Consider the following 57,671-nt stretch of genomic DNA (forward strand, 5'->3'; position numbering starts at 1 on the left):
TTATTGTTGATGACCAAGAAGAGATTCTTTTTTCGGCAAAAATGATCTTGAAGAAGCATTTTGAAGAAATTTTCACAACAAACGACCCAAAAAAACTACTTACTATCCTTGGCGAAAACCAAATTGATGTTGTTTTACTAGACATGAACTACCGCATTGGATTTGAAGATGGACGAGAAGGCATTCACTGGCTAAAAGAAATAAAAACACTGTCGCCAAAAACAGTCGTGCTTTTAATGACCGCTTTTGGCAAGATAGAAACCGCTGTAGAAGGCATGAAAATAGGTGCTTTTGATTATATTTTAAAACCTTGGGACAATGACCATTTGCTTTCCACAATTGATAAAGCCGTTGCAGAAAGTCGGAAACGCAATCGAACATCAAACTCAGAACCCGCTCCTAAAAAGCACTTCATTGGTAGTTCCCAAAAAATAAAACAGGCGTACTCCATTGCTGAAAAAGTAGCAAAAACAGATGCGAACGTCCTTATTTTAGGCGAAAACGGAACCGGTAAATTTGTCTTTGCTGAACATATACACCTACATTCGACTCGAAAAGACAAACCATTCATTCATATTGATTTGGGTTCGTTAAGCGAAAATTTATTTGAAAGCGAACTATTTGGTTATGCCAAAGGTGCATTTACCGATGCCAAAACTGATACACCAGGGCGATTTGAAATTGCCGATAATGGCACGATTTTTCTTGACGAAATAGGCAATATTCCTTTGCATTTACAATCAAAACTTTTGCATGTTTTGCAAACAAAAAAAGTCACACGCTTGGGCGAAAGTAAACCTCGACCATTAAATGTGCGAATCATAGCAGCTACCAACAGCGATATCAAGACCGAAGTTGAAAACAAAACTTTTCGAGAAGACTTGTTGTATCGTATTAATACCATGGAAATTAACTTGCCGCCTTTGCGAGAGCGAAAAGAGGACATTGTACCCATGGCGCAATTTATTCTAAAACAATTAGGCGAAAAATACAATCAACATGATGTGGTTTTTGACACCAACGTGGCCGAATATATGGCACGTTATCCTTGGAAAGGAAACATTAGAGAATTAGAAAATAAGATAGAAAGAGCCTTAATCATGTCCGATGACAATACCATTTCGGTCACTGATTTAGACTTACTCCACTTTGAATACACCCCAAACAATGAGGAAAATCCCCTATCCGAAATAGAGAAAAATGCAATAGAAAAATCTCTTTTTAAAAACAGCGGCAACATTAGTAAAACCGCCGAAGAATTGGGTTTATCCAGAGCAGCATTGTACCGCAGGCTTGAAAAATACGACCTTAAAAATAACGACTAATGAACAGCTGGAAATTTTACAATGCCCTTTTCGCTAGAGTTTTTATGGTCATTATCACACTCGCTTTCTCACTTTATCTATTTGGGAATGGCTATTTGTATAGTGGTATTTTAATTTTAGTTTTTGCCGTTTTACTCTGTGCCGAAATGTATTCCTACATCAAAAACAAATTGATTTTTTACGATAAAACAATACTTTCTATACTCAACAATGACTTTTCGGCTAATTTCCCTGCTGCAGTCAAAGAAGGAGATTATAAAAATTTATGTCTGCTTTATGACACTTTAAAACAGAAACAACACGACGGCAGCTCAAAAGAATTAATTTATCGTTCGATAATAAACAATATAGATACCGCCGTTTTAATATTAGAAAAAGAAAATAACGATTGGAATATTTTTTTGATGAACGATTGTTTTTCATCACTTTTCAGCGTACCAAAAGTAACTAGTTGGGACTATCTCAAAAATTACCTGCCCTCGCTTTGTAACGAAATTGAAAAAAATGGTTTTAACGAATTAAAGACATCTATTAATATAAAAATTGAGCAACAAGAGGCACAGACGTTTATGCTGCAAACTTCGCTGACAAAATCGTTCAATAAAGACTATTGTATCATTTTGCTAGACAGCATCCAGCGTGTTATTGAGAAAAAAGAAAAAGAAGCTTGGATTAACTTGATGAAAATCATCTCTCACGAATTAATGAATTCCTTGACACCTATTCGATCGCTTTCGCAAAATTTACTGCAAATAGTAGATCAAGACCATTTAGAGCCTGAAGATTTTGAAGATATAAAAAGCAGTATTTCTACGATTATAAATCGCAGTGACCATTTGCAGTTTTTTGTAGAAAATTATAGAAAGCTCGCTGCATTACCAACACCCAATAAAAAACCAACAGCTGTTCATTTGCTGTTTGAAGATTGCCTGAAAATCATGTCGCCTATTTTCGAGTCTGAAAACATCGAAATTACCAACGAAATCGACAAAAACCAAATAATATCTATTGACCAAAACCAAATCGAACAAGTCATTATCAACTTACTAACCAATAGTGTTTTTGCTTTAAAAGAGAAAAAGCATAAAAGCATAAAACTAACAACGACTGCACAAAACAATCGTTTTTACATCACGATATCCGACAATGGAAGAGGAATAGAAAATGAAATTAAAGATAAAATATTCCTGCCCTTTTTCACTACTCGAAAAGATGGCGCCGGTATTGGACTGACACTTTCGAAAAATAGTATTGAAGCCCACGGCGGATATTTGAGTCATCAAACTGACAATGAGCAATCAGGCGGAAGAACTCATTTTACCATCTGTTTTATTCAAGAAGGTAATTAAAGGTGACTTTTACATTGAAAATTAGTAAAAAATAGTCCTATAAAATTTTTCTTATATCGAACACAGTCGAGTTAGCTACAATATTATGACCCCACAACTAAAAACAACATTTTCAATAATAATTTTACTTCTGACAATTTTAAGTTGTAACAATAGTAAACAAAAAACAGAAATAAAAACGCAAAGTATAATTAAGGATACATTAATAATTAAGCCTAAAAACTCTGTAAATAATACAGAAAATGATTTATTAGTTTCTACTGACCTAAATATAATTTCTTCTTTGAACAAAAATCAAAAAACAGATTTTTATGAAAACGGAGAACAACTAACAAAGTTTCTTTCTTTAGAATTAATTGACAAAACTTTATTTGACAGCAAAAAAAACACAGCTGTAAATTTTCTTTTAACTGACACAACTGAAGTCAAAAAAGTAAATGGTGTAATAGAGTTAAATTGTAAAAATAAAGTTGTAAAATTTATTGATAAGCCAGAAGATAATGATGGAATGCAATTATTTAACTATGAAGGACAAATTGAATTTTTAAATAAATATTTAATTATTGGTTCATATTATGAAGGTGGTGATTATATTTTTGTAGACAAAACAAGCGGAGAAACGACAACGACTTTTGGAGATTATCCAAATATTTCGCCTGATAAAAAAAACATTATTTGTATAAATTCAAACGGATATGAAACTACAGCAGATTTAGAACTTTACAAAATTTCTAACAATAAAGTAAACAACGTAATGAATGTAAGTTTTAAAAAATGGATGCCTTTAATGGAAAATAATGAAGTATTTTGGAGTAAGGATGGATATTTGTATTTATCAGTTCATAATGTAAAAACATTTTGGAATGAAAAAGGTTTTTATAATAATAAATACCAATACATAAGAATAAAAATACTGTAGCTAACAGCGGTTTGCAAAAATGGCGAGATATGTGGTAAATTCACGTTTATCTTTCGTAAGAAATTTTATCTTAGCCGAAAATAATCGGTTACGAAGTTCGCCACTTCTGCAAGCCGCGACACGATGGAGTCGAGATTTCCGACTCCACTCAATGTGACAATTTGAATATTATATTAATAGTATTACTAAGAAAAACAATGTGTCAAATTCGCTAGTACTAAGACCGCTTTTTATATTTTCACTTGACTCCAGTTCTCACCTGATTTAATTCGTCTAATTTGCATTTCGCTAACGCCAAATTGTTTAGCAATCATTTTAAGTCTTGTAGTTTGTCCTGGTCTAGCTAGTATTTTTTTTATAAGCATCACTTTAGTAATCGTAAGTTTACTACCGTTAGATTCTAAATTGTGTTTCACTAAGTTTAATCTAGCTTGCTTTACATAGGGACTTTCTCTTGTATGCTGTGCCATTTCTTCTGCAGTGGCCCATTTTAGATTTCGATAATCATCATTATCACGTTTACGATCTAGATGCAAAATATGAACCTGATCCTCAGAGGTTTTAGGAATAAAATACTCCGCTACCAGCTTGTAAATAAAGAGGTGTTTGTTTTTGACCACACCTTCATTATATTGTTTGTATTTAAACAATCTATATCCATCAGTCATGCCGCCTCTTAATTCTCGCGCAAACCGCATATCATCTACAAAGCTAATTAACCTTCCTTTGTTAGACACTGCATAACGTAATCTTAGTTTGTCTTCTATAGTTATCTCTTTAAACTCCTCATTTGGATAGAGTCTAATCATTTTCATTTTTTCAAGTTTCATAAGATAAAATATTTTAAAGTTTGTACTTTTAGAAGTTTTTCATCCGCAAAATTGAATATCATTCATTCATTATTGGCGGTTCCCAAAAATACTTCTCAAAGTCTATTATTTGATTGTCTATTACCACAATCTCTTCGTTTTCTAATAATTGCTGCATAAGATTAGTTCCATCAAAATGGAATTTACCTGTAAGCAATCCTTTTCTATTCACTACACGATGCGCAGGAACATCTCCCATATTGTGCGAGGCATTCATCGCATAGCCTACCATACGAGCTGATCGTGCTGCCCCTATAGCTTTTGCTATAGCTCCATAGGATGTCACTCTTCCAAACGGAATTTGTCTTGCGATGACATATACTTTTTCAAAAAAATTATTGTCAGCCATAAGAATTGGTTTACTGCAAGTAATAGCGAATAATGTTAAACAAAGTCACTAAGGCAATGACTCCAGTAATGCTTCCAATGATCGTATTCATATTTCTTAAAAGGTAATCTGCTTTTGACTCTATTCTTTCAAAAAAACGAATATAGAAATAGAAAACAAGTGTAGACCCTAGCACTACTCCGCTTACAAAAGTAAAAACTGAAAAGGCCGCAAATGAAAATAATTCATAAGACGACAAAGTAATTGTAATAAAAACGTAATACGGAATAGGGAAAAAGTTCAATGCTGATAATAACATCCCTAAAAAGAAGCGTTTCTTTTGACTTTTCTTAGCAATTTTACTCTTTTTAACCTTTGGCTTTTTAGCTATAAAAAGGAAATAAATTGCTAATGAACCAAAAACACCAAAACCTAATTCTCGCAAAAGAATGACAATATCTGGTCGTACATCTATTATTCTGGCAAAAATAATCGCTAGATAAGCCTGAAAAAAGATAACAATTATCGCGCCAAATATGAACCAAAAAGCATTTCTAGTTCCTTCTTTCAAATTCACTTTTGCCGCTGTCATATTGATTAATCCTGGTGGAATAATGCCTATTACTGCCGTAACAAAACCAAAAAACAGTGGTAAAATTAAATTCATTTAATATAAATCAAACAGTGAAAATGGGTGCATTATGCGTTTAAAAAACAATATTAGTCTTTAATTTTGAATCTAATATACGTAATTGCTTTGTTAATTTCCAAATATTGTTTTTCGTAAAATGTCTGAAAAGCAGTTACTTCCTCAGGACTTCCTTCATTTACATACACATTATGATTGGCATACAACACTTCATGTCCTTCACCATGAAGCAACCCTAATGTATAACCGTGCATGAATTCGCTATCGGTTTTAAGGTTGACCACTCCATCTTTTTTAAGGATTTTTTTATACAATTGTAAAAACTCCGAGTTGGTCATGCGGTGCTTTGTTCTCTTGTATTTGATTTGAGGATCTGGAAAAGTAATCCAAATTTCGTCCACTTCGTTTTCAGCAAAAATATGGTTGATCAATTCGATTTGTGTTCTAATGAAAGCCACATTATCCAAACCAGTTTCCACAGCAGTCTTGGCACCACGCCAGAAACGAGCTCCTTTTATATCAATTCCTACAAAGTTTTTATTCGGATATCTTTCTGCAAGACCAACTGAATATTCCCCTTTTCCACAGCCTAATTCAAGAACTAATGGATTGTCATTTTTAAAAAACTCTGCATTCCACTTCCCTTTTAAAGGAAATAAATCACCTACTACTTCTTCTCTTGTTGGTTGAAAAACATTAGTAAATGTTTCGTTTTCCCTGAATCTCTTTAATTTATTTTTGCTTCCCACTTTATTTCTAATATTTTACTTCGTATGGTTCGACCTAAAAGTCTTGGGGCGCAAAATTAAGGAAATATATAAGACCGAATGGTTTGGGAATGAAAAAAAACCTTTTTAATCGAATTTTACAAAAAAATGTAGGAATTATTCAAATTAGTACTAAAAAAGAAAACTCAAATTACTGCTCTTTATTACTTAACTTATCAATTATAATAGTTTCAATAGGAGTTTTTATTTTTATAACCTCAGCAGCATTATCATTAGGAACAGTCATTGAAAGCACATAATGTTTAATTTTCCAATCCTTCCCTATTTTTACTAATACGCCTGAACCACGACAAATTTTCATTTGTGTATCTAGTAATTCATCAAACCAAGCCATATTTCCTGATTTATCAAAATAAATGTGACGTTCAATTGCTTTAAAACTCCATGCTTTTCCATTATCAAAAGAAGGCTTTGCGTACGCTTGAAATTGAGTTTTATTCCAATTTTCTTCAGCATCAGTTCCTATAAAAATAGCATCATCAGTCATTAGATCAAAATAAGTACCAAATTGTGATTCTGCGGCGGCCTTGTGCCAATTATCTAGCATTAAATTGATCTTTATTTTTTCTTTATCGTTGTCTTCAGACCAACTACTAAAAGAAGAAAATAATAGTAATGCAAAAATAATTAAGAAATAATTTTTCATAAAAAAAGTTATTAAACACATTAAATAAAGAATATTCACCTTCAATAAGGCATTTAGTAAAGATAGTTTTTTAACGCAAATAACTATTAAATAACACTAAATAGCCATAAATTAACTCTTTTAATGTATTTTTACGCTCTTAAATTATTAAGATCAAAGCATGAAAAAAACTACTTTAATTACTTTATTATTAGCTACTCTATTTATAATAAGTTTTGCTTCATGCAAAAAAAGCAAAGATAAAGACCTAGCTGATTTAGAGCTACTAGAAAACGAAGACCTAAGTAAAACGCCCTTTGACAGTACCTTAGTCGCTTCTTTTTTTAGCAAACACCCTATATTAAAGAAATACCAAGACGATGTAAAGAGTTTGTATCTAAAACACGAATTTCATTATTTATGGTATGATAAAACGGGTATAAATGAATTTGCAAATGTGCTATACAACAAAGTAAATAACTTAGCAGAAGAAGGAATTGAAACTGTGATTCCGTATAAATCAGAATTTGATTTGATTTACGAACCTCAAAATGATTCTAAAACACCTAATATTGATTCTGAATTGCTAACTACTTCTTTATATTATTTTTATATCGATAAAGTTTATCACGGTTTAGCACCTTCAAAATCAGATGAAATGCAATGGTTTCTACCTCGTGATAAACAGTCGTATGCTGCTTATACAGATTCTTTGATAATTGATCCTTCTTTGATTAAAAAAGACAAAAAAACGTTGTTCAGTCAATATTATTTACTGAAAGACCAACTAAAAAAATACCGCCAAATTGAAAAAAAAGGAGGCTGGGATAGCATCACAATTCCTGCAGGATTTAAAACCTTAAAAATTGGTGACAGTGTACAAGCCATTGCTCAGGTACGCAAAAGATTGTTCCTTGATGGATTTTTAAAAACCGATTCAAAAAGCGGCATTTATGATTTAGATCTGGCTGATGCAGTAGTAAAATTTAAGAAAACACGCGGTATTAATGGCGACAAGCTTCTTTATGGCTCTACACTTAATTATATGAGTACGCCTGTTACTTCACTTATAAAAACAATTGTAGTAAATATGGAACGCTGTAGATGGGTTTCTAAAGATATAGCAAAGTCTAAAGAATTAATTGCAGTAAACATTCCTGCTTATGAATTGACCTATTTTAAAAATGGCAAAGTCTTAATGAAATCTAATGTGGTAGTAGGTAAGACCCTTAATAAAACTGTTATTTTTAGCGCTCCAATGAAATACATTGTTTTTAGCCCTTATTGGAACCTACCAAGTAGTATCATCAATAAAGAAATAAAACCTGCCATTGAAAGAAATAGCAATTATCTTGCACAACATAACATGGAGTGGAACAACGGTAGAGTACGTCAAAAGCCAGGTCCTAAAAACTCATTAGGGTTAGTTAAATTTTTATTTCCAAATTCGAATGCTATTTACTTACATGATACGCCTTCTAAATATCTTTTTAGTAGAGAAAAGAGAGCTTTTAGCCATGGTTGCATAAGAGTAGAAAATCCTGCGGAACTTGCTGAAAAAATAATGGAAGAAGACAAAAGCTGGGATGCCGAAAAAATTTACGAAGCAATGCATGCTGGAAAAGAAAAATGGTACACGTTAAAAAATAAAATCCCGGTTTACATAGGTTATTTTACGGCTTGGGTAGATACTGATGGTAATGTAGCTTTTTATGATGATGTTTATAAAAGAGACGAACCTCTAGCTGCTTTATTATTTGAAAAATAATCTTGTGCTTCCAAAACACAATACAACACAGTCCATCTAATTTTTATAAGATCGAGCGCAGTAAAACATAATCGCGGTTCTCAACTCCACTCCAACTGACAATAGACTGTTTTTATGAAAAAAAAACAGTATAATTTCACTTGATTGACATTATACTTTATTTCAATAAAAAAGGGCAATTACTATTAATAGTAATTGCCCTTTTTTTTATGCTGTTTCCTTAGTTCGGAATATATTTAGTGTGCTTTTTGTTTTTCAAAAGTGGTACTTAGTGTTTTCTTCATTTTATCTAGTGCTCCTCTAAAAGCTTTCTCGACTGTATCAGCATGCTCAGTAACTACAATAGGTTGTAATTTTGCTGGACGAACTTCAATTAAACAACGTTTGTCATTGATTCCAGGTTTAGCACTATTCTCATCTCCTACATGAACTTCTATACGTGTAATTTTATCTTCAAAACGCGCTAAGGCAGTTTCTAATTCCGCAGAAAAGTAAGCTTCTGCTCTTTCGTGTCCTTCTACATTTTTGTCTGTGTTAAATTGTATTTTCATATTATAATGTATTTATGATTGTCTCTCAAAGTTAACGAACAACAATCCAAAAAACGAATGAATTAGTAAAAAATTATGAAATAAAAGAAGCTTACCAACAGTATTTGTGCTGTTTTACACCACTAAGTTATTCAGCACCTCTTTATTAGAAACAAAAAACGCTACTCTTTCGAATAGCGTTTTCGGATTATTTATTTTAATTTGGAATACAACTGTCCTAGCCCTGATGGAAGCGGCATCCTCTAGTGGCGAGGTTCGCCACTAGAGATATAGCGTACAGCAGGAAATAGCTCCTACTCCCAATGATTGTACTTTTATTTTAGTTTTGGTAAGGCTTTGAATCCCATGTTGTATAAGGTAAAAGCCTGAATGTCGACGTTTTCTTGAATACTTGCCGCCACCGATTTTCCTGCGCCGTGACCGGCTTTTACATCGATACGAATCAACGTTGGGTTTGTTCCGGTTTGTTTTTCTTGCAATTCGGCTGCAAACTTGAAACTGTGTGCCGGCACTACTCGATCATCATGATCGCCCGTGGTGACCATTGTCGCGGGATAATGCGTGCCTGCTTTTACGTTTTGAACTGGCGAATAGCCTTTGATGTATTCAAACATTTCTTTGCTGTCTTGCGCTGTTCCGTAATCGTACGCCCAACCTGCTCCTGCGGTGAAGGTGTGGTAACGCAACATGTCCATCACGCCCACGGCTGGCAAGGCGACTTTCATCAAATCGGGACGCTGTGTCATGGTGGCGCCTACTAGCAAACCTCCGTTGGACCCACCACGAATAGCTAGAAAATTGGTCGATGTGTATTTTTGAGCAATTAGATATTCGGCTGCAGCGATGAAGTCATCAAATACGTTTTGTTTTTGCATTTTGGTTCCGGCATCGTGCCATTTTTTACCGTATTCTCCTCCGCCACGTAAGTTAGGAACGGCATAAACACCTCCGTTTTCCATCCAAACGGCATTGGCAATACTGAAACTTGGCGTCAAACTTACATTAAAACCACCGTAACCGTAAAGCATAGTTGGGTTTTTTCCGTTTAGTTTTAATCCTTTTTTATAGGTGATGATCATTGGGATTTTGGTTCCATCCTTTGAGGTATAAAACACTTGTTTGGACTCGTACTCCTCGCTTTTGAAATCGACATTTGGTTTTGAGTATACCGCTGACTTCCCTGCTTTTGGGTCAAAACTATAAATTGTTCCCGGTGTGGTGTAATTGGTAAACGAATAATACAGGGTTTTGTCATTTAGCTTTCCGCCAAAACCACCAGCACTTCCTACCGCTGGCAACTGAATCTCACGAATCATTTTACCAGAGTAATCGTATTGCTGCACGACCGAAACGGCGTCTTTCATATAATTTGCAAAGAAATAACCGCCTCCCGTGGAAGGTGTCAACACATTTTGAGTCTCTGGAATAAAATCGACCCAATTGGCTGGCGAAGGAGTACTAAAATCAACAGTTACGATGCGTTTGTTGGGCGCATTTAAATCGGTATTTATGAATAATGTACTGCCTTGCGTTTCCATGACGCTGTTGTCGCTATTGAAATTATCTACAATGGTTACAATTGGGCTGTCTGGCGTTTTTAGGCTTTTGATGTACAATTCGTTTCCGTAGGTAGAATTGGCTGCCGAGATCACTAAATAAGCATCGTCTTCGGTTACGTAGCCGCCTACATAACGGCGTTTTTGGTCTGCACCAAAGATAACTTGGTCTTCTTTTTGGGCTGTTCCCAATTTGTGAAAATACAGTTTATGTTGATCTGTTTTGGCAGAAAGTTCGCTTCCTTTTGGTTTTTCGTAACTAGAATAGTAAAATCCTTCGTTTCCTCTCCAAGACAGTCCACTGAATTTTACATCAACAATCGTGTCTTCGATAATCTTTTTGGAAACTGCGTCCATGATGATTACTTTTCGCCAGTCGCTTCCTCCTTCAGAAATGGCATAGGCCACTTTGGAACCGTCTTTGGAGAAATCCAAACCTCCTAGTGATGTGGTTCCATCTTTAGAAAAAGTATTAGGATCTAAGAAAACCTCTTCTTTGCCTGAAGCGTCTTTTCTATAAACTACGGATTGATTTTGTAGTCCGTTGTTTTTTGTGAAATAGGTAAAATTTCCTTCTTTGGATGGTGAACCTATTTTTTCGTAATTCCACAGTTTTTCCATGCGGGTTTTTAGTGCATCGCGAAAAGGAATTTTATCTAGGTAACCGTAAGTTACTTCGTTTTCGGCTTTTACCCAAGCGGCGGTTTCATCAGATCGGTCGTCCTCTAGCCAGCGATACGGATCAGGGACCGCGGTATCAAAATAGGTGTCAACTACTGTTCCTTTGTGGGTTACGGGATATTTTATGGGTTCTTGGTTTTGTGCGGTTGCAACTATTGTTGGGAGTATTGCCATTATCAGAATTAATTTTTTCATTAGTCTCTTTTTATTGGTTAGTACAAAAATAAGGAAAAGCATTGGCTTCCTTGATACAAGAAAAGCGTTAGTAGGATTGGACGCTAAAAGTTGTGTTTTGTTACTTGGTGATGGTAAAAAATGTTACACGGAGAGTCGCAAAAATCTATTTTACCATTAAGAAATTAAGGGAAATTAAGAAAAAAACTTAGAGAATCTCTGGGGCAACTTTGTGAATCTTTGCGGAACAAAAGATTACGCAGAGACACGCGGAGGTTGCACAGAGAATCGCAAAAACATTTTCACCATTAAGGAATTAAGGGAAATTAAGAAAAAAAAACTTAGAGAATCTCTGCTTTTATTTTGTGAATCTTTGCGGAACAAAAGATTACGCAGAGACGCGCAAAGTCTGTCTTTATCATTAAAAAGTAATCATATAAAAAGCAACCCTTAATGGATCTAAATTCCTTAATGGTTAAAAAAATAAGCTAAAACTGCACTTAAACTTATATGTTTCAAAAAGCTAAGTACCCAAATCACTTATCACTACAACCACAATTTCCTAAAGCTACTGTCCTTATCATAATCCTTGGCTTGTTTCTCGATGTTAAAATAACGGTGTTTTCTGGGGTCATTGCCTACTCCGGCCAGATAGGCCCAGTTACCCCAATTGCTACACACATCATAATCGATTAATTGCGACTCAAAATAAGCAGCTCCAATGCGCCAATCCATATGGAGTTCATTGCAGAAATAGCTGGCGACATTTTGGCGTCCGCGGTTGCTCATGAAACCCGTTTGTTGTAGTTCGAGCATATTGGCATTAATAAAATCGGACTCGGTTGTGCCATTGATCCATTGCTTAAGTGCTTTTTCGTTGGCTGCTTCGGTATTCGGCTTGTCTGGTTTGATTCCTGAATATAAGAAAAACTTGGTCTGGTATTTCTTGAACATGAATCGGAAGAAATCACGCCACAGCAATTCAAAAACCAACCAATAGGTCGATTCATTAGCGCCATTAATGGTTGAAAATTTTTTTATTTGATCATAAATCGTTCTTGGCGAAATACAACCATTTGCCAGCCAAGCAGAAAATTTGGACGAATAATCGGCGCCTACCATTCCGTTTCTAGTTTCTTTGTAAACCGATAACTGTTTGCTTTCAAAAAAATAATAATTCAATCGGTTTAAGGCTTCGGTTTCTCCGCCTTTAAATTGGATCGCTGCACGCTTGTCTATTTTGGTCAATTTGAGACCTAACTCTTTTAAAGTTGGTAATTCTAATGGCGGTATTTCAGGAGATGTGATCGCAAGTGGCGCTTCAAAAACAGGTCTGATAGCCGCATCCTGCTCGGTTTTTTTTCTAAAAACAGTAAATACATCCGGAATATCTTTGATCGAAAATGGCAAATCTTCGGCATGATACAACGTACTCGTACTGAAAGTTTCGAGCTCACAAAGCAATTTGAACAATGCCTCTTGTACTTTTTTTTCGGTTTGCTTTTCTTCATAGGCTACTTCGCGTTTGGCAAATACTTTTTGAGCTTTGTATTGCGCGACTAGTTTAGGAATTTCCTCTTCGGGCTTTCCTCGCAAAATCAATAGACCAGAACCTATCTTCCTCAAGTTGGCATCTAAATCCTGCAATGATTCCAATAAAAATTGTGCCCTGTAACTCCCTGTTTTTTCAAAGCCAAAACTAGTTGTCTCAAAATGAGCCTCATCAAAACAATAGACCGGCAGCAGTTGTTCGCTTTGCGCCACTGCTTTGATCAATGTTTCGTTGTCAAATACCCGTAAATCCGTTTTAAACCAAACTATTGCCGTTTTCATTATAAATTATTTATGTTTTTTAAATAGTAATCTGCTTGTTCTAATAGCGCTACTTTTGCCTCCGGTTGCATTTTCTTCCACAGATTGTACATCATCCCAATGCGCGGATTTTTACCTAATTTATCTTCGTGTTTGTCATAGAAATTCCAATACAAACTATTAAAAGGACACGCTTTGTCGCCTGTTTTTACTGCTTTTTTGTAATAACAAGAACCACAATAATGGCTCATTTTATCAATATAACTGGCCGAACTTACATAGGGTTTTGTGCCTACGATCCCGCCGTCGGCAAACTGGCTCATGCCTAAGGTATTGGTGATTTCGACCCATTCAATAGCATCCATATACACACCCAAGTACCAGGCTCCCACTTCGTCTGGATGCACGCCCGCCAAAAGCGCAAAATTACCCGTAATCATCAATCGCTGAATGTGGTGTTCGTAACCGTAATTTAAAGTTTGTTGAATGGCGTCTTTCAGGCAGTTCATTTTGGTGTTTCCTGTCCAGTACCAATCGGGTAATTTTCCTTGATGGTCTAGAAAATTTAAGTTGGCATATTCAGGCATTTTTAACCAATAAATCCCACGCATGTACTCGCGCCAACCAATAATCTGACGCACAAAACCTTCCAATTGATTGTACTGAATTTCATCTGGTCGTCGCTGCCACTCGGCGATAGCTTTGTCAATTACTTCTTGTGGCGAAATCATTTTAATATTCATCGAAAAAGAAATCCTTGAGTGATACAACGACCATTCATTGGGCATCATCGCATCTTGGTAACTCCCAAATAAAGGCAAGCAATGACTCATAAAATAATCTACTAACTCCAACGACTGCGTTCTATTGATGGGCCAAACAAAATGCGCCGCATCTACATTTCCAATTGTTTTGACATTGGCTTTCTCGATTTCGCTAGCAATTAGAGTCAGATCATTATCAAAAACCAAAGGCGCTGTAGGTTTGTGATTTTTCGGCAACTTTTTACGGTTTTCTGCATCGTAATTCCACTGTCCGTTAATAGGGTTCGCTCCTTCCATCAAAACGTTGTGTTTTTTACGCATGGAACGGTAAAAATTTTCCATGATAAAGGTTTTTTTACCTTCAAAAAAATCAGCTAATTCGGTTCTTGTGGTAAAAAAATGTTCAGAATCAACCACATCGCTCGTAATTGAAACCGACTGACACAAACTCTTTACCATCTGATCTACTCGAAATTCATCTGGCAATTGGTATTCAAAATGAGTGAACTGCTGTTCGTCAATCAAACTAGTTATGTTTTTATCGAATGCTTGCTTGTTAGCTGGATCGTTCAGTTTAAAATAAATAACGTTGTGATTTTTGGCTTGTAATTCTTTGGCGAAAGCCTGCATTGCTGCAAAAAAACCAATAACCTTCTGGATGTGATGTGTAGCATAATCGGTTTCGGTGCGGATTTCCATCAACACATAGGTCACCGAACTATCGCTGGTTTGAAACCAAGAATGGTTGCTATTGAGCTGATCTCCTAAAATTAATCGTACTATTTTTTTCATTTTATTTATTCATTCGGCATTTATCACTGCAATATTTTACCTCATCCCAGACTTTCTCCCATTTTTTACGCCAACTAAATGGCCGCTGGCAAACAACACAAACTTTGGAGGGCAAATTTTGTTTTTTAACCTTTTTCATTTTCAAAATTAAGTCGGTTTCTTTTCCATTCTATTCCTACCGAAGATCCTTCGGCTATAAAAACAGCTTCGGGTTTTGTTGTATTTAAAACCGAAAAAGCATCGCCATACATTGCTGTAAAATCGCAATCCATTTTATAATCCAACACTTGATTGACCAACCAGGAAGGATGTTGCAATTTATATTCTTCGGTATTATTTTGATCCACTTGGGTATAGCCGTAATAATGTTCGAAAATGAATTTTTCCAAACTATCCTTTTTCATCGGCTTGGATGCGGTGGATGCTTCTACATAAATACTATTCCACTTATTGTTTAAAAGCCATCCGAAATGTACTTTTTTACTATTGCCGTCACTCGTAATTTCATGTTTGGTAGGCACCACGGTATAATGTTCCTTATATAATTTATTCGCCATCCAAGCCACAATAGGATACGGAATTGTTTCATTGATAAAAACAACTCCTCGCTTTAAGGTGTTTACCTCTTTTCGAATCACATAAAAACGCAGGTTAATTTCTTCAAAAGTCCCAAAATACGGAATCGAAATATTGAAAAGCTTGGTATCCTTGAACATAAAACCCACCAAACTCACATAGGCTTTGCCTTCATACAAATCCAGTTCCACTCCTTTGGGCAAAAACGGAAGTAGTATGGCAGGATCAATTTCATAATTGGCCATGATGATGTTTTCCCAGTTTGCTTTTAAAAAAAGTGTCATTATGATTTCGTTTTTTTAGTTCTTCTATTGGGATTGGAAACGTGTTTGTTTAAGATGCGTTTTCCTTCCTCTTTTACTTCGTCTTTTTTGCGAAAGCTCCAAACAATGTCACTGGCATACTTTCTAGTTTCTTCAATATTGACAATAGGCTCCGGATAATCTTTCCCTATTTCGCAATTGTAAAATTGTTGTTCAATGGGATTTAGTTTCCAAGGCTCATGTATTAAATTCACTGGAATTTCGGCCAATTCAGGAACCCATTGTTTGATAAAAATGGCTTCAGGATCGTGATCTTCGGAGTTTTTTATGGGACTATAAATCCGGATGGTGTTAATGCCTGTAGTTCCTGATTGCATTTGGATTTGCGGATAATGAATTCCGGGTTCATAATCTAAAAATTGTCTGGCTAGAAAATGCAATTCCCGCCAATCTTGCCATAAATTAAAGGTGAAAAAAGACACAACCATTGCACGCATCCTGAAATTGATATAACCTGTTGCTACCAGACAGCGCATGCAAGCATCAACTATAGGCACACCCGTTTGTCCTTGTTGCCATGCTTTGATGTAGGTTTCATTTTTTGGTTTAACCAAAGTGTCATAGGCTCGATTTACATTTTCGAACTCCATGCGGCACTCGTCTTCAAATTTTTGCATAAAATGACAATGCCAATGCAGCCTTGAAACAAAATTGAGAATGGCGCGCTTGTTTTTGGATCCTTCGTAATGCTGATTGGTGTACTGATAAATCATTCGCATACTGATGTTTCCATACGCCAGATAAGGTGACAACCTACTGCATCCTTTTCTGCTCAAAGCTGGCTTAGAAATGTGCTTGCTGTAATTGACATAACGCTCTTTTACAAAACTATCCAAGTAGCGCCAAGCGAGATTTTCGCCTCCTTTTTGGAAATTTTTATTTGGGTTTGTAATGTCCTCTGATAATGGTTGTCCTTTTATAGCATTATAAAATACCTCCTCTAATTGTACTAAATTAAAATCTTTTACGGCACTCATTTTAGGTTCGGCACGCATGACCTCTTCCCAGCGTTTGTCCCAATGTTGTCTTGATTTTAATTTCCGAATGACACCGTGCATTTGCGATTCTTTCCAGTCGATTTTATTTTTTATAAAAAAATCTTGCATGGCTATATCTCGGTCAAAAGTGATCTTATTCCCAATTTCTTGGTGCGAGAATACCGTTTTTATATCGTACTTTTTTAGTAGTCCCTCAAAAACAGTTTGTACTTCATTATGAAAATAATAGAAGGTTCCGTTGATCTCAGTTAATTTGGTTTGTAGATCCTGAATCGACTCATAAATAAACCGCCAATGACGCACATCTGCATCATCATAATCCATAACTATTGGTTCAAAACAATAAACAAATAGCAAAGGTAAACCCGAATTTTGCGCAGCAAACAAGGCTTCGTTATCTACAAATCGTAAATCACGTTTGAACCACACAATATTTACAGCTGGTTTACTCACCGTTTTGTTTTTTTGTTTAGCCTTTATTAATTAAAGTTAAACAAATATACAAAACTTAATTTAAATAGAGAATGTTATTGTAAACAGATACAGCTTAAGTAAAGTTATTTTACAGAGATGTGCGGAGTTTATGCAGAGATTTTTTAAACCATTAAGAAATTAAGGGAAATTAAGAAAAAAAATTAGTGAGTCTCTGCGTTTACTTTGTGATTCTTTGCGGAACAAAAGATTACGCAGAGACACGCGGAGGTTGCACATAGAATCGCAAAAATATTTTTACCATTAAGGAATTAAGGGAAATTAAGAAAAAAACTTAGAGAATCTCTGGGGCAACTTTGTGAATCTTTGCGGAACAAAAGATTTCGCAGAGACATGCGGAGGTTGCACAGAGAATCGCAAAAATATTTTTACCATTAAGAAATTTAGGGAAATTAAGAAAAAAAACTTAGCGAACCTCTGCTTTTACTTTGTGAATCTTTGCGGAACAAAAAATTACGAGGACACGCGGAGGTTGCACAGAGAATCGCAAAAATATTTTTACCATTAAGAAATTAAGGGAAATTAAGAAAAAAAATAGTGAGTCTCTGTGCCACCTTTGTGAATCTTTGCGGAACAAACATTTAGAAAAAAATTAGTGAAACTCTGTGTAAGCTATAACCACAAAAAAACCATTAAGTCATTCAGAATAGTAAGCGCAACACTTAATGAATCTAAATTTCTTAATGGTTTGTAAAAATTAAACAGCTTGTTTGTTATAACCCTATAAGTTAAAGTTCACCCCTAGCACTATATTTCGTCCTATATTTGGGATTCCATCTGATTTTAGTCTTGATAAATGGGCGATGTATTTTTTATCAAAAAGGTTATTTCCGTTAAGGTTGACGTCAAAAGCTGTTTTACCCAATTTTACGGTTCCTCCAAGACCTAAATTCACCAAAGTATATCCGTTTGATTTGGTTTCAAAACCGCTCACATTAGCTTGATTGAATGTAGAGCTTACATTAAAAGTAGCAAAACCAGATTCCAACCAATCTTTAATTTTAAATTCACCTCGTAATGTATTATTCCAATTGTTTGCTGGGATTAAAGGCAAATAATCGCCGTTGTCTTTTTTACCAGTAACCGTTTCGAAAGCTGTTTCGTAATGCAACCAATCCAATGGATGTGGGTGAAAATGCAGTCCTATTTCTCCTCCATACAATTTGGCATTGCTTTGAATGTAATTGAACACATCGTTATTGTCTAAAACTGTTCCCGTAGGCGATGTGTAAATATAATTGTTGATGTGATTGTAAAAACCATTAACAAAAAACTCAATATGATCTGCTTTGTATTCTAAGTTTAGATCGGTTTGTAGGTTTTGTTCTGTTTTTAAATCCGAATTTCCTATTTCATAACGATTGGTTCCTTCATGAACCCCGTTTGAGGTCAGCTCAGCCAAGTTTGGCGCTCTAAAACCAGACGCAAGATTCAATCGCATCGTAAAATTATCAGCCAAATTAGTTTTGTATCCTAACGACGCATTAAAACTATCGCATGATTTATCAATAGCTTTAAAGTAGCCTTCATCGCCTAAGGTTCCGTGCTCAATACTCGATACTTGACGATTATCAAAACGCAAACCCGCTTGCAATGCACTGTTGTTTCCCCATTCATAATTGGCCGTTCCAAAAACGCCAAAGTCATTGGTAGTGGCATCTGGAATTAAATATTCTTCTCCAGAGTTGGCATTTGTTTGGTGCATTCCTTGTATTCCAATAATCGATTCTAGTCTCCCCATTTTAGGCAAATGGTATTTGGCATCGTAATTAAAGGTTTTTAATTTCATTTGTAAACCTGCTACATTGCTATCTTCAAACTCAGATCGATCGTTAGTCACATACCCTAAATCAACATCTAGTTTGGAATTTTTTAAATATATGATTGAATTCAAACTCAATAAATGACTAAAAACACCTTGTCTAGGAAAACCAGTATTTTTGCTAGTCGATTGCTCCGCTATTCCATCTTCAGGAAGCCCCAAGTCTAATTTGTTAAAATTATATCGAAGTACCGAAGAAAACTTGGCATTACTGTAGCCAATTCCTGTTTTAAAATCGGTTTCATTGTAGCGAGTATTCGTTACGCGATCCCCACCAGAAATACGATAATCAGAATGGGTATTGTAACTCCCGCGCGCTAGGAATTTCCAGTTTTCAGTTGATGTTTTTAACCCAAGTGAGGAATTGCTCCCCAAGGTATTCGAGAATAATTTTTGACTAAAATTAGCTTTAAAAGTATTGGCATCAGCAAATTTCTCTGGGTTGAAATACAAAACTCCACCCAAAGCATCAGAACCGTATAGCAACGAAGCTGGGCCTTTTATAACCTCAACGCTTTCTACACCCGCATCATTTAAGCCTAAACCATGTTCGTCACCAAATTGTTGGTTTTCCATACGCACCCCTTGAGAATACACCAAAACACGATTCCCGCTTAAACCACGAATTACAGGCTTACCAATAGATGTTCCCGTTGAAACTTGCGAAACTCCTGGAATTGTAGCCAACCCTTCGATTAAAGTAGAAGTCCCTTTTTGCTGCAATTCTTTGATGGTTTCGTGCTCCACCTTCATCACGTTTTGTGACTGTATTTTATTGAAAGCAGTAGAAACGATTACCTCATCCATTTGAAAAGCAGACTCTTCTAATGTTATATTGAGCGTATTCTCTTTATTTACTTTCTGAATGGTTTTATTTTGAGTTGCAAAACCTACAAATGTGAAGCTTATTTTGACATCACCGTTAGGCAAATTCGAAAGAGTGTATTTTCCGTTTTCATCTGTAGTAGTTCCTTTGTGCAATTCAGAGGCATAGACGGACACTCCTTTAATAGGTTGGTTTGCTAAATTTAAAACGGTACCTGTAACTGTATTTTGTGCCTGGAGCACAGCCGAAAATCCTAAAATCAGGATTAGTATGTATTTTTTCATCAGGAATGATTCTGTTACTTAGCTAAACGATTTACTAAGCGAGATTGTTTAATTTTTTAAAAAAATAAAAGTGAAACAAAAACAAACAGGAATAAACTTCCAAACAATGCAATAACAAAGAATTACAACCCTTTTCACGGATGTAATTACTCAATTAATGCTGTGCTTGATTTATAAAGTGTTTTATTTATATTCCAAAGGCTAATTAAGCAATAGAGTTGGGAGGTCCGCGATGAGAATATAAGCTTCCAGAAAATAAAACATCTTTTTTAGAAGCGGAAAAAAAATAAGGAATTAGTTTGTAATTCGTATAGACTTTATACGTAAAAACTTCAGGAGAAACATAACTTCCAAAGGAGAAATGACACACCGTACATTGCTCAAAGGCATGATGCTGATGGGTAATTTCAGTATGGGTAACATTGTATTTATGATGGCATTCTGTTTGTGCAAATTGCTCCACAAAATGGACATAGGTATGAAGCGATTGAAAAAATATTGAGAACAATACGGTCATCGCTAAAGAGAAACTTATTAAGAGCTGTTTCTTTTTCATACGGGACAAAGGTAACAAAACGACAAAAGAAAACCACCTAAAATAACAAAACCTAGATTTTATTATTTTAGATGGTTCTTATATTTAGTATAAAATACTATTATACTAACTCGGCTGCAACTAAGTATTCAGCAATTTGAATGGTATTAGTAGCCGCTCCTTTACGCAAGTTATCCGCAACAATCCACATGTTTAATGTATTGGGTTGACTCTCGTCACGACGAATTCTACCCACAAATACATCGTCTTTACCTTGTGCATATATTGGCATAGGATACGTATAAGTATCATTATTATCTTGAACTACTACACCATCAGTATGGTGTAAAATATTTCTAATATCAGAAACTACAAAGTCATTTTTAAATTCGACATTTACAGCTTCACTATGACCTCCTACAATAGGCACACGCACGGCAGTAGCAGTAACAGCTATTGTTTTGTCATCAAGAATTTTTTGAGTTTCGCGAACTAATTTCATTTCTTCCTTAGTGTATCCGTTTTCTTCAAATGAATCACATTGAGGAATCGCATTTCTATGAATTGGGTATTTATACGCCATTTCGCCTTGCTTTCCAGCATATTCATTTTCTAATTGCTCGACTGCTTTTACTCCTGTTCCAGTAATTGATTGGTAAGTAGAAACAATGACACGCTTAATATTGTATTTTTTATGCAAAGGTGCTAATACCAATACCATCTGGATAGTAGAACAGTTGGGATTAGCAATAATTTTATCTTCTTTAGTTAATGAAGAGGCATTAATTTCAGGTACGATTAGTTTTTTTGTAGGGTCCATTCTCCAAGCAGAAGAGTTGTCTATCACTGTTGTACCAGCCGCAGCAAACTTTGGAGCCCACTCTAATGAAGTATCACCACCTGCCGAAAACAAAGCAATATCTGGTTGCATTGCAACAGCTGTAGCTAAACCTACCACACTATAGTTTTTACCATTAAAGGCAATTTCCTTACCTACGGATCTTTCTGAAGCAACAAGAATCAATTCATCAGCAGCCGACACAAAATTCCTTTCTGCTAATACTTGTAACATAACCTCTCCAACCATACCGGTTGCACCTACAACTGCTATTTTCATTTCTATATTTTTATAATTGAATATTAAATTTGAATTACAAAAGTAAGTAATAAAGAAATCAAAACAAGACGCTTCACAAAAAATAACAAAATGTTACAAATAAAACATAGACAAAAAAAGCCCCGTCAATGACGAGGCTTTTTAAAGTTATATACAAATTTATTTTTTCAATAAATCTCTAATTTGTATCAATAGCTCTTCTTGCGTAGGGCCAGCTGGTGCTGCAGGAGCTGCTGCTTCTTTCTTTTTACTTTTCTCAGCTGCTCTTAAAATTACGAATACAAAAAATGCAATAATTACAAAATTAATAATCGCTTGCACTAGGTTACCGTATGTCATCACAGCTGCTCCAGCTTCTTTTGCTGCATCAAGGTTAGCATAGCTCTCACCGTTTAAAGCGATAAACTTAGTTGTAAAGTCTACTCCTCCTGTTAATAAACCAATAACTGGCATAATAATATCATCAACGGCTGAACCGATCACTTTACTAAAGGCACCACCAATTACTACAGCAGTTGCTAAACTTAACACATCACCTTTCATTAAAGATGCTTTAAAATCACTGAAAAATCCCATACTTTTTATTTTTTAGGTTTAATTATTATTTTCTTATTAAACGAAATTAAGATTTTTTTAACATAATACCCAATTTTGCCGTTGTTAATCACTAATTAACGATAAAAAACACGTTTTACCCGTTGTGATATGCTCGTTAAAATTTCATACGGTATAGTATTAAGCTTTTTTGCAATGTAAGATACTGTGGGCTTTTCGCCAAAAATAATCACTGAATCACCCTCTGTGCAGTCAATTTCGGTTACATCAACCATTAACATATCCATGCAAATGCTCCCTAAAATTTTAGCCTTTTTGTCTTTAATATTTACAAAACCTACTCCATTACCCCAGCCTCTCGATATTCCGTCAGCGTATCCTATAGGAATAGTTGCTACGCGGATTAGTTTATCAGCCATGAATCTTCGACCATAACCTACGCTTTCTCCGGCTCCTATGGTTCTTATTTGAGAAATAACCGACTTCAGTGTTCCTACATTTTCCAGAAACTTTTGCTCTGACGGATCATTTGACACTCCATACAACCCAATTCCTAATCGTACCATATTGTATTGCGCATCTGGATAATTGCTTATTCCAGAGGTGTTCAAAATGTGTCTAATAGGGTTGATATTTAAAGCGGTGACAATCTTTGTAGATAGCTTTTCGAAAATACTTATTTGAGAAATCGTGAATTCACGGTGAACTAAATCATCACTAGTTGCTAAATGGGAAAGAATACTTTGCACTTTTACAGTCTCATTACCTTTTAAAGTAGCAATAAGTTCATCCAAAGCCTCTTCCTCAAAACCCAAACGGTGCATTCCTGTATCTAACTTTATATGTATAGGAAAAGATTTTAAGTTCTTCTGTTTTGCAATTTTCAAAAAGGCGTGTAATCCTTTTAAGCAATATATTTCTGGCTCTAACTGGTGCTGAATAATCGCTGCAAAACTAGTATTCTCTGGATTCAATACCATAATAGGTAAATGTATACCGCCATTTTTTAACGAAATACCTTCATCGGCGAAAGCCACACCTAAATAATCTACTTTATGATGCTCAAGCAAATTTGCAATTTCGAGTCCGCCATTCCCATAACCAAAAGCTTTGACCATAACCATAATTTTCACGTCAGGTTTCAGTTTAGATTTAAAGAAATTCAAGTTGTAACTTATGGCATTCAAATTTATTTCTAATACCGTTTCATGGGTTTTCTCTTCTAGCAAGTAAACAATTTCTTCAAATTGAAAAGAACGGGCTCCTTTAACCAAAATAGTCTCGTTAGCAAAATCTAAACTTTCGAAATTAACAATAAAATCAGCCGTATCCTTGAAAGTAATGCAATTTTCGAACTTATCTTTAAACTCCGAAATTGTTTCTCCAATACCAATTACTCTGTTGATATTGTTCGAAATAATCAATCGTGCCACTCTAGAGTACAACTCCTCATTAGACAAACCACTTTGAAAAATATCCGATAGAATAACCGTTTTCTGCTGGAATTGCTTTTGACTTTCTAAAAAATCCAAAGCAATTTTTAAAGATTGAAAGTCCGAACTATAACTATCATCAATGATCGTACAATTATTAATACCATCTTTAACTTTCAATCGCATTTCTACAGGAAAAAGCAGTAACATTCTAGACTGAATAACAGCATTATCATATTTCAAATACAATAAAACCATCAAGCAGGAAATAGCATTTTCTATTGAAGCTTTGTCTTGAAACGGAATCTTAAATTGATATTCTTTGCCATTATAACGGTAATGAAGTAGCGTATTTTGGTGTTCGGTTTCTTTTTTAAATACAAAAACAGCTGCAGTTTCTTCTTTAAAACTCCATGAAAATACTTTTATATTGGGATTGATAAAAGGATCTACTACTTTATTTTTTTGATAAATTAATACCTCAGCATTTTTAAAAAAAAGTAATTTTTCTTGAATTTTTTGTTCCAAATTTTCAAAGCCTTCATCGTGAGAAGAACCAATGTTTGTCAAAAGACCAATTGTGGGCTGGATCACTTGCTCCAAGCGAGTCATTTCACTAACGGTCGAAATTCCAGCTTCAAAGATCCCTAAGTTGTGCTTTTCATTAATAGCCACCACCGATAGCGGCACACCTACTTGTGAATTGTAACTTTTAGGACTGCGAATAACATTAAAATCAGGGCTTAATAAAAAATTTAACCATTCTTTTACAATTGTTTTTCCGTTGCTACCTGTTAATCCTATTACAGGAAAGTGAAACTGACTGCGGTAATAACCAGCAAATTCTTGAAGTGCGGTAAGCGTATTTTTTACTACTAAAAAATTAGCTTTATCCTCATAACCTTCCGGAATATAAGTCACCACAAAGTTTTGAACACCAGTACTAATTAAGTCACTTATATAACTGTGCGCATCATTATTGGGGCCTACCAAGGCAAAAAACAAGGTGTGTGAACTATTTTGTAAGGAGCGACTATCAATCGATATGGTTTCAATTTCTAAATTTAACTGGGTTCCTAACCATTTTGCTTGAACCACAGGAACAATACTTTTTAAGGCTATACTCATTGTATGAAGACGTAATTACTTTACTATTAAGAATTTTAAATTTAATAAGGAACAAGCAAAGTGCATTACCCCCAATCATTTTCAAAAATACTACTTCTTTTTTAAAACCTAACATTATACCATTTCTATTATGATACTGCTCAATTGTAAAGTTGGATTCGCTTACTTGTTAGCAGGTTTTAGTATTGCAAAGAGTATTTTAGTATATTTGTTTGTGTAACCAATGTATGAAATCTTGAAAAAAATTCTTCCGCTAATCTCTTATATTTTCCATCCGATATTTATTGCTTTGTATGCGACGCTATTTTACCTTTTTTCGAATAATTCGTATTTTATAAATCAAGAAAAGATATTTATTTTATTACAAATTGCTATTATCACGGTCTTAGTACCCATACTGTTTTCGTTTGTATTGCGCTCTACCGGCAAAATAAGCTCGTACATGATTCCGTCAATATCAGAGCGAAAAATACCCTTGGTAATTCATGTTTTTTTAATCATTTTATTAGTTCGTAGAACAATCACCCTAGAACATTATCCTGAATTACACTTTTTCTTTTTAGGGGCATTAATGAGTACTTTGATTGCACTTTTATTACTTTTTGTAAAAACAAAAGCCAGTTTACACATGATGGGTATAAGCGGACTTACCATTTTTGTAATAGGGCTAAGTCTACACGACCAACACCCATATACCTATTTGATAGCAGCGCTTATTTTAATGAATGGTGTTGTAGCCTCATCACGATTAGTAATGAAGGCACATAACCTAAAAGAGCTAATTTTGGGTACCTTAATAGGTGCGATACCTCAAATGCTTTTATTGTATTTGTGGTTATAAAATATAGAAAACTAGTCCAATATTTAAGGCTTTCATATCAATGTTTTTATCTGCTATACTAGCCGATTTAAACATCGAATTCAAACCATAATACGCATAAACATTTACCGTATTGTACCCAACCGAAGCATAAACACCGTATAGAAATTTATTAAAATCCTTATTTCCTTTAATTATGTTTTTTCCAGAACTATCATTGAGTAACGATCTATCATTGAGCAAATAACTAAATTTCACACCACCATATATACGCCAGAACTTGTGACTCTCATACGTTGATGTCCTCCATCTAAACTCAATAGGAACATCTACTAAAAATTGTGAGAATTTGTTTTTGTTATAGTCCGAATCAATAATAGCGTAAACAGCATCTTGATTTGTCCCTGTTATAGCTAAATTTTGAATATAATTATTATAGGTAAATCCAAGTCCCGTAGCAATGGCAATTGTTCTGTCTTTTTTAATAGGCATGTCTCTCAAAAAACCCATCGAAAACCCTGTAGAAAATTTATCCTGAGAAAACCCTGAAGGTTTTGATTGCAAAGTATTATAGGTAAAACTAAAAAAGAATTGATCCTCTCTATATAAAGAGTCAATTTTAATCAATGTCGCTTCATTAATAGTTTCTTGCTCTTGTGAATACATCTTGATACCCGAAAGCAGCAAAAAGCTTAGTACTATTAATTTAGTAAAACAGTAAGTAGTAATGGATTTTTTCATCGAATAGAATAAATTGAATGCTATGGCATTACAAAGATAGGACAATTACTAAGTTTCAAAGTTACATTAAATAGTAAAACAAAAAAATGCTCCCTTTGCAGGAAGCATTCGTTTATTTTGCAGAGAGGATGGGATTCGAACCCACGATGCAGTTACCCACATACTAGCTTTCCAGGCTAGCTCTTTCAACCACTCAGACACCTCTCTAGTTGGGATTGCAAATAACACTAAAAAAATGAGTTATAGCAACAAAATTTAAGTATATTTTTTATCACTTCCCATTTTATTTTTCAGACCAATAACTTAAAGTATTTTTCTAAAAGCGGCAATAAATAAATTTATCGCTTTTTTTTGGTATTCATTATTCAGTGTTAGAATATAAGAAATTCGCTCTGTAGCAACTCCCTCCAGTTTAACTGCTTTAATATTATGCCATCCGCTTAATGCCATTTCAGTAACTACAGTAGCCCATTCGCTGTTTTCTATAATTTGTAACAAAGGATGAATAGCATTTAATTCAATCGGAATTTTAGGTTTCATATTATTTTTCTCGAATAAATTGTCAAGAAACTCCCTAGAATTAAATCCTTGCGAAGGAAGAATCAGCGGAATATCTTCTAACTTTTTGAACGGAATTTGCGTTAACGCGGCTAACGGATTTGTTTTGGCTACAGCCATAACCAACTCAGAGGTAAACAACGGAATTTTTCTAATCCTCGAATCAATTTCATTGGCTGAAATTACCAATACTAAATCCAACTCATTGCTGATTAATTTTTGCTCCAACGGTTCAGTAGCGCCATATTCTACTATTATTTTTAATTTAGGATAGCTTTTAGCAAAAGTTTGCACTACTGGCAACACTAATAGACCAAAAATATAGGTTACTCCTATTCGCAGTTCTCCGCCTATTAATGCGTTTAAATCTTCTATAGCTTGTTTTCCTGATTGTACATCTCCTACGATCTGTTGCGCGTGTTTTAGGAAAAGAGTTCCTGCCTCGGTAAGTTGTATTTTTTTTCCAGTCCTAAGAAACAAAGGCATTCCTAGCTCTTCCTCTAGTTTTTTTATTTGTTGCGAAAGCGCTGATTGCGTCACAAAACATAGTTCGGCTGCTTTAGTAAAATGCAAAACTTCTGCAGTTTTTATAAAATAATTGAGTTGCTGGATTTCCATTATAATAAGTTTAACTACTTGTTATCAGTAAAATTATTAATTTTTCTAATGAATTCAAAATGCCGAAATTTGTAGTAAATAAAATCAGTTATGTTTAAAGCACTCAAATCACGAAATTTCAAACTGTTCTTTTACGGACAATCCGTTTCGGTTATTGGAACTTGGTTGCAAAAAACAGCCGTAAGTTGGATGGTATATAGCATTACAGGATCAGTATTTTTATTAGGGTTAGCAACATTTTTAAGCATGATTCCTTCTTTATTCTTGGCTCCAATAGCCGGAAGTATAATTGGTCGCTATAATAGACATCGCAGTATGATGATCTTGCAATCATTAGCTATGTTACAAGCGGGAGCACTCGCTTTATTGATCTATTTTAAAGTCTACAACATTACTTTTATTCTAGGATTAAGTTTTATTCAGGGAGTTATCAATGCTTTTGACATGACGTGCCGCCAGACAATGATGGTCGATATCGTAGATAATAAAGATGACTTACCAAATGCTGTAGCCTTAAACTCTACCTTGACAAATTTTGCCAGAATTTCTGGACCTGCATTAGCCGGTATCATTCTACATAATTACGGCGAAGACATTTGCTTTATAGGTAATTTTTTAAGCTACATTCCTGTTTTAATATCTTTATCTTTAATGAAAATTAAAAAGGAAGCAAAAGCAACTAATAAACTCCAACTGCTGGATGATTTCATAGAAGGACTGGACTACGTTAAAAAAGAAGGAGAAATGGCAAAGATGTTATTGATGCTCACCTGCAGTAGTTTGTTTGTAATTTCTTTCAACACATTGATACCTGTTTTTGCAAAAGACATTTTTAATGGAAATGCACAAACATTTAGTTGGTTTGAAAGTGCGGCAGGAATTGGAGCCATAATCTCAGCTATTTATCTTGCTAATATAAAATCAGTAGAGAACATCAATAAAGTAATGATTGGTGCTAGTGTAATATTAGGTTTTAGTATTTTAGTAATTGCCATATCGAGCAATATCATAATTACTCTGCTGTGCATGATTTTAAGTGGCATTGGAATGATGGGGCAAACGTCCTCAATAAACATTTACATACAGACTAAAAGCAGCTCAAAAATGCGTTCCCGTAGCATTAGTTACTACATGATGGCTTTTCAGGGAATGATTCCAGTGGGAAGCTTAATAATAGGGTATTTATCACATCGTATAGGAACAAGAAATACAGTGGCTATTCAAGGAATAATTTGTTTGATATCAGTTGTAGTTTATCTTTATTATGAAAACCAAAAAAAAACCAGCAAGCAAAATACTTGTCCGGTTCATTATAAAGTTAATCCCTAAAAAACATTTTAGATTATTAAAGAGAAATTTCGCCGCGTAGTGACGTTTCAAAAACAGCTTTAAAATTCGTTGGTGCAATATCATGACCCAAGAGATACATTAATTTAGTAATTGCAGCTTCGGTAGTAATGTCTTTACCTGAAATCACCCCTATTTCTTTCAATACCGTACTGGTTTCATATTGTCCCATGTTCACACTTCCTCCAGAGCATTGCGTTACATTAATGATATGTAAACCGTCTAAAATTGCTTTTCGCATCAGCGTTAAAAACCAATCCTCAGTAGGCGCGTTTCCTGAACCATAAGTTTCAAGAACAATTCCTTTTAGGTTTTTTATCGAAAGTATCGCTGACAACACCGCTTCACTCATTCCTGGAAACATCTTGATAATAGCTACATTAGTATCCATTTTTTTATGAACCTTGAAAACGGCATTACCTACAAGCGGCAAGAACAATACAGGATTCAGTTTTAAATGCACACCTGACTCTACTAATTCAGGATAGTTGGGAGAAGTAAATGCTCTAAAATGTTCCGCATTTATTTTAGTTGTGCGGTTTCCTCGGTATAATTTATATTCAAAATACAAACAAACTTCAGATATCACGGGACGACCGTCTTCTAACAAAGAAGCAATTTGAATGGCAGTTATTAAATTTTCTTTAGCATCAGTACGCAAATCACCTATTGGCAACTGTGAACCTGTAAAAACAACTGGTTTTGCTAAATTCTCTAACATAAAACTCAATGCTGATGCCGAGTACGACATAGTATCTGACCCATGTAAAACCACAAACCCATCAAAGGAAGTGTAATTATCCTCAATAACAGCAGCAATATTGTACCATTGCTCAGGATTCATGTTAGACGAATCAATAGGATCCTCAAAAGAATAGGTTTCAATTGCGCAATCTAGTTGCTTCAATTCAGGTATTTTTTGCAAAAGCTTATTAAAATTAAACGCTTTTAAAGCGCCTGTTTCAAAATCCTTACTCATCCCGATGGTTCCACCAGTATATATTAAAAGGATTTTAGCTTTTTGACTCATCTTTATATTTCAATTTATTAAAAACGGGATTAGCGTACATATCCAATATTCCTTGTAAGGCAACTGGATTCTCAGCATCTATTCGCATTTCAAGTCGGCGCTCAAAAAGTGATTTTTCGTTTTCAGTATACAAATGAGCAAATTCATTTGTTTTATTTACAATATCGTATGCGATATAATTTGTAGGCCACAGCTTGTAATTTTTCAAAATAGAATGATCAATTACTTGTGCCAAAGCTTGTATTTGCTTGTTAGCATTATCAAACTCCCCTTTAATTTCGTCTAATTCTTTATCTAAAACATCACCTACGTGAATATGAATTTTTTTCTTTTGACCTAAAATCCCACTCAACAGCGTCATGAAGTCTTCATTTTTCTCTTTAACGTACACTTCATTTTTAGACTCAGCCATTAATTGCGGAATCTTCAAAACATCTGTTGGATCATATTCGTAAGAAATCGAAACAGGAACAACTTTGATTTTTTTAAAATAATCCATCAAATTAGCTTCGTCAGAACCCATAGCAAGCATTTTTAAAACACCTGGATTAGTTGCATCATCACCATCTTTAGTTCTTCCTTCACGCTGCGCAATCCATACAGAACGCGTTTCATGCTGGATTAGATGTCCAATATATTCTGACAATAATTTTGAACTCCCTAGCATTTCTCTTGGTGATAAGCCTCTTTGAACTAAGAAATTTCGGTTCATTTTAGCTAATGTATTCAAGAAATCCTTTTTCACTAGGTTATCTCCAATTGCGGAAGCCGTCATTATCAATCCTTTTTCGAAAAGACAAACATTTAATAATGTAGTATCGAGTACAATATCTCTATGGTTAGAGACAAATAGGTAGGCTTCGTTTTTCTCTAGTTTTTCAAAACCAGAAGTCGTTAACCCTTCAGAACTTTTTTCTAGAACTCTCTGAATTGTATAATAGATAAAATTACATTGAAAATCACGAATAGAATGCGTTTTTCTAAGCTGCTCTTTCCAAACCTCATCAGCAGTATCAGGAAATGTAAAGTTCATCATCGCCTTCATCATGGGATGATTGATCACATTTAAAATGGCCTGATTAATCTCAGAATCATAAAATGGCCTAATAGCGTCAAATTTTTGCATTTTGGTTATTTTAGGTGGCAAATGAACAAAAAAAATATCAATTTATAATGAAATGCATATTTAAATACCAAAAATTACTTTGGAATTTTCCGTAGTAACATTCGCAATTTCTTCTTCTGAAACTTCATATACCGCGGCTAGTTTTGCAACAATATTTTTCAAGTAACTACTTTCGTTTCTTTTTCCTCTAAAAGGAATTGGTGCTAAGTAAGGAGAATCAGTTTCTAAAACAATATGCTTCAACGCTATCGTACTGAGGAACTGATCTATTTTTCCATTTTTAAAAGTAACTACGCCTCCTATTCCTAATTTCATATTATACGAAATGGCCTGAAGCGCTTGCTCATAAGTTCCGGTGAAGCAATGAAAAATACCAAATAAATCAGGTCCTTTTTCTTCTTCTAAAATTTCAAAAACTTCATCAAAAGCATCCCGACAATGAATAACAATTGGCAATTTATACTGTTTTGCTAACTTAATTTGTTCTCTAAAAACAATTTGTTGCTCTTTTAAATGCGTTTTATCCCAGTACAAATCAATCCCAATTTCTCCTATTGCATAGAATTTACGATTAGACAATGCCTCTTTTACATGATTTAACTCCTCAATATAATTCTCTTTTACATACGTAGGATGTAAACCCATCATTAAAAATACGTGCTCAGGATTATTGGCTTCTAAATCATACATTGCCTTAGTGTAGGAAGAGTCAATCGCTGGAATAAAAAAGCGGCTCACACCTGCATCAAGTGCTCTTTGAATCATTTCGGTACGATCTTGATCAAATTCTTCTGAGTATAAATGGGTATGCGTATCGGTAATTATCATTGTATTTATTTAAAAAAGCAAAGTTAGCATTTTGAATCTTGTTTTTTCGATTCTTAGTAATTTAGATTACATTTGAAAATCACAATTAAATTATGAAAAATCTCCACGAAATACTAAAAAAAGAGCATTATAAAAAAGTTAAATTTAAAATCACCAAAACGCAACATCTCTTAGTCACGGCAAAGATCAATGGTGTCAAAGGGAATTTTATTCTGGACACAGGCGCCTCAAATAGCTGTATAGGGTTTGAAAGTATTGAGTTTTTTAAGCTTACCGCCAAAGAATCAAAAACAAAAGCTTCGGGCGCTGGAGCAACCGGGATGAGAACTCAATCAGCAGCGAACTTGCAACTCCAGTTAGGTTTTTGGAAAAACAATGCAATTGAACTTGTGATTTTTGATTTATCCCATGTAAACGAAGCCTTAATCGAACACAAATCTAAAGCTGTCCACGGAATCATAGGTGCTGATGTTTTATTAAAAGGAAAAGCAATTATTGATTACTGCAACAACTATTTGTATTTGCAGTAAGCAACAATTGCCCTTTTTATATTGTAAATTAGGAAAGATTAGATTTTGACCGATTTAGTATTATCGTTTAAATTTAGCTTGTAAATTGCGGTACCTATAGTACCGTAGTTTCCAGTTTTATCAATTATTATTTGATCATAAATGCAAGCTGTCGTTTCTTTTTGTGTCAGTAGATTATAGATTCCAACTTTATTTTTACTTTTTACAATAATCATGTTATTAAATTCTCCCGTGATATCGTCGTACTTAGTTTCTAAAACTTCTTTCCCTAACATATCTAGCAATCCCAGTTTTGACTTACTTTTAAACAGTAAGAAATTACATTTTCTAACCGTATTGTAGTACGAATTTCTAACATCTAACGATACGATAGGCGTAATGAAATCATAGTCCTTTGCCGTTATTTTGCGCGAACTTTTATCAAGCATTGTATATTTCTTATCCTCTTTAGCGATGTATATGTAATTGCTTGAATAGTTCTTGAACACTATTTTCTCTATCGACTCATATACGCACGGAGCAATTAATTTTCCGTATGAATCTAATATACCAAATTTATCGTTTTTCTTTACAAGCAACGATTCTTTATCAGCAATGATAGCATCGTATTCACAGGTTACGATTTCGTGTGGACTCCCGTTATTTACCTGAATCATTCCGCATTTATCGCCTTGCTTAGAAGTTAGACTATTAGAATACGAAGTATTTATAAAATCATATTCAAATGGTAAAGAAACCTCTCCATTAGCCTTAATGCAACCGTACTTTCCCTCTTTATTAATCGCTAGGTAAGAACCATCATTATATCTAGAAGACCTAATATTTTGATATTCAATAGGAACAATCACTTTTTCATTCTCATCAATAATTCCCATTTTATCATTTAACTTGACGATAAAATTTTTACTATCCCTAATGGTATGCAATTCCTGATACCAATTTTTAAGAACTGTTTTATTGTCAATTGTAATTAAGTTATACCCCTTATCATTGTTTACTTTGTACAGGTTATTGTTTCTAAGCTTACTAAAACTTTTATATTCACAAGGAACCACAAATTGATTGCGTAATAAGCTATAGACTCCTCTAAGCGAGTTTTTTTTATCACGTATAAGATAGTAATTATCAATACCTTCAAAACGAGAGATTTCACCCCACTCAAACGGAATCAAAACCTGATTGGCTCTATTTATAAGTCCGTAATAACCTGATTTGGCTCTTGCCAAAAAAATATCGTTTCCAAGATGTTTTAAAGAAGCATACATCATTGGAATCTCCCAATTCTCCTTATCAATATTGAAGAGTCCATAATTAGCTCCAATACCCATACAAAAAGCATTATCTCCACTCACATTATTATAGATTTGTCTATGAAAAAGCATGGGTAAAATCATCTTACCGCGTTTTGAAATTCCGTATTTTCTATCACTAGAACTGTACTTATTATACACCCAATTTGAATCGTCATTTATTTTATCAGTTGAAAGCCTGTTGTATGAATCTGAAACATTAACAACCTCCTCAACCTCATAAACTTCGTCATCATCTACAAGTACTACTTCTCTTATGGTATCATCTTTTTTATCGTTTTTTTTCTTTTGAGCGAATGCAAAATTTGCGTTAATTAATAAAATAGCGAGGGTTAAAACTTTTGTACATTTTCTTAAATCTAGCATCTTTAAAGGTTTTAGTGAATAATAAAACTAAAAAAACCTTAAACAATCGAATGTTTAAGGTTTTTTATATTTTACAATACTAAGGCTAATCAATTACAATTCAAAAGCTTTCTTAGGATTATTGTCTAATAATAGCTCCATAGGGTTTTCTAAAGCTTCTTTAATCGCCACTAAGAAACCAACAGATTCTTTACCATCAATAATTCTGTGATCATAAGATAAAGCTACATACATCATTGGGTGAATTTCCACTTTACCGTTTACGGCAATTGGACGCTCAATAATATTGTGCATACCTAAGATTCCTGATTGTGGAGGATTGATAATAGGAGTTGATAACATAGAACCAAACACACCACCATTAGTGATTGTAAAGGTACCACCAGTCATATCATCAACTGTAATTTGACCATCACGTGCTCTAATCGCTAATCTTTTGATATCTGCTTCTACACCACGGAAAGTTAAATTTTCTGCGTTACGAACAACAGGAACCATTAATCCTTTTGGTCCAGACACTGCGATTGAAATATCACAAAAATCGTAAGCGATTTTATAATCACCATCCATCATAGAGTTTACGTCTGGATATAATTTTAATGCTCTTGTAACCGCTTTAGTAAAGAAAGACATGTATCCAAGACCTACACCACCGTGTTTTGCTTTGAATTCATCTTTGTACTGGTTACGGATTGTGTTGATAGGCGTCATGTTTACTTCGTTAAAAGTAGTCAACATAGCCGTTTCGTTTTTCGCAGCAACTAATCGCTCAGCTACCTTACGACGCAACATTGATAATTTTGTACGCTCTGATCCTCGGCTTCCACCTGTAGGAGTTCCCATTGATGGTACTGCATTTACAGCATCATCTTTAGTAATTCTACCGTCTTTACCAGTTCCTGTTACAGCTGCTGGTGTAATATTTTTTTCATCTAATATTTTTCTTGCTGCTGGTGACGGAGTTCCTGAAGCATAAGTTGCTGTTGGAGCTGCTGCTACTGGAGCCGGAGCTGCTTTTGGCGCTTCAGCTACTAGAGTTGCTGCCGCTGCAGGAGCCGCACCTTCTGGCTTAGCTGCTGCTGTATCAATAAGACAAACAACTGCACCTACCGCTACTGCATCACCTTCTTCGGCTTTTAATGTAATAATTCCGCTTGCTTCAGCTGGTAATTCAAGGGTTGCTTTATCAGAATCAACCTCAGCAATAGCTTGGTCTTTTTCTACATAATCTCCATCTTGCACTAACCAAGTTGCTATTTCAACTTCTTTTATAGATTCCCCTGGTGATGGGACTTTCATTTCTAAAATCATCTTTATAATTTTTTAAATTATGAATTTTATTTGTAGAGTTGTTTTTTAAACAACTACTGTTTATTGTGTGTTTTATTATTTTGCCCTGATGAAACAGGAAATAGTTTCTAAGAATTAAATAAATCTTTATCAAAAACCATTCTGATTGCGTCAGCATGACGGCGTTTTGCTCTTGTTGAACTTCCTGATGCTGATGCAGAATACGCTTTTAACGACGCTAATCTCCATTTTACCAAGTTGAAATTCATTAACATAAAACTATAAGCCCCCATGTTTTTAGGCTCTTCTTGTGCCCAAACATAGTCATCAGCATTAGGATATTGTGCAATAATCGCTTTTAATTGCTCCACTGGTAATGGAAATAATTGTTCGATTCTTACTACAGCCACATCGTTGCGACCGTTTTTTTCTCTCTCTGCAGTGATGTCGTAATAGAATTTTCCTGTACAGAAAACCAATGATTTCACATCAGCTTTATTTACTGTTGAGTCATCAATTGTTTCTTGAAAACTTCCGTTTTCTAATTCTTCAATTGTAGAAACACATCTTGGATCACGCAACAAACTCTTTGGTGTAAACACAATTAACGGTTTACGGAATTTTGTTTTCATTTGTCTTCTCAACAAGTGAAAGAAATTGGCTGGTGTTGTACAATCTGCCACAAACATATTTTGTCTCGCACACAATTGTAAGTAACGCTCCATTCTAGCCGAAGAGTGCTCAGCACCTTGACCTTCGTATCCATGAGGCAATAACAATACAATACCGTTTTGATTGTTCCATTTGTCTTCTCCACAAGAGATGTACTGGTCAATCATAATTTGAGCACCATTAGAGAAATCTCCAAATTGTGCTTCCCAAATTGTCAATGTGTTTGGGTTTGCCAAAGCATAACCATAATCAAATCCTAGAACACCATATTCAGACAAGAAGGAATTAAAGATATTAAAGTTCCCTTTTTTACCTTCAAGGTTGTTGATTAAAACAACTTCTTCTTCTGAATCTTCTACTTTAATTACTGCGTGACGGTGAGAGAAAGTTCCACGCTCTACGTCTTGTCCAGAAATACGAACATCGTATCCTTCTTGCAACAATGAACCATAAGCTAAGTGTTCAGCCATTCCCCAATCTAACTTGTTAGTCTCAAAAAACATTGTTTTTCGGTCGTTAACTAGTTTTTGGATTTTGTTCATGAACTTCTTATCTGATGGCAAGTTACTCACTGCATTAGCTACTTGAGTTAATCCCTCTCTTGAGAAAGAAGTATCTACTTTTAGTAACATTTGTTTATCAGTAACTTGTTCAAATCCCAACCATTCATTTTTCATAAATGGGGTAATAATGGTCAAATCTTTTTTACGTGAAGCTTCTAAATTAGCTTCCATGTTAGATTTGTATTCTATCTCAAGTGCATTTACATAAGTTGCATCGATTACTCCATCTGAAAGTAATTTTTCAGCATAAAGGTCTCTTGGATTCTTATGTTTTGCAATGATTTTATACAATACCGGCTGTGTAAAACGAGGTTCATCACCTTCATTATGACCGTATTTTCTATATCCTAATAAGTCAATGAATACGTCGCGACCAAACTGCATTCTGAAATCCAATGCAAAATTCATTGCGTGAACTACTGCCTCAGCATCATCAGCATTTACATGTAATACTGGAGACAAAGTTACTTTAGCCACATCAGTACAATATGTAGAAGAACGAGCATCTAAATAATTTGTAGTAAAACCAACTTGATTGTTAATTACAATATGGATTGTTCCACCCGTTTTGTATCCATCAAGTTGAGCCATTTGGATAATTTCATAAAGAATTCCTTGTCCTGCAATTGCGGCATCACCGTGAACGGCAATAGGCAACACTTTAGAAAAATCATTAGGGAAATATTTATCTTGTTTAGCTCTAGTGATTCCTTCAATTACCGCACCTACTGTTTCAAGGTGAGAAGGATTAGGAGCAAGATTGATATTGATTTTTTTACCTGTACTTGTAATTTTATCAGCCGTAAGACCCAAGTGGTACTTTACATCTCCGTCAAAATATTCTTTATCGTAATCTTTACCATCAAACTCGCCAAAAATATCTTGAGTCGATTTACCAAAGATGTTAGCAAGAATGTTCAAACGACCACGGTGTGCCATTCCCATTACAAATTGCTCAACTCCTTTTTCTGCAGCTCTTTCAATTAAAGTATCAAGTGCAGGAATAATTGATTCTCCTCCTTCTAATGAAAAACGTTTTTGACCTACATATTTAGTATGCAAGAAATTTTCAAATGAAACTGCTTGATTCAGTTTATTCAAGATTCCTTTCTTTTCATCTGCCGAAAAGTTAGGTTGGTTGTCGTTAACCCCTATTTTATCTTGAATCCATTTAACAATTTCTGGCTTTCTAATATACATATACTCCACCCCTATGTGCTGGCAGTAAATTGTATCTAGGTGTTTGATAATATCTGTTAGCGTACATGGTGCAATCCCAATAATTTTAGCAGCATCAAAAACAGTGTTTAAATCTGCTGATGTAAGTCCAAAATTTGTAATGTCAAGATTGGGCTCAAAAGTCCTTCTGTCTCTTACTGGGTTTGTTTTAGTAAATAAATGCCCGCGAGAACGGTATCCTTCTACTAGTTTTAAAACATTGAACTCCTTTTGAAGTTTTTCTGAAATTTGAGAGTAGTCAATAGAACCTGAAGTCTCATTGACTATATGCTGTACAGGATTTTCACCATTATAAGTCTCCATTCCAAAGTCGAAACCTTGAAAAAAACTTCTCCAGCTTGGCTCAACGCTATCTGGGTTCTCTAAGTACTGGTCGTATAATTGTGCGAAAAATTCTGTATGTGCTGCGTTTAAAAATGAAAACCTATCCATAATATTTAGTGAATATACTTTTTGTTAAAATAGTTTGACAAAAGTACAATAATCCACTAAATTTACATTTATATTAAGTTACATTTATATGTTAAAATGTTAAAAAATTAAGTACTTATGAGAAAAAAGCCCATTAACAGCCTTTTAAAACACGTTTTACTTGTTCTAATTCTAGTCATTTCTAACAATTCAATAGCTCAACAACAGCCTAATAGCTCAAAATACGGAAGTGATTTTTGGGATAAAGTCCAAATTGGAGGTGGTTTAGGTCTAGGATTTGGATCTGGATACACTGATATTTCCATTTCCCCTAGCGCAATCTATAATTTCAATGATTATGTTGCTCTTGGAGCCGGTGTACAATATAGTTATGTGAGTCTAAAAAATAATTACAGCTCTAATTTATACGGCGGTAGCATCATTGCGCTATTTAACCCAATCAGAGAAATCCAACTTTCAGCAGAATTAGAGGAACTTAGAGTAAACACAACATACGACGGAATTGATGGTCGAACAGATGATTTCTGGAATACTGGTTTATTTCTAGGAGCAGGATACCGCACTAACAATGTAACTATTGGCGCACGTTATAATGTATTACATGACGACAATAATCGTGTTTACAATGATGCGTTCATGCCTTTTGTACGTGTATACTTTTAATTATTAAGAGCTTTATGTACCAATGATAAAATGCTATACTTATTTAAATAAATCACATTAGACAATAGAATCTTTTTTAGCGGTATTTATTTTTAAACCACACTTTTTGCCACTCTCTTTTTAGAATTAGGAAGGCAACTTGTTCTGATAGAATAACTAAATCTGAGCCATCAAGTTTTTTAACTTCTTCCTCAGCAACATCAATAATATAAAGTAGGTTTAAATATTCAGCAAATTTATACTGAATCATGCGATAGACTTTTTCGTGCAACTGAATTTTAAGTTCTTCTGCAGTTATACTCATTGGAAAATCAATCCCTTCGTTAGCCAAATTGAAATCTTTATTGATTTGTTCGATTAATTTCAAATACAAAGACTCCCCTTCTGCTTCAAGCAGTAACAAGTCGGTATTTAATGGCGCTATAAACATATAATTTTAATTTCGATTCTAAAACCAGTGGTATTCAATAATCGAAATTAAATTTCGCTATTGTTATATTATTCTAAAACTATACTTTTCTTCCCATTAGGTTTTCACCAAATGCTCTTAATATTTCTTTCTTATCTTTACTAATATTCATTTTATCTAAAGTATCAAAAGCTTTAAAAGTATATTCTTGCATGGCATCTTGAGTAATTTTTGAAGCTCCCGAAGAATTAAATAGTGCCTTTACAGCTTCAATTTTATCTGTGTTATCTTCTGGATTAGAAGCAAATAAATCCTGCAACTCCGTTTGCACTTCATTTGAAGAAAACTCCATTGCTTTTAAATACAAATAGGTTTTTTTATTTTCGATAATATCACCTCCTACTTGTTTACCAAAGGTTTCCGGATTACCAAAAGCATCTAAATAATCATCTTGCAATTGAAAAGCTATTCCGAGATTCAAACCAAATTCGTAAATAAAATTCGCATTTTCCTCAGATGTACCTGCAACTATTGCTCCCATTTTCATGGCGGCAGCAACAAGAACAGCTGTTTTATATTCGATCATTTTAAGGTACTCCTCAATCGTAACATCATTGCGAGTTTCAAAATCTACATCCCATTGTTGTCCTTCACAAACTTCAAGCGCTGTTTTGCTAAACAATTTAGCTAATTGCATGAAAACAGCTGGCTCGTATTGTTCAAAATACTGGTAGGCCAATATCAGCATTGCGTCTCCAGATAAAATTCCTGTATTAAGATCCCACTTTTCATGAACCGTTACTTGACCTCTTCGTAAAGGAGCTTCGTCCATAATATCATCATGAACTAAAGAGAAATTATGAAAAACCTCCACAGCCATAGCCGCCGGAAGTGCTTTATTATAATCAACATCAAAAACCTCTACAGCCATCAAGGTTAATACGGGACGCATTCTTTTACCTCCTAAGCCCAAAATATAGGTTATAGGATTATATAAATTTCGAGGCTCACGCGCTATAGATTGTGTATTTAGGTAAGTAACAAAGAATTCTTGGTATTGATTAATGGCATGCATAAAAATTATTTTTCGGCTAATTTACAGCATTCACACCTGATTACAAACTTGTAACCTTAAGTAAATGTTAAAAAAAAGGAAAAACAGCGGAAACTATTTTGGTGTTCAAAGTTTCCGTATTACATTTGCAGCAGAATTTAACATTTAGAAATGTATCCTAATGACAACAACTTTACCCATAAATACCACAAAATGGACAATTGACTCTAGTCAGTCAGATGTTTTAATAAAAGCAAGACACTCTATAATTGCTTATATAGCGGGATCATCAAACAAATTCAAAGGATCGATTGACATCCAAGATAATGAAGTAGAAGACGCTTCGATAGAATTTGTTTTAGACCTTAAAAACACCCAATATGATCTTGAAAAAATAGACAGTCCTGTAATAATAAGTGACTATATTGATAATAACGAGTTTCCATATATAAGCTTTAAATCGATTTCCTTTCAAAAGATTAATCACAATATTAACTTTTTAAAAGGATACCTTACTGTTAAGGATATTACGAAAGTAGTAGAGCTTGATGCCGAATTAGTGAATATCGATACCCAAAACGGAATCAAAAAGGCGATTTTTGAAGTTACCGGTCAAATAAAAAGCAAGGATTTTCTACTAGCAGCAAACTCTTACACAGAGGCTGGCGGAATTGCTTTAGGTCCAGATATTAAGTTAATAGCCAACTTAGAATTTGTTATCTAAACAACTTAAATAGTACGGAATATTAAACACACTTTGATCATTCGATAATAATAATCAGTTTGAATTCCCTGTATTACAGTTACTTTAAAACTCTATTAACAAGTTACATACCTTAAAATTTTATAACTATTGACAACTAAACTAACAAAGAAATCCTTAATTTAAGTGTTTCTTTGCGAAAGAGAAAAGATGAAAGAAAAAATTATAGCTAAAGCAAGCGAGATGTTTATTAAGCTAGGCTTTAAAAGCATTACCATGGACGACATTGCAGGCGAGATGTGTATTTCTAAAAAAACAATTTACAAATACTTTTGCAATAAAGAAATCTTAGTTGAAGAAAGCACCGCGCTACTACACAAGGAGATACACGAAACCATTGACTCAATCATTAAGTTGAATTATAATGCAATTAAAGAGAATTTTAAAATTCGGGAAATGTTTGGGGAAATGTTCCAATCAACGGCAGATACCTCTCCTGTTTTTCAATTAAAAAAGCACTATCCTGAAATTTACGAAAAGGTAATGCTTAAAGAAATTGACGAATGTTCAATGTGGTTTAGACATAATATTCAAAAAGGAATTGAAAGCGGTTTTTATAGAACCAACCTAAATATTACTAATTATGTTAATTTTTATTACATACTCATTTTCAACATTAATGGCAACACAAAATCAGAAAAAGAAGCGCGATTACTTGAACTCGAAGCATTAGAATACCACATAAGAGCCATGGCAACGCCTAAAGGAATTATAGAACTAGAAAAAAACTTACTAAACCCAGACATCTAATGAAAAAACTATTAGTACTAACATTCTTAACATTGGCACTTACAGCCCAATCACAAGAAATAAAGAGGTTAACGCTCAAAGATGCGATTAACTACGCGCTAGAAAACAAAGCCGATGCCAAAAAAGCAAAACTAAAAGTAGAAAATAGTGAATACCAAATTCAAGAAGTGCGCTCTAGAGCTCTACCACAAATTGCTGCAAATGGGAGTTTGAATTACAATCCTATTTTACAAACAAGTGTCATTGATGGAGGCTCGTTTGGGCAACCGGGAACTAGTATTCAAGCTACTTTTGGACAAAAATGGTCTTCTACAGCAGGATTATCACTAACACAAAATTTGTTTGACCAGTCAGTTTTCACAGGTTTGAAAGCAGCAAAAACTACAAGAGAGTTTTATCAAATTAATGAAATACTTACTGAAGAGCAAGTTATAGAAAGAGTCGCAAATAACTACTACGCAGTATATGTACAAAGACAAAATTTAACTGTTTTAGATAGTACTTATAAAAATACCACTAAGGTTAAAAACATCATCAAAGGACAATATGATAATGGATTAGCTAAAAAAATTGACTTAGACCGAATTTTAGTAAAAATCTCAAACATCGACACCCAACGTCAACAAGTTTTAAATGCGGTTCAATTGCAAGAGAATGCTTTAAAATTTTACATGGGAATGCCTATTGCAACTATTATTGAAATTCCGCAAACTGAGTTTGAAGTAACTCCTCAAGCATTTACCGAAGAGCCAAATACTGAAACGAGAACCGAGTATTTACTAGTAAGAAAGCAAGAACAGTTATTAGAATTTCAAAAGAAAGCCGTAACAGCAGCTTACTATCCTACGCTATCATTAACTGCAGGCTACAACTATATAGGACAAGGTCCAAATATGCCTTGGGGAGCAAAACCAGTTGATGGCGTTTACTGGTCTGATTATTCTGCTATAGGTTTAAATTTAAGAGTACCTATCTTCTCAGGATTTGCTACGCGTTCAAAAATCAGACAAGCTGATGTTGACTTGCGTTCTATTAAAGAGGATTTGATTGATACTAAGTTATCACTTGATTTGGCTTTCGCCAATGCTAAAACTCAAATCGACAATAGTCTTGTTACGATCAAAAATCAAAAAAGTAACGCACAGTTAGCTCAAGAAGTATTAGACAATACTAAAAATAATTACATACAAGGATTAACCTCATTAACTGACTTGCTAGATGCTGAAAATGCATTTACTGAAGCACAAAACAACTATACGGCAGCAGTATTAGACTATAAATTAGCCGAAATTCAATTAATCAAATCAAAAGGAGAACTTAAAACACTTATAAATAACTAATATGAAAAAGAATTTTACAATAGTACTGGTAATAGTTGCTGTCTTAGCAGTGATAGGGTATGTTTTAACAAAAAACAAAGAAGAGAACAAAGCTAAAACAGATATCGTTGCAACAAAAAATGCTGCTGTATCCGTTAAAACAACTCAGGTAAAAACAGAAGCTGTTTCTTTAGACTTTTTAGCTAATGGAAACTTTGAACCAATACAAGAATTGACTTTTTCTGCAGAGAAATCTGGAAAAGTAATTAGTGTTTTAGTAAAAGAAGGAGACTATGTTAACGTAGGTCAAACTTTAGTAATCGTAAGAAGCGATGTTGTAAATGTAAATGCACAAACAGCTAAAGCATCTTATGACAATGCAAAAGCAGATTATGCTAGATATGAAAATGCTTTTAAAACTGGTGGAGTTACAAAACAACAATTAGACCAAGCTAAATTAGCCTTAACTAATGCAGGATCTAACTTGACTCAAGCAAATATTAATGTAGGAGACACTAGAGTTAAAGCACCTATAAAAGGGTTCATCAATAAAAAATATATTGAGCCAGGTTCTATATTGACTGGAATGCCAGCAAGCCCAATGTTTGACATTGTAAATGTTTCTAAACTTAAATTAAAAGTTACTGCTAACGAAAGCCAAGTTGCTAGCCTAAAAATAGGAAACCCTGTTAATGTTACTGCAAGTGTTTTTCCTGATAAAACATTTACTGGTAAAATCACTTTTATTGCTGCAAAAGCTGATGAGAGTTTGAACTTTGCTGTTGAAATCGAAATTGCTAATAGCAGTGATAACAACCTAAAAGCGGGAATGTACGGTACAGCTAACTTTGCTTCTAAACAAAAACAAGAATTAAAAGTAGTTCCAAGAAATGCATTTGTAGGAAGCGTAAGCAGCAACCAAGTTTTTGTTGTTGAAAACGGAAAAGCAAAATTGAAAAAAGTAGTTGCGGGAAGAATTTTAGGAGAACAAGTAGAAATAGTTGATGGATTAGCTGACGGAGAAGCGGTGATTACTACAGGACAAATCAACTTACAAGATGGTAGCTCAGTAGAAATTATCAAATAATTTTTTGATAAAGAAACTAATCCTAATTGTTCCTAACCCCAAGGGTTAAACTAAATAAAAATATATGAAATTAGCAGAAATATCCATAAAACGTCCGTCGTTAGTGATTGTATTGTTTACAATTCTAATACTTGGTGGACTATTCAGTTATAGCCAGCTAGGCTATGAATTGATCCCTAAATTCGAGCAGAATGTAATTACAATCTCGACTATTTACCCAGGAGCTTCTCCTAGTGAAATAGAAAATACAGTTACAAAGAAGATCGAAGACGGAATTGCCTCTCTTGAAAACATCAAGAAAATTGACTCTAAGTCTTACGAAAGTTTGTCTATTGTGTCCATTACCTTAACATCAAATGCTAAAATTGATGTATCTATGAATGACGCACAACGAAAGATCAATCAATTAATTAGTGATTTACCTGATGACGCCGAAACGCCTTCATTAACTAAATTCTCATTAAGCGATTTGCCAATTATGACTATTGGTGCAAACGGAAAGATGGATGAAGCCGCTTTTTATGACTTAATTGACAAGAAAATAACACCTGTACTATCTCGTGTTGAAGGTGTTGCACAAGTAAACATCATTGGTGGTCAAGAACGTGAAATTCAGGTAAACTTAGACGCGAATAAAATGCAAGGGTACAACCTTTCTATTCCTGCAGTTCAACAAGTTATTTTAACTTCAAATCTAGATTTCCCTACTGGAAACATACAAACTCGTGATCAAAAAATATTGATTCGTTTAGCGGGTAAATATAAAAGTGTTGATGAATTAAGGAATTTAGTTATTTCTTCTAAAGATGGAATCGAAATCCGCTTAAAAGATATTGCTGACGTTCAAGATGATCAAAAAATAGCTGAGAAAATTTCTCGTGTAGATCAAAAAAGCGCGATCATTTTACAGATCATAAAACAGTCTGATGCAAATGCTGTTGCCGTAAGTGAGGAGTTAGTTAAAAGCATTAAAGAACTTGAAGCTGATTATAAAACAAACGCATTAAAATTAGAAATTGCAAAAGACAGTACAGTATATACACTTGAAGCAGCGGACTCTGTATTACACGATTTATTGATTGCTGTTGTATTAGTTGCACTTGTAATGTTGTTTTTCTTACACAGTATTCGTAACTCATTAATCGTAATGGTTTCGATTCCAGCATCATTAATTGCTACTTTTATCGGTATTTATCTTTTAGGATATACCCTTAACTTAATGAGTTTGCTAGGACTATCACTCGTAGTAGGAATTTTGGTCGATGATGCCATTGTAGTACTAGAAAATATCTACAGGCATATGGAAATGGGTAAAAACCGTGTACGTGCAGCTTATGATGGTACTGCCGAAATTGGTGGAACAGTAACATCGATTACCTTAGTAATTGTGGTGGTATTTTTACCTATTGCAATGAGTTCAGGATTAGTATCTAATATTATTACACAATTTTGTGTAACAGTAATTATCTCGACATTATTCTCACTTCTAGCTTCGTTTACCATTATTCCGTGGTTGTCTTCACGTTTTGGAAAACTAGAACATATTGAAGGTAAAAACCTTTTTGGAAGAGTTATTTTAGGTTTCGAAAGCTACTTAACACGTTTCACAAACTGGATTTCAGGATTATTAAACTGGTGTTTAGACCATTATTTCAAGACAATTGCTGTTGTATTAGTATTGTTTTTTGGATCTACAATAGGATTATTAGGTGGTGGTTTCATTGGAGGAGAGTTCTTTGCTGCTTCTGATAGTGGGGAATTTTTAGTTCAAATCGAAATGCCGAAAGACGCTTCGATAGAACAAACGAACTTCATGACACAAAAAGCAGAAGCCTTCTTGAAAAAAGAGGCATATGTTCACAGTCAAATTACAACAGTTGGACAAACATCTGAAGGTTTTGGAGCTTCTCAAGCAACGGCTTACAAAGCAGAAATTGATGTAAAAATGATTGAACAAAGCGAACGTAGCGATGCAGCATCAGTTTATGCAGCAAAAATTAAACGCAAGCTAGAAAAAGTTTTAGTAGGTGCTAAAGTAAAAACTGTTCCCGTAGGTATTTTAGGAACTGCCGAAAATGCGACTTTAGGATTAATCGTAACAGGACCTTCAGTAGAAAGTGCAATGAAATTTGCTAAATTGGCTGAAGCCGAATTAAGAACTATCCCAGGAACAACTGAGATTAAATTAACTGTTGAAGACGGAAATCCAGAAATCAATGTTCAAGTAGATCGTGATAAAATGGCAGCCTTAGGTTTGACGCTTCAAACTGTAGGTATGACAATGCAAACTGCTTATAGTGGGAACACGGATGGAAAATTTAGAGCTGGTGAATATGAGTATGATATCAACATTAAATACAATGCATTTGATAGAAAAAGCATTAACGATGTAAGCAACTTAATTTTCATTAATAATCTAGGACAACAAATTAAGTTATCTCAATTTGCTGCAATTACTGAAGGATCAGGACCTAGCCAATTAGAACGTAGAGACAAAACAGCATCGGTAACGGTACAAGGTCAAAATGTTGGGGTTGCCTCTGGAACGATTGTAACACAATGGCAAGAAAAATTGGATAAATTAGAAAAACCAACTGGTGTAAATTACATTTGGGGTGGAGATCAAGAAAATCAAAGTGAAGGTTTTGGTACACTTGGTATTGCTTTATTGGCTGCAATTGTTTTAGTATACCTAGTAATGGTAGGTCTTTATGATAGTTTTGTTCACCCGTTTGTGGTATTGTTCTCCATTCCGCTTTCGTTTATTGGAGCATTATTAGCGTTAGCGTTGACTAACAACACTTTAAATATATTTACCATATTAGGGATCATTATGTTAATTGGTCTGGTGTGTAAAAACGCCATCATGCTTGTTGATTATACCAATCAACGTAGAGCAGCAGGTGAAAGTATTAGAACAGCGTTAATCCAAGCAAATCATGCAAGATTACGCCCTATTTTGATGACTACAATTGCAATGGTTTTTGGTATGTTTCCTATTGCATTAGCCTCTGGTGCTGGAGCAGAATGGAAAAATGGATTGGCATGGGTAATTATTGGTGGATTAATAAGTTCGTTATTCTTAACCTTAATCATTGTGCCTGTAATCTATGAAATCATGGAGAAAATAATCAAGAAGTTCTCTAAAGGAGAAAAATTAGATTATGACGCAGAAATGGTTGCTGATTATGTACATAAAGAATTGAGTGAAGACGGGGTTAATCCTAACCACGTTTAATATTCAATTTTACATAAATTATTTATAAAGTAAAGCCTGTCTATTGATTTAGACAGGCTTTCTTATGTGCTAAACTATTATTCCAACAATAAACCACATTAAAATTACTATTTATTTAATGACAATTATGTTCTTTTTATTAAAATCAATAGTACTCTGATTTACAAAACAGTCTAATTGTAAGTTCCAAATAAGTCGAGAACCACTATTACAGCTCTACTGCATTTGATATACTAAAAATTAGGATTAGACCATGTTGTACTCTTTTTTAGCATAAAGCAACTAGAAAACATTTTACTTAGCCAAGTAATTCCTTATTTTGCTAAAGAACAAAAAAAAGACTTTCTTGATATTTCAAGAAAGTCTTTATATATTTTAAAAGTAAAAAGAGTTTATTCTACATTTACTAATCCTGATTCGTGTTTCCAGTTTTTAACCGCAGCAACTCTATTATCTGAGTAATCAACTTCGGTCAATGCTGCATTATTCCAGAGAAACCATTTTCCTACTTTTTCTCCTTTGTTGTATTCTGCTACAGCTGTTTTATTTCCATTTGCATCAAATGAAATCCATTTACCTTGCAACTTTCCATTTTCATAAAATCCTTGTTGTTGCACTTGTCCGTTATCGTGTAGGTAAGTCACTTTTACTAAGTTTCCTTGTGCTTCTAACTTTGGTTCTTTGTTTTGTGCGAATATCATTCCCGAAATAAGCACTGCAGCGATCATTATATATTTTTTCATGGCTTAATGTTTTTTAATGTTATTGATATCAAATATAACGAAGTATTTACAATTAAAAAACTATTTGGTAACAATTTGGTAACATTAGACAAAAGCTTAACATTGGAAAATTTAAAAACCCCACGAGTTTCTTCCTAAAAAAAACAAATTAGACAATCCATTCTTCATAAATAGTCCTAAATTTGCACCCAAGCTCATCTGCGAAAAGATGGAACAATCTAAAATATTTTAATAATGTATAGAAGTCATAATTGTGGCGAATTAAATGCCTCACATATAAATACTGAAGTAACCTTAGCAGGTTGGGTTCAAAAATCTCGTGATAAAGGATTTATGAATTGGGTTGATTTAAGAGACCGTTATGGTATTACACAATTAATTTTTGACGAAGGTCGTACTGACAAAAACGTATTTGAACAAGCAAAAACTTTAGGTCGCGAATTTGTAATTCAAGTTAAAGGGACGGTTATCGAACGTGAAGCCAAAAACAAAAATATCGCTACCGGAGAAATAGAAATTCTAGTAACTGAACTAACTATTTTAAACGCAGCATTGACTCCTCCATTTACTATCGAAGATGAAACTGATGGTGGAGAAGATATTCGAATGAAATACCGTTACTTAGACATTAGACGTAATCCTGTAAAAAATAGTTTACTCTTCCGTCATAAAGTAGCCATGGAAGTTCGTAAATATTTATCTGATCTGGATTTCTGTGAAGTAGAAACACCTTACTTAATAAAATCTACTCCCGAGGGAGCAAGAGATTTTGTTGTACCTTCTCGAATGAATGCAGGACAATTCTACGCATTACCACAATCACCACAAACGTTCAAACAATTGTTGATGGTAGGTGGAATGGACAAGTATTTCCAAATCGTAAAGTGCTTCCGTGATGAAGATTTACGTGCAGACAGACAACCAGAATTTACACAAATTGACTGTGAAATGGCATTTGTAGAACAAGAAGATATTTTAAATATTTTTGAAGGACTTACACGCCATTTGCTAAAAGAAATAAAAGGAATTGACGTAGCTAAATTTCCTCGTATTACTTACGATTACGCGATGAAAACCTACGGAAATGACAAACCAGACATCCGTTTTGGGATGGAATTTGGAGAACTAAACGAATTTGCACAACACAAAGAATTCCCTGTATTTAACGCAGCTGAATTAGTAGTAGGAATTGCAGTTCCAGGAGCAGGAAATTACACTAGAAAAGAAATTGATGCTTTGATCGAATGGGTAAAACGCCCACAAGTAGGAGCCTCAGGAATGGTTTATGCAAAATGCAATGAGGATGGATCATTCAAATCATCTGTTGACAAATTTTACGACCAAGAAGACTTAGCCAATTGGGCTAAAACTACGGGAGCAAAACCAGGGGACATGATCTTTGTACTTTCAGGACCTGCAGATAAAACTAGAGCACAATTAAGTGCTTTACGTATGGAGTTAGCAACTCGATTGGGATTAAGAAATCCAGCTGAATTTGCTCCATTATGGGTTGTAGACTTCCCGTTATTAGAATTTGACGAGGAAAGTGGTCGCTACCATGCTATGCACCACCCGTTTACATCTCCTAAACCAGAGGACATGCACTTACTTGATACTGATCCAGGAAAAGTAAGAGCTAATGCTTACGATATGGTTTTGAACGGAAACGAAATTGGAGGAGGATCTATACGTATTCACGACAAAGAAACTCAAAAAATGATGTTTAAACATTTAGGATTCACTTATGAGGAAGCCAAAGCACAATTTGGATTCTTGATGGACGCATTCCAATTTGGAGCTCCACCACACGGAGGATTGGCTTTTGGACTAGATCGTTTAGTTGCAATTTTAGGTGGGCAAGAAACCATAAGAGATTTTATTGCTTTTCCAAAAAACAACTCAGGAAGAGACGTAATGATTGATGCCCCATCAAGTATTGACCCAATACAATTAAAAGAGCTCCACATTGATTTAAACTTAAAAAGTTAAGCGAAAACGCTGAAAATCAATTATTTTTATAAAAAAATACACATTAATGGCATTCGTATGATATTAAATATTACATTTGCCTTATTATAAATTATTATTACTATTACAATGCGTACAGGTACAGTTAAATTTTTCAATGAATCAAAAGGTTACGGATTCATTACAGACGAAGAAACAGGAAAAGACATTTTTGTTCACGCTTCAGGAATCAACGCGGAAGAATTACGTGAAGGTGACAGAGTTAGCTATGAAGAAGAAGAAGGAAGAAAAGGAAAAGTTGCTGCGAAAGTAGCAGTTATCTAAGCAAAATATTTTTTTGTTTACGAATGTTTAAACGTTTCGATTTATTTCGAAACGTTTTTTTTTGCTTAAAACTCAAAATATCAAACAAAATTCAAAAAAACATTTACCTATTTATAATCATTAAAAATTAGTGGTTTACCAGAATCACAGTGCAACTTAATTAAAGTTTTGGCTTGTGTTTTAAATCCTTGAAACCTATCTTTGTTGCTTATTTTAGTATAAAAAACATTCATTATGCAATCTGATCAATTAAGTTACATCCCAATTTTAATGCAGTGTTTACTAGCTGTAGGATTTGTTGTAGGAACTATCCTTGTGTCTGGAAAACTAGGCCCAAAAAGAAAGTCAGAAACAAAAGATAAAAACTTTGAATGTGGTATCGAATCTGTAGGTAATGCACGTATTCCCTTTTCAGTAAAATACTTCTTAGTTGCCATCTTATTTGTCTTATTTGATGTTGAAGTGATCTTCCTTTACCCATGGGCTATTAATTTCAAGGAATTAGGAATGGAAGGAATGGTAAAAATGGTCATATTCATGATGTTACTTTTGGTAGGGTTTTTCTACATCATCAAGAAGAAAGCACTAGAATGGGAATAATAAATACTTTATAGGTTAAATTTTAGATTTGGCTTAAAGCCAAAGTTTAAAAGTTACAATTCAAAATTAAAGAAAATGAGTGATTCAAATACAAATATGGTTGCCGCACCAGATGGCGTTGTTGGAGAGGGTTTCTTCGCTACAAAGCTTAATGATGTAGTAGGTTTAGCAAGAGCTAATTCATTATGGCCTTTGCCATTTGCAACTTCTTGTTGCGGAATTGAATTTATGGCCACAATGGCTTCTCATTACGATTTAGCACGATTTGGCTCTGAGCGAGTGAGTTTCTCTCCTCGTCAAGCAGATATGTTAATGGTTATGGGAACTATTTCTAAAAAAATGGCACCTATTTTACGTCAAGTTTATGAACAAATGTCTGAGCCACGCTGGGTAATTGCAGTAGGAGCTTGTGCTTCATCAGGTGGAATATTCGATACTTACTCTGTACTTCAGGGTATAGACAAAGTTATTCCAGTAGATGTTTATGTTCCTGGATGTCCTCCAAGACCTGAACAAATTGTTGACGGAGTAATGAAATTGCAAGAATTAGTAAAAACGGAATCTGTACGAAGAAGAAGTTCTCCTGAGTACCAAGAGTTACTAGCTTCCTATAATATCAAATAATTGAGATGGCAGTAGAAAACACCGACATTCAAGAACAATTAATAGCAACATTTGATTCAAATGTTTTTAATTTTCACCAAGATAGGGATATTTTTTCTCTAGAAATAAATGCAGATATTAATACCGCAGTTATTTTATTTTTGAAAAACGACCCTAGTTTACGCTTTCATTTTCTAACTGATTTATGTGGCGTACACTATCCAGAAAATGAAGTAAACAGACAATTTGCGATTGTTTACCACCTACACAACTGGTACGATAACAAACGTATTAAAATAAAAGCATTCATCAATGGTACTACACCAGAGATAAAAACAATATCTAACATATTTTTAAGTTCCAACTGGATGGAAAGAGAAACTTATGATTTTTACGGTGTAAACTTCATTGGTCATCCACAGTTAAAACGTATTTTAAATATGGACGAAATGATTTCTTTTCCTATGCGAAAGGAGTTCCCTCTTGAAGATGGCGGACGTACTGATAAAGACGACCGTTTCTTTGGAAGAACAATAGACAATTGCTAAAAACAGAATATATAATTTTTCACATTCTATAAATGTCAGAACTATTATTACCACCAGAGCATCGCTATGCTAAAATAATGAAAGAGAAGCTAAATGAAGATGGAAGCGAGCTTTCAATCTTGAATTTAGGTCCTACTCACCCAGCTACCCATGGTATTTTTCAAAATATCTTGTTGATGGATGGGGAACGCATTTTAGAGGCTGAACCAACCATTGGTTACATTCATCGCGCTTTTGAAAAAATCGCTGAAAACCGCCCTTTCTACCAAATCACACCGCTTACTGACCGTATGAACTACTGCTCCTCTCCTATTAACAATATGGGATGGTGGATGACTTTAGAGAAATTATTAAATATAGAAGTACCTAAACGTGCTCAATATTTAAGAGTTATTGTCATGGAGTTAGCGAGAATTACTGATCATATTATTTGTAACTCTATCTTAGGTGTTGATACTGGAGCTTACACAGGGTTTTTATACGTTTTCCAATTTAGAGAAAAGGTATACGAAATCTACGAAGAAATTTGTGGTGCTCGTTTAACCACTAATATGGGAAGAATTGGTGGTTTTGAAAGAGACTGGTCTCCAGAAGCATTTAGAAAATTAGATGTGTTTTTACAAGATTTCCCAGCTGCTTGGAAAGAATTTGAAAACTTATTCGAAAGAAATAGAATTTTTATTGACAGAACAGTAAATGTAGGCGCAATAACTGCCGAAAAAGCAATGTCTTACGGTTTCACAGGTCCTAACTTGCGTGCTGCAGGAGTTGACTATGATGTTCGTGTTGCACAACCATACTGTTCTTACGAAGATTTTGATTTTATAGTTCCTGTCGGAAAATCTGGAGACACTTACGACCGTTTTTGCGTTCGTAATGCCGAAGTTTGGGAAAGCCTAAGCATCATTCGTCAAGCATTAGCTAAAATGCCTGAAGGAAATGAATTTCACGCTGATGTTCCTGATTATTACTTACCTCCAAAAGAGGATGTTTACACCAATATGGAATCGTTAATCTACCATTTCAAAATTGTTATGGGAGAAGTTCCTGTACCTGTTGCAGAGATATACCATCCTGTAGAAGGAGGAAACGGAGAATTAGGTTTTTACTTAGTTACTGATGGAAGTCGTACCCCGTATAGACTTCACTTTAGAAGACCTTGCTTTATATATTACCAAGCTTACCCAGAAATGATAAAAGGCGCATTATTATCTGATGCGATTGTTATTTTATCAAGTTTAAATGTAATTGCTGGAGAATTAGACGCATAAAAATTATGGAACGTACACATTACAAACAAGAAATAAACATGACTGAAGCATTGATGACTCGCATCAATGAATTAATCAGTCATTACCCAGAAGACAAAAGAAAATCGGCTTTACTTCCTGTATTGCATGAAGTTCAAGATGCCCACGAGAATTGGTTGAGTTTTGAATTAATGGACAAAGTAGCTGAGATTTTACATATTTTACCTGTTGAAGTATATGAAGTAGTTTCTTTTTATACCATGTTTAATCAAAGACCTATTGGGAAATACATGTTTGAGTTTTGTCAAACTTCACCATGTTGCTTAAAAGGTACCGAAGATTTAATGGATTACACTTGTGAAAAACTTGGCGTTAAAATAGGCGAAACAACTGCAGATGGACTTTTTGAAGTTCGCGGAGTAGAATGTTTAGGAGCTTGTGGATATGCACCAATGTTACAGTTGGGTGATTTTTACAAAGAAAACCTTACTGAAGATAAAATTGATCAATTAATCACTGATTGTAGAGATAATAAAATAATATTACACGATAAATAAAAGTGAAAAACAATCATTTAACATATTTCAAAATCGAAAATTTTAAGAAGTTTGACTCTCTTGAGGTAAATGATATTGGACAATTTAATTTGATTGTTGGTGATAATAATGTTGGTAAAACCTGTTTGTTGGAGGCGTTGTTGTTTGATGAAGATAGTCAACAATTATTGAATAATTTTTATTTAGCATTAACAAAAAGAGGATTGAAATTTCAAATTGAAAAAATCACAAGAGAAATTAATGGTATATCAACAACTGAAACAGTATATCCAAAAGAAAATTATTTTAAAGAATATGTTTTTGGCAAATTTGAAAATAAAGTCAAAATTTTTGATAGAAAAAATCAATTTACAGAAATTTCAATTATTGATGATTTCGAATTAGCCTCTTTTTTAACTAGACCTAAAAATCTTCCAGATTATAACAATGTTAAACCCACAGAAAACAAAGTAGGTTTAAAGTCTGAAAAAGAAGATATAAAAGATTCGTACAATATAAAAGGTTTTAATTTTTCATTATCTGAATATGCAAAATATGGTGTGTTTATTTCTGCTAATAGGAAGGGGCATTTTTTCTCCATTTATGATTACGATGAAAATATATTAAATTTTCCATTAATAAGTTTTAACGACACGCCCTTAGAAGAAGAATCAAGAGGGATATATGAAAATTTAAAAACGAAAAGAGAGAAAAAAATTTTAATTGATGTTTTAAAAGTAGTTAATTCAAATATTGTTGATATTGAATTGAGAGAGAATTACAATGATTTAAAATCAGTGTTTTTAATCAGTTTTGAAGACAAAGACGAATTTGTTCCTTTGAATTTTCTTGGTGACGGTTTCAAAAGAATATTTTACATCGTGTTAAAAGCATTATCCTTAAAAGGAAAAAGAATCTTGATTGATGAATTTGAAATCGGAATTCATCATTCTAAAATGAAAGATTTCTGGGTAAATATAATGAAGGTTTGCAAAGAGTTGGATGTTCAATTATTTGCAACGACACATTCGCAAGAATGTATTGAAGCTTATTCGGAAGCATCAAAAGAATTAAACGAAAGGGACATTAGATTGATTCGTTTACAAGAAAACAAAGACAAAAGCATTAAAGCAATCTGTTTAAAGGAAGAATATATTGAGTATATGGTTGAATCAAATACCGAAGAACGCTAATGGATTTACCTATTAGAATATTTTGCGAAGGTGTTTCCGATCAGCGGTTTTTGAGAGATTTTTTAAAAGTTCATTACGACATTGCCATTTCGGATAAAGAATTAAACGACAACAAACCGATACACAATTTAGGTTCTTGGAATAAATTAAAAATTCAAAAACCACAAATAACAGAGATTTTATCAGAATTTACGTCTTTGATTTTTTTAGATGCAGATGATGACAAAGTAATAGAAAAACCAGGTTTTGAAGCGACAATTAAATTTGTAAAAGATTTAATGACAGCCTGGAATTGGACAAAATATGATATTTTTGTATTGCCCAATCATCAAGATACAGGTACAATAGAAAATTTATTAGAAAATGTAATTAATAAAAAACATTCTCAGATTTTTGAATGTTGGAATGATTTTGAAAATTGTTTATCAAAAGACAATACATTAACTATTCCAGCCAAAAAATCTAAAATATATAGTTATTTAGAATGTTTGAATCAGAAAGATAACTGTTCGGACAGAAATAGAGATTTTCAAGACGAAGATTTATGGGATATTAGGGATTTAGAGAATCCTTACATTTTAAAATTAAAAACATTTTTAGACAAACATTTAATATAATATGTCAAAAAAAATATTATTAGACAAAATAAACGTACCCGGAATAAGATCTTACGAAGTATATCGTAAAGAAGGTGGATACGATTCTGTAGTAAAAGCAATGAAAATAATGACTCCTGACGAAGTTGTTGAAGAAGTAAAAAAATCAGGACTTCGCGGTCGTGGTGGTGCTGGTTTCCCTGCTGGAATGAAATGGAGTTTTATTGATAAAAAATCAGGAAAACCAAGACATTTAGTTTGTAATGCCGATGAGTCTGAACCTGGAACTTTCAAAGACCGTTATTTGATGGAATTTATTCCTCATTTATTGATCGAAGGAATGATTACTTCCAGTTTTGCATTGGGTGCAAACCTATCGTACATCTACATTCGTGGAGAGTACATGTGGGTTTATAAAATATTAGAAAGAGCCATCGCCGAAGCGAAAGCTGCTGGTTGGTTAGGAAAAAATATATTAGGTACAGGTTACGACTTAGAACTTTATGTTCACTGTGGTGCTGGTGCTTACATTTGTGGTGAAGAGACTGCATTGATTGAATCATTAGAAGGAAAAAGAGGGAATCCTCGTATTAAGCCACCATTTCCAGCAGTATCTGGATTGTGGGCTAACCCTACAGTGGTTAATAATGTAGAAACTATCGCTTCAGTGCCTTGGATTGTAAACAATTCAGGTGATGACTATGCCAAAATAGGAATTGGAAGATCTACAGGAACCAAATTAATTTCAGCTTCAGGCCATGTTAAAAATCCCGGTGTATACGAAATTGAATTGGGGCTAAGTGTATATGAATTCATGAATTCTGACGAGTATCTTGGCGGAATGAGTTCTGACAGACCTTTGAAAGCTTTAGTACCTGGAGGTTCATCTGTACCCATTTTACCTGCAGATTTGATTTACAAAACAGCAAATGGTGAAGATCGTTTAATGACTTATGAATCTTTAAGTGATGGTGGATTTGCAACTGGATCTATGTTAGGATCTGGAGGATTCATCGTTTATAATGACACTTCGTGTATTGTTAGAAATACATGGAATTTCTCCCGTTTTTACCACCATGAAAGTTGTGGACAATGCTCACCATGTCGTGAGGGAACAGGCTGGTTAGAAAAAGTATTGTGGCGTATTGAAAACGGTCAAGGTCGTGAAGAAGACATTGATTTACTTTGGAGCATTCAAAGTAAAATTGAAGGAAACACGATTTGCCCCCTTGGAGATGCGGCTTCATGGCCAGTAGCAGCAGCTATTCGTCACTTTAGAGATGAATTTGAGTACCATGTTCGTTTCCCCGAAAAAATAAAAAATAGAAATCACTTTGTTGAAGAACCATTTGCAAACGTAAAGCACTTAGTAACAAAACAAACAGTTTAATATAGTTTAAAGTTCAATGTTTAAAGTTTTATCGAACAGTTCTAATAAATTAGACGATAAGCAACAAACATTTAAACAAAAAAATAAATGAAAGTAACAATAGACGGTCAAAGCATAGAAGTAGAACC

General features: G+C 34.2%; 52 protein-coding genes and 1 tRNA gene (2 of these 53 cut by a window edge). 24 read left to right on the plus strand and 29 right to left on the minus strand.

Features of this window, described 5'->3' with window-relative positions; genetic code table 11:
• The 3 genes from ACVEGE_RS05755 to ACVEGE_RS05765 all read left to right on the plus strand — a co-directional run.
• A protein-coding gene (locus ACVEGE_RS05755; RefSeq protein ID WP_192499720.1) for a sigma-54-dependent transcriptional regulator crosses the window boundary here: on the plus strand, positions 1 to 1,325 show its 3' portion. The gene continues 25 nt to the left of window position 1, outside the view; only the last 1,325 of its 1,350 coding nucleotides appear in the window; the start codon falls outside the window, past its left edge; the stop codon is at positions 1,323 to 1,325.
• On the plus strand, positions 1,325 to 2,674 hold the full coding sequence (locus tag ACVEGE_RS05760) for a sensor histidine kinase (protein WP_192499719.1): 1,350 nt from the start codon (positions 1,325 to 1,327) through the stop codon (positions 2,672 to 2,674). Before ACVEGE_RS05755 ends, ACVEGE_RS05760 begins: the two co-directional genes overlap by 1 nt.
• An 85-nt stretch (positions 2,675 to 2,759) precedes the next feature.
• Complete coding sequence (locus tag ACVEGE_RS05765) at positions 2,760 to 3,593, plus strand: hypothetical protein (RefSeq protein ID WP_192499718.1); 834 nt, start codon at positions 2,760 to 2,762, stop codon at positions 3,591 to 3,593.
• Positions 3,594 to 3,823: 230 nt separating this feature from the next.
• Here ACVEGE_RS05765 and ACVEGE_RS05770 read toward each other — a convergent pair whose 3' ends face one another.
• The 5 genes from ACVEGE_RS05770 to ACVEGE_RS05790 all read right to left on the minus strand — a co-directional run bounded on the left by ACVEGE_RS05770 (position 3,824) and on the right by ACVEGE_RS05790 (position 6,873).
• On the minus strand, positions 3,824 to 4,423 hold the full coding sequence (locus ACVEGE_RS05770; protein ID WP_225738024.1) for a phage terminase small subunit-related protein: 600 nt from the start codon (positions 4,421 to 4,423) through the stop codon (positions 3,824 to 3,826).
• A 58-nt stretch (positions 4,424 to 4,481) separates the two neighbouring features.
• Positions 4,482 to 4,811 carry an MGMT family protein gene (locus ACVEGE_RS05775; protein ID WP_192499717.1) on the minus strand — a complete coding sequence of 110 codons (330 nt, stop codon included), beginning with the start codon at positions 4,809 to 4,811 and terminating at the stop codon, positions 4,482 to 4,484.
• 10 nt (positions 4,812 to 4,821) lie between these two features.
• Positions 4,822 to 5,457 (minus strand): LysE family transporter, encoded by a 636-nt coding sequence (locus tag ACVEGE_RS05780; RefSeq protein WP_173853750.1) that lies wholly within the window; start codon positions 5,455 to 5,457, stop codon positions 4,822 to 4,824.
• Between the two features lie 53 nt (positions 5,458 to 5,510).
• Positions 5,511 to 6,188, minus strand: coding sequence for a tRNA (guanosine(46)-N7)-methyltransferase TrmB (trmB, locus tag ACVEGE_RS05785; RefSeq protein ID WP_192499716.1), 678 nt, complete (start codon positions 6,186 to 6,188; stop codon positions 5,511 to 5,513).
• Between the two features lie 169 nt (positions 6,189 to 6,357).
• Positions 6,358 to 6,873: a nuclear transport factor 2 family protein gene (locus ACVEGE_RS05790; RefSeq protein ID WP_192499715.1), complete on the minus strand. Its 516-nt coding sequence runs from the start codon at positions 6,871 to 6,873 to the stop codon at positions 6,358 to 6,360.
• 160 nt (positions 6,874 to 7,033) lie between these two features.
• On the opposite strand from ACVEGE_RS05790, the gene ACVEGE_RS05795 reads away from it, so the two are divergent.
• Complete coding sequence (locus tag ACVEGE_RS05795) at positions 7,034 to 8,620, plus strand: L,D-transpeptidase family protein (protein ID WP_192499714.1); 1,587 nt, start codon at positions 7,034 to 7,036, stop codon at positions 8,618 to 8,620.
• A 236-nt stretch (positions 8,621 to 8,856) separates the two neighbouring features.
• Here ACVEGE_RS05795 and ACVEGE_RS05800 read toward each other — a convergent pair whose 3' ends face one another.
• The 12 genes from ACVEGE_RS05800 to ACVEGE_RS05855 all read right to left on the minus strand — a co-directional run bounded on the left by ACVEGE_RS05800 (position 8,857) and on the right by ACVEGE_RS05855 (position 25,039).
• Positions 8,857 to 9,171, minus strand: coding sequence for an HPF/RaiA family ribosome-associated protein (locus ACVEGE_RS05800; protein ID WP_173853754.1), 315 nt, complete (start codon positions 9,169 to 9,171; stop codon positions 8,857 to 8,859).
• 314 nt (positions 9,172 to 9,485) lie between these two features.
• Positions 9,486 to 11,582 (minus strand): prolyl oligopeptidase family serine peptidase, encoded by a 2,097-nt coding sequence (locus tag ACVEGE_RS05805; protein WP_370566928.1) that lies wholly within the window; start codon positions 11,580 to 11,582, stop codon positions 9,486 to 9,488.
• 546 nt (positions 11,583 to 12,128) lie between these two features.
• Positions 12,129 to 13,415, minus strand: coding sequence for a DASH family cryptochrome (locus ACVEGE_RS05810; protein ID WP_192499712.1), 1,287 nt, complete (start codon positions 13,413 to 13,415; stop codon positions 12,129 to 12,131).
• Positions 13,415 to 14,950 carry a cryptochrome/photolyase family protein gene (locus ACVEGE_RS05815; protein ID WP_192499711.1) on the minus strand — a complete coding sequence of 512 codons (1,536 nt, stop codon included), beginning with the start codon at positions 14,948 to 14,950 and terminating at the stop codon, positions 13,415 to 13,417. The genes ACVEGE_RS05810 and ACVEGE_RS05815 overlap by 1 nt, the downstream gene beginning before the upstream one ends.
• Before the next feature lies 1 nt (position 14,951).
• The gene (locus ACVEGE_RS05820) at positions 14,952 to 15,089 is read right to left on the minus strand and encodes a DUF2256 domain-containing protein (protein WP_192499710.1); all 138 of its coding nucleotides are present in this window, start codon (positions 15,087 to 15,089) and stop codon (positions 14,952 to 14,954) included.
• Positions 15,076 to 15,810 (minus strand): YqjF family protein, encoded by a 735-nt coding sequence (locus ACVEGE_RS05825; RefSeq protein ID WP_192499709.1) that lies wholly within the window; start codon positions 15,808 to 15,810, stop codon positions 15,076 to 15,078. The genes ACVEGE_RS05820 and ACVEGE_RS05825 overlap by 14 nt, the downstream gene beginning before the upstream one ends.
• Complete coding sequence (locus tag ACVEGE_RS05830; protein WP_192499708.1) at positions 15,810 to 17,300, minus strand: cryptochrome/deoxyribodipyrimidine photo-lyase family protein; 1,491 nt, start codon at positions 17,298 to 17,300, stop codon at positions 15,810 to 15,812. The genes ACVEGE_RS05825 and ACVEGE_RS05830 overlap by 1 nt, the downstream gene beginning before the upstream one ends.
• Positions 17,301 to 18,060: 760 nt before the next feature.
• A complete protein-coding gene (locus ACVEGE_RS05835) occupies positions 18,061 to 20,271 on the minus strand; it encodes a TonB-dependent receptor (protein ID WP_192499707.1) in 2,211 nt (736 codons plus the stop codon).
• A gap of 205 nt (positions 20,272 to 20,476) precedes the next feature.
• Positions 20,477 to 20,827, minus strand: a complete 351-nt coding sequence (locus ACVEGE_RS05840) for a hypothetical protein (protein ID WP_173853762.1) — start codon at positions 20,825 to 20,827, stop codon at positions 20,477 to 20,479.
• Positions 20,828 to 20,927: 100 nt separating this feature from the next.
• Positions 20,928 to 21,923, minus strand: a complete 996-nt coding sequence (locus ACVEGE_RS05845; protein ID WP_192499706.1) for an aspartate-semialdehyde dehydrogenase — start codon at positions 21,921 to 21,923, stop codon at positions 20,928 to 20,930.
• Between the two features lie 159 nt (positions 21,924 to 22,082).
• Positions 22,083 to 22,499 (minus strand): large conductance mechanosensitive channel protein MscL, encoded by a 417-nt coding sequence (gene mscL, locus ACVEGE_RS05850; RefSeq protein ID WP_173853764.1) that lies wholly within the window; start codon positions 22,497 to 22,499, stop codon positions 22,083 to 22,085.
• A gap of 95 nt (positions 22,500 to 22,594) precedes the next feature.
• Positions 22,595 to 25,039, minus strand: coding sequence for a bifunctional UDP-N-acetylmuramoyl-tripeptide:D-alanyl-D-alanine ligase/alanine racemase (locus ACVEGE_RS05855; RefSeq protein ID WP_192499705.1), 2,445 nt, complete (start codon positions 25,037 to 25,039; stop codon positions 22,595 to 22,597).
• Positions 25,040 to 25,274: 235 nt separating this feature from the next.
• Here ACVEGE_RS05855 and ACVEGE_RS05860 point away from each other — a divergent pair, with 235 nt between their 5' ends.
• Positions 25,275 to 25,880 (plus strand): hypothetical protein, encoded by a 606-nt coding sequence (locus ACVEGE_RS05860; RefSeq protein ID WP_173853766.1) that lies wholly within the window; start codon positions 25,275 to 25,277, stop codon positions 25,878 to 25,880.
• On the opposite strand, the gene ACVEGE_RS05865 is transcribed toward ACVEGE_RS05860, so the two are convergent.
• The 3 genes from ACVEGE_RS05865 to ACVEGE_RS05875 all read right to left on the minus strand — a co-directional run bounded on the left by ACVEGE_RS05865 (position 25,875) and on the right by ACVEGE_RS05875 (position 27,776).
• Positions 25,875 to 26,600, minus strand: coding sequence for a porin family protein (locus ACVEGE_RS05865; RefSeq protein ID WP_173853767.1), 726 nt, complete (start codon positions 26,598 to 26,600; stop codon positions 25,875 to 25,877). The two genes, ACVEGE_RS05860 and ACVEGE_RS05865, sit on opposite strands and share 6 nt — an antisense overlap.
• A gap of 120 nt (positions 26,601 to 26,720) precedes the next feature.
• Positions 26,721 to 26,807, minus strand: a tRNA-Ser gene (locus tag ACVEGE_RS05870).
• A 96-nt stretch (positions 26,808 to 26,903) separates the two neighbouring features.
• Entirely contained in the window at positions 26,904 to 27,776 is an 873-nt protein-coding gene (locus ACVEGE_RS05875; RefSeq protein ID WP_173853768.1) for a LysR substrate-binding domain-containing protein, read from the minus strand.
• A gap of 90 nt (positions 27,777 to 27,866) precedes the next feature.
• On the opposite strand from ACVEGE_RS05875, the gene ACVEGE_RS05880 reads away from it, so the two are divergent.
• Positions 27,867 to 29,105 (plus strand): MFS transporter, encoded by a 1,239-nt coding sequence (locus ACVEGE_RS05880; protein ID WP_192499704.1) that lies wholly within the window; start codon positions 27,867 to 27,869, stop codon positions 29,103 to 29,105.
• Between the two features lie 16 nt (positions 29,106 to 29,121).
• Here ACVEGE_RS05880 and ACVEGE_RS05885 read toward each other — a convergent pair whose 3' ends face one another.
• From ACVEGE_RS05885 to ACVEGE_RS05895, 3 genes are read right to left on the minus strand one after another with little or no spacing between them, the layout of a single operon-like run.
• A complete protein-coding gene (locus ACVEGE_RS05885) occupies positions 29,122 to 30,153 on the minus strand; it encodes an asparaginase (protein ID WP_192499703.1) in 1,032 nt (343 codons plus the stop codon).
• Complete coding sequence (locus ACVEGE_RS05890) at positions 30,137 to 31,279, minus strand: 1-acyl-sn-glycerol-3-phosphate acyltransferase (protein ID WP_173853771.1); 1,143 nt, start codon at positions 31,277 to 31,279, stop codon at positions 30,137 to 30,139. The genes ACVEGE_RS05885 and ACVEGE_RS05890 overlap by 17 nt, the downstream gene beginning before the upstream one ends.
• 60 nt (positions 31,280 to 31,339) lie before the next feature.
• Positions 31,340 to 32,107 carry a TatD family hydrolase gene (locus ACVEGE_RS05895; RefSeq protein WP_192499702.1) on the minus strand — a complete coding sequence of 256 codons (768 nt, stop codon included), beginning with the start codon at positions 32,105 to 32,107 and terminating at the stop codon, positions 31,340 to 31,342.
• 92 nt (positions 32,108 to 32,199) lie between these two features.
• Here ACVEGE_RS05895 and ACVEGE_RS05900 point away from each other — a divergent pair, with 92 nt between their 5' ends.
• A complete protein-coding gene (locus tag ACVEGE_RS05900) occupies positions 32,200 to 32,637 on the plus strand; it encodes a retropepsin-like aspartic protease (protein ID WP_173856712.1) in 438 nt (145 codons plus the stop codon).
• 38 nt (positions 32,638 to 32,675) lie between these two features.
• Here the strand turns inward: ACVEGE_RS05900 and ACVEGE_RS05905 are convergent, their stop codons facing one another.
• The 3 genes from ACVEGE_RS05905 to ACVEGE_RS05915 all read right to left on the minus strand — a co-directional run bounded on the left by ACVEGE_RS05905 (position 32,676) and on the right by ACVEGE_RS05915 (position 38,509).
• Complete coding sequence (locus tag ACVEGE_RS05905) at positions 32,676 to 34,313, minus strand: WG repeat-containing protein (RefSeq protein WP_192499701.1); 1,638 nt, start codon at positions 34,311 to 34,313, stop codon at positions 32,676 to 32,678.
• Between the two features lie 93 nt (positions 34,314 to 34,406).
• Positions 34,407 to 35,624, minus strand: coding sequence for a 2-oxoglutarate dehydrogenase complex dihydrolipoyllysine-residue succinyltransferase (odhB, locus tag ACVEGE_RS05910; RefSeq protein ID WP_192499700.1), 1,218 nt, complete (start codon positions 35,622 to 35,624; stop codon positions 34,407 to 34,409).
• 107 nt (positions 35,625 to 35,731) lie between these two features.
• Complete coding sequence (locus ACVEGE_RS05915; protein WP_192499699.1) at positions 35,732 to 38,509, minus strand: 2-oxoglutarate dehydrogenase E1 component; 2,778 nt, start codon at positions 38,507 to 38,509, stop codon at positions 35,732 to 35,734.
• A 117-nt stretch (positions 38,510 to 38,626) separates the two neighbouring features.
• Between ACVEGE_RS05915 and ACVEGE_RS05920 the strand changes: the two genes are divergently transcribed.
• Entirely contained in the window at positions 38,627 to 39,172 is a 546-nt protein-coding gene (locus ACVEGE_RS05920) for a hypothetical protein (protein WP_173853781.1), read from the plus strand.
• A gap of 76 nt (positions 39,173 to 39,248) precedes the next feature.
• On the opposite strand, the gene ACVEGE_RS05925 is transcribed toward ACVEGE_RS05920, so the two are convergent.
• Together ACVEGE_RS05925 and ACVEGE_RS05930 are read right to left on the minus strand one after the other, a co-directional pair.
• A complete protein-coding gene (locus ACVEGE_RS05925; protein ID WP_173856707.1) occupies positions 39,249 to 39,602 on the minus strand; it encodes a hypothetical protein in 354 nt (117 codons plus the stop codon).
• Positions 39,603 to 39,681: 79 nt separating this feature from the next.
• A complete protein-coding gene (locus ACVEGE_RS05930) occupies positions 39,682 to 40,656 on the minus strand; it encodes a polyprenyl synthetase family protein (RefSeq protein ID WP_173853783.1) in 975 nt (324 codons plus the stop codon).
• Positions 40,657 to 40,816: 160 nt separating this feature from the next.
• On the opposite strand from ACVEGE_RS05930, the gene ACVEGE_RS05935 reads away from it, so the two are divergent.
• From ACVEGE_RS05935 to ACVEGE_RS05955, 5 genes are all read left to right on the plus strand, one after another.
• On the plus strand, positions 40,817 to 41,359 hold the full coding sequence (locus tag ACVEGE_RS05935) for a YceI family protein (RefSeq protein WP_173853784.1): 543 nt from the start codon (positions 40,817 to 40,819) through the stop codon (positions 41,357 to 41,359).
• A gap of 189 nt (positions 41,360 to 41,548) precedes the next feature.
• Positions 41,549 to 42,148: a TetR/AcrR family transcriptional regulator gene (locus tag ACVEGE_RS05940; protein WP_173853785.1), complete on the plus strand. Its 600-nt coding sequence runs from the start codon at positions 41,549 to 41,551 to the stop codon at positions 42,146 to 42,148.
• Entirely contained in the window at positions 42,148 to 43,488 is a 1,341-nt protein-coding gene (locus ACVEGE_RS05945; protein WP_192499698.1) for a TolC family protein, read from the plus strand. Before ACVEGE_RS05940 ends, ACVEGE_RS05945 begins: the two co-directional genes overlap by 1 nt.
• Position 43,489: 1 nt before the next feature.
• Complete coding sequence (locus ACVEGE_RS05950) at positions 43,490 to 44,554, plus strand: efflux RND transporter periplasmic adaptor subunit (RefSeq protein ID WP_173856703.1); 1,065 nt, start codon at positions 43,490 to 43,492, stop codon at positions 44,552 to 44,554.
• A gap of 64 nt (positions 44,555 to 44,618) precedes the next feature.
• On the plus strand, positions 44,619 to 47,792 hold the full coding sequence (locus tag ACVEGE_RS05955) for an efflux RND transporter permease subunit (protein WP_192499697.1): 3,174 nt from the start codon (positions 44,619 to 44,621) through the stop codon (positions 47,790 to 47,792).
• A 392-nt stretch (positions 47,793 to 48,184) separates the two neighbouring features.
• Here ACVEGE_RS05955 and ACVEGE_RS05960 read toward each other — a convergent pair whose 3' ends face one another.
• Complete coding sequence (locus ACVEGE_RS05960; protein WP_192499696.1) at positions 48,185 to 48,535, minus strand: toxin-antitoxin system YwqK family antitoxin; 351 nt, start codon at positions 48,533 to 48,535, stop codon at positions 48,185 to 48,187.
• 234 nt (positions 48,536 to 48,769) lie between these two features.
• On the opposite strand from ACVEGE_RS05960, the gene aspS reads away from it, so the two are divergent.
• The 11 genes from aspS to ACVEGE_RS06015 all read left to right on the plus strand — a co-directional run.
• Positions 48,770 to 50,524 (plus strand): aspartate--tRNA ligase, encoded by a 1,755-nt coding sequence (gene aspS, locus ACVEGE_RS05965; RefSeq protein WP_192499695.1) that lies wholly within the window; start codon positions 48,770 to 48,772, stop codon positions 50,522 to 50,524.
• 108 nt (positions 50,525 to 50,632) lie between these two features.
• Complete coding sequence (locus ACVEGE_RS05970; RefSeq protein ID WP_007137066.1) at positions 50,633 to 50,827, plus strand: cold-shock protein; 195 nt, start codon at positions 50,633 to 50,635, stop codon at positions 50,825 to 50,827.
• Between the two features lie 234 nt (positions 50,828 to 51,061).
• Entirely contained in the window at positions 51,062 to 51,427 is a 366-nt protein-coding gene (locus ACVEGE_RS05975; RefSeq protein ID WP_173853791.1) for an NADH-quinone oxidoreductase subunit A, read from the plus strand.
• A 75-nt stretch (positions 51,428 to 51,502) separates the two neighbouring features.
• Positions 51,503 to 52,051, plus strand: coding sequence for an NADH-quinone oxidoreductase subunit B (locus tag ACVEGE_RS05980; RefSeq protein WP_173853792.1), 549 nt, complete (start codon positions 51,503 to 51,505; stop codon positions 52,049 to 52,051).
• Between the two features lie 5 nt (positions 52,052 to 52,056).
• Positions 52,057 to 52,578 (plus strand): NADH-quinone oxidoreductase subunit C, encoded by a 522-nt coding sequence (locus ACVEGE_RS05985; RefSeq protein ID WP_192499694.1) that lies wholly within the window; start codon positions 52,057 to 52,059, stop codon positions 52,576 to 52,578.
• Positions 52,579 to 52,610: 32 nt separating this feature from the next.
• Positions 52,611 to 53,849, plus strand: a complete 1,239-nt coding sequence (locus tag ACVEGE_RS05990; protein WP_192499693.1) for an NADH-quinone oxidoreductase subunit D — start codon at positions 52,611 to 52,613, stop codon at positions 53,847 to 53,849.
• Positions 53,850 to 53,854: 5 nt separating this feature from the next.
• The gene (locus ACVEGE_RS05995; protein ID WP_192499692.1) at positions 53,855 to 54,385 is read left to right on the plus strand and encodes an NADH-quinone oxidoreductase subunit NuoE family protein; all 531 of its coding nucleotides are present in this window, start codon (positions 53,855 to 53,857) and stop codon (positions 54,383 to 54,385) included.
• A 2-nt stretch (positions 54,386 to 54,387) separates the two neighbouring features.
• Positions 54,388 to 55,557, plus strand: a complete 1,170-nt coding sequence (locus tag ACVEGE_RS06000; RefSeq protein ID WP_192499691.1) for an AAA family ATPase — start codon at positions 54,388 to 54,390, stop codon at positions 55,555 to 55,557.
• A complete protein-coding gene (locus ACVEGE_RS06005) occupies positions 55,557 to 56,174 on the plus strand; it encodes a DUF3226 domain-containing protein (protein ID WP_173853797.1) in 618 nt (205 codons plus the stop codon). The genes ACVEGE_RS06000 and ACVEGE_RS06005 overlap by 1 nt, the downstream gene beginning before the upstream one ends.
• 1 nt (position 56,175) lies before the next feature.
• Positions 56,176 to 57,543 carry an NADH-quinone oxidoreductase subunit NuoF gene (gene nuoF / locus ACVEGE_RS06010; RefSeq protein ID WP_173853798.1) on the plus strand — a complete coding sequence of 456 codons (1,368 nt, stop codon included), beginning with the start codon at positions 56,176 to 56,178 and terminating at the stop codon, positions 57,541 to 57,543.
• 87 nt (positions 57,544 to 57,630) lie between these two features.
• Positions 57,631 to 57,671, plus strand: the 5' end (the start) of a protein-coding gene (locus ACVEGE_RS06015; protein ID WP_173853799.1) for a 2Fe-2S iron-sulfur cluster-binding protein. It continues 1,009 nt past the right edge of the window; the window shows 41 of its 1,050 coding nt (coding positions 1-41); the start codon lies at positions 57,631 to 57,633; its stop codon lies beyond the right edge, outside the window.

It is taken from the genome of Flavobacterium sp. PL002 (genome assembly GCF_054165825.1).

What these genes read in the sequence shown, in the direction of transcription:
- ACVEGE_RS05760 (WP_192499719.1), top strand. Translation starts at nt 1,325, where the DNA reads ATGAACAGCTGGAAATTTTACAATGCCCTTTTCGCTAGAGTTTTTATG.
- ACVEGE_RS05765 (WP_192499718.1), top strand. Translation starts at nt 2,760, where the DNA reads ATGACCCCACAACTAAAAACAACATTTTCAATAATAATTTTACTTCTG.
- ACVEGE_RS05770 (WP_225738024.1), bottom strand. Translation starts at nt 4,423, where the DNA reads ATGAAACTTGAAAAAATGAAAATGATTAGACTCTATCCAAATGAGGAG.
- ACVEGE_RS05775 (WP_192499717.1), bottom strand. Translation starts at nt 4,811, where the DNA reads ATGGCTGACAATAATTTTTTTGAAAAAGTATATGTCATCGCAAGACAA.
- ACVEGE_RS05780 (WP_173853750.1), bottom strand. Translation starts at nt 5,457, where the DNA reads ATGAATTTAATTTTACCACTGTTTTTTGGTTTTGTTACGGCAGTAATA.
- ACVEGE_RS05790 (WP_192499715.1), bottom strand. Translation starts at nt 6,873, where the DNA reads ATGAAAAATTATTTCTTAATTATTTTTGCATTACTATTATTTTCTTCT.
- ACVEGE_RS05795 (WP_192499714.1), top strand. Translation starts at nt 7,034, where the DNA reads ATGAAAAAAACTACTTTAATTACTTTATTATTAGCTACTCTATTTATA.
- ACVEGE_RS05800 (WP_173853754.1), bottom strand. Translation starts at nt 9,171, where the DNA reads ATGAAAATACAATTTAACACAGACAAAAATGTAGAAGGACACGAAAGA.
- ACVEGE_RS05805 (WP_370566928.1), bottom strand. Translation starts at nt 11,582, where the DNA reads ATGGCAATACTCCCAACAATAGTTGCAACCGCACAAAACCAAGAACCC.
- ACVEGE_RS05810 (WP_192499712.1), bottom strand. Translation starts at nt 13,415, where the DNA reads ATGAAAACGGCAATAGTTTGGTTTAAAACGGATTTACGGGTATTTGAC.
- ACVEGE_RS05815 (WP_192499711.1), bottom strand. Translation starts at nt 14,950, where the DNA reads ATGAAAAAAATAGTACGATTAATTTTAGGAGATCAGCTCAATAGCAAC.
- ACVEGE_RS05820 (WP_192499710.1), bottom strand. Translation starts at nt 15,089, where the DNA reads ATGAAAAAGGTTAAAAAACAAAATTTGCCCTCCAAAGTTTGTGTTGTT.
- ACVEGE_RS05825 (WP_192499709.1), bottom strand. Translation starts at nt 15,810, where the DNA reads ATGACACTTTTTTTAAAAGCAAACTGGGAAAACATCATCATGGCCAAT.
- ACVEGE_RS05835 (WP_192499707.1), bottom strand. Translation starts at nt 20,271, where the DNA reads ATGAAAAAATACATACTAATCCTGATTTTAGGATTTTCGGCTGTGCTC.
- ACVEGE_RS05840 (WP_173853762.1), bottom strand. Translation starts at nt 20,827, where the DNA reads ATGAAAAAGAAACAGCTCTTAATAAGTTTCTCTTTAGCGATGACCGTA.
- ACVEGE_RS05845 (WP_192499706.1), bottom strand. Translation starts at nt 21,923, where the DNA reads ATGAAAATAGCAGTTGTAGGTGCAACCGGTATGGTTGGAGAGGTTATG.
- mscL (WP_173853764.1), bottom strand. Translation starts at nt 22,499, where the DNA reads ATGGGATTTTTCAGTGATTTTAAAGCATCTTTAATGAAAGGTGATGTG.
- ACVEGE_RS05855 (WP_192499705.1), bottom strand. Translation starts at nt 25,039, where the DNA reads ATGAGTATAGCCTTAAAAAGTATTGTTCCTGTGGTTCAAGCAAAATGG.
- ACVEGE_RS05865 (WP_173853767.1), bottom strand. Translation starts at nt 26,600, where the DNA reads ATGAAAAAATCCATTACTACTTACTGTTTTACTAAATTAATAGTACTA.
- ACVEGE_RS05875 (WP_173853768.1), bottom strand. Translation starts at nt 27,776, where the DNA reads ATGGAAATCCAGCAACTCAATTATTTTATAAAAACTGCAGAAGTTTTG.
- ACVEGE_RS05880 (WP_192499704.1), top strand. Translation starts at nt 27,867, where the DNA reads ATGTTTAAAGCACTCAAATCACGAAATTTCAAACTGTTCTTTTACGGA.
- ACVEGE_RS05885 (WP_192499703.1), bottom strand. Translation starts at nt 30,153, where the DNA reads ATGAGTCAAAAAGCTAAAATCCTTTTAATATATACTGGTGGAACCATC.
- ACVEGE_RS05890 (WP_173853771.1), bottom strand. Translation starts at nt 31,279, where the DNA reads ATGCAAAAATTTGACGCTATTAGGCCATTTTATGATTCTGAGATTAAT.
- ACVEGE_RS05895 (WP_192499702.1), bottom strand. Translation starts at nt 32,107, where the DNA reads ATGATAATTACCGATACGCATACCCATTTATACTCAGAAGAATTTGAT.
- ACVEGE_RS05900 (WP_173856712.1), top strand. Translation starts at nt 32,200, where the DNA reads ATGAAAAATCTCCACGAAATACTAAAAAAAGAGCATTATAAAAAAGTT.
- ACVEGE_RS05905 (WP_192499701.1), bottom strand. Translation starts at nt 34,313, where the DNA reads ATGCTAGATTTAAGAAAATGTACAAAAGTTTTAACCCTCGCTATTTTA.
- odhB (WP_192499700.1), bottom strand. Translation starts at nt 35,624, where the DNA reads ATGATTTTAGAAATGAAAGTCCCATCACCAGGGGAATCTATAAAAGAA.
- ACVEGE_RS05915 (WP_192499699.1), bottom strand. Translation starts at nt 38,509, where the DNA reads ATGGATAGGTTTTCATTTTTAAACGCAGCACATACAGAATTTTTCGCA.
- ACVEGE_RS05920 (WP_173853781.1), top strand. Translation starts at nt 38,627, where the DNA reads ATGAGAAAAAAGCCCATTAACAGCCTTTTAAAACACGTTTTACTTGTT.
- ACVEGE_RS05925 (WP_173856707.1), bottom strand. Translation starts at nt 39,602, where the DNA reads ATGTTTATAGCGCCATTAAATACCGACTTGTTACTGCTTGAAGCAGAA.
- ACVEGE_RS05930 (WP_173853783.1), bottom strand. Translation starts at nt 40,656, where the DNA reads ATGCATGCCATTAATCAATACCAAGAATTCTTTGTTACTTACCTAAAT.
- ACVEGE_RS05935 (WP_173853784.1), top strand. Translation starts at nt 40,817, where the DNA reads ATGACAACAACTTTACCCATAAATACCACAAAATGGACAATTGACTCT.
- ACVEGE_RS05940 (WP_173853785.1), top strand. Translation starts at nt 41,549, where the DNA reads ATGAAAGAAAAAATTATAGCTAAAGCAAGCGAGATGTTTATTAAGCTA.
- ACVEGE_RS05945 (WP_192499698.1), top strand. Translation starts at nt 42,148, where the DNA reads ATGAAAAAACTATTAGTACTAACATTCTTAACATTGGCACTTACAGCC.
- ACVEGE_RS05950 (WP_173856703.1), top strand. Translation starts at nt 43,490, where the DNA reads ATGAAAAAGAATTTTACAATAGTACTGGTAATAGTTGCTGTCTTAGCA.
- ACVEGE_RS05955 (WP_192499697.1), top strand. Translation starts at nt 44,619, where the DNA reads ATGAAATTAGCAGAAATATCCATAAAACGTCCGTCGTTAGTGATTGTA.
- ACVEGE_RS05960 (WP_192499696.1), bottom strand. Translation starts at nt 48,535, where the DNA reads ATGAAAAAATATATAATGATCGCTGCAGTGCTTATTTCGGGAATGATA.
- aspS (WP_192499695.1), top strand. Translation starts at nt 48,770, where the DNA reads ATGTATAGAAGTCATAATTGTGGCGAATTAAATGCCTCACATATAAAT.
- ACVEGE_RS05970 (WP_007137066.1), top strand. Translation starts at nt 50,633, where the DNA reads ATGCGTACAGGTACAGTTAAATTTTTCAATGAATCAAAAGGTTACGGA.
- ACVEGE_RS05975 (WP_173853791.1), top strand. Translation starts at nt 51,062, where the DNA reads ATGCAATCTGATCAATTAAGTTACATCCCAATTTTAATGCAGTGTTTA.
- ACVEGE_RS05980 (WP_173853792.1), top strand. Translation starts at nt 51,503, where the DNA reads ATGAGTGATTCAAATACAAATATGGTTGCCGCACCAGATGGCGTTGTT.
- ACVEGE_RS05985 (WP_192499694.1), top strand. Translation starts at nt 52,057, where the DNA reads ATGGCAGTAGAAAACACCGACATTCAAGAACAATTAATAGCAACATTT.
- ACVEGE_RS05990 (WP_192499693.1), top strand. Translation starts at nt 52,611, where the DNA reads ATGTCAGAACTATTATTACCACCAGAGCATCGCTATGCTAAAATAATG.
- ACVEGE_RS05995 (WP_192499692.1), top strand. Translation starts at nt 53,855, where the DNA reads ATGGAACGTACACATTACAAACAAGAAATAAACATGACTGAAGCATTG.
- ACVEGE_RS06005 (WP_173853797.1), top strand. Translation starts at nt 55,557, where the DNA reads ATGGATTTACCTATTAGAATATTTTGCGAAGGTGTTTCCGATCAGCGG.
- nuoF (WP_173853798.1), top strand. Translation starts at nt 56,176, where the DNA reads ATGTCAAAAAAAATATTATTAGACAAAATAAACGTACCCGGAATAAGA.